The 57,671-nt window shown below is 55.2% G+C and carries 41 protein-coding genes (1 of these 41 running past the window's edge); 37 read left to right on the forward strand and 4 right to left on the reverse strand.

Translation table 11 applies throughout. The annotated features are described in order from the left end of the window. Positions 1 to 521: 521 nt before the first annotated feature. The 8 genes from KP806_RS21385 to KP806_RS21420 all read left to right on the forward strand — a co-directional run bounded on the left by KP806_RS21385 (position 522) and on the right by KP806_RS21420 (position 11,566). The gene (locus KP806_RS21385) at positions 522 to 2,132 is read left to right on the forward strand and encodes a response regulator (RefSeq protein ID WP_224725783.1); all 1,611 of its coding nucleotides are present in this window, start codon (positions 522 to 524) and stop codon (positions 2,130 to 2,132) included. Next, complete coding sequence (locus tag KP806_RS21390; protein WP_224725784.1) at positions 2,129 to 3,907, forward strand: cache domain-containing sensor histidine kinase; 1,779 nt, start codon at positions 2,129 to 2,131, stop codon at positions 3,905 to 3,907. The genes KP806_RS21385 and KP806_RS21390 overlap by 4 nt, the downstream gene beginning before the upstream one ends. Next, positions 3,904 to 4,911 (forward strand): substrate-binding domain-containing protein, encoded by a 1,008-nt coding sequence (locus KP806_RS21395; protein WP_224725785.1) that lies wholly within the window; start codon positions 3,904 to 3,906, stop codon positions 4,909 to 4,911. Before KP806_RS21390 ends, KP806_RS21395 begins: the two co-directional genes overlap by 4 nt. A gap of 413 nt (positions 4,912 to 5,324) precedes the next feature. Further along, entirely contained in the window at positions 5,325 to 6,842 is a 1,518-nt protein-coding gene (locus tag KP806_RS21400; RefSeq protein WP_224725786.1) for a sugar ABC transporter ATP-binding protein, read from the forward strand. Continuing rightward, positions 6,843 to 7,853, forward strand: coding sequence for an ABC transporter permease (locus KP806_RS21405; protein ID WP_224725787.1), 1,011 nt, complete (start codon positions 6,843 to 6,845; stop codon positions 7,851 to 7,853). It begins immediately after the preceding gene. 67 nt (positions 7,854 to 7,920) lie between these two features. Further along, positions 7,921 to 8,931 carry an ABC transporter substrate-binding protein gene (locus KP806_RS21410; protein WP_397376421.1) on the forward strand — a complete coding sequence of 337 codons (1,011 nt, stop codon included), beginning with the start codon at positions 7,921 to 7,923 and terminating at the stop codon, positions 8,929 to 8,931. Positions 8,932 to 8,996: 65 nt separating this feature from the next. Further along, positions 8,997 to 9,647 (forward strand): fructose-6-phosphate aldolase, encoded by a 651-nt coding sequence (gene fsa, locus KP806_RS21415; RefSeq protein ID WP_224725788.1) that lies wholly within the window; start codon positions 8,997 to 8,999, stop codon positions 9,645 to 9,647. Positions 9,648 to 10,027: 380 nt separating this feature from the next. Then, on the forward strand, positions 10,028 to 11,566 hold the full coding sequence (locus KP806_RS21420) for a xylulokinase (protein WP_224725789.1): 1,539 nt from the start codon (positions 10,028 to 10,030) through the stop codon (positions 11,564 to 11,566). Between the two features lie 33 nt (positions 11,567 to 11,599). Here KP806_RS21420 and KP806_RS21425 read toward each other — a convergent pair whose 3' ends face one another. Continuing rightward, positions 11,600 to 12,118, reverse strand: a complete 519-nt coding sequence (locus tag KP806_RS21425; protein ID WP_224725790.1) for a CBO0543 family protein — start codon at positions 12,116 to 12,118, stop codon at positions 11,600 to 11,602. A 183-nt stretch (positions 12,119 to 12,301) separates the two neighbouring features. On the opposite strand from KP806_RS21425, the gene KP806_RS21430 reads away from it, so the two are divergent. The 14 genes from KP806_RS21430 to KP806_RS21495 all read left to right on the forward strand — a co-directional run bounded on the left by KP806_RS21430 (position 12,302) and on the right by KP806_RS21495 (position 31,182). Beyond that, the gene (locus tag KP806_RS21430; RefSeq protein WP_224725791.1) at positions 12,302 to 13,999 is read left to right on the forward strand and encodes a sensor histidine kinase; all 1,698 of its coding nucleotides are present in this window, start codon (positions 12,302 to 12,304) and stop codon (positions 13,997 to 13,999) included. A 3-nt stretch (positions 14,000 to 14,002) separates the two neighbouring features. Continuing rightward, positions 14,003 to 15,682 carry a response regulator gene (locus tag KP806_RS21435; RefSeq protein WP_224725792.1) on the forward strand — a complete coding sequence of 560 codons (1,680 nt, stop codon included), beginning with the start codon at positions 14,003 to 14,005 and terminating at the stop codon, positions 15,680 to 15,682. Positions 15,683 to 16,175: 493 nt separating this feature from the next. Continuing rightward, entirely contained in the window at positions 16,176 to 17,525 is a 1,350-nt protein-coding gene (locus KP806_RS21440; protein WP_224725793.1) for an ABC transporter substrate-binding protein, read from the forward strand. After that, entirely contained in the window at positions 17,522 to 18,394 is an 873-nt protein-coding gene (locus tag KP806_RS21445; RefSeq protein WP_224725794.1) for a carbohydrate ABC transporter permease, read from the forward strand. The genes KP806_RS21440 and KP806_RS21445 overlap by 4 nt, the downstream gene beginning before the upstream one ends. Before the next feature lie 10 nt (positions 18,395 to 18,404). Beyond that, positions 18,405 to 19,235, forward strand: coding sequence for a carbohydrate ABC transporter permease (locus tag KP806_RS21450; RefSeq protein ID WP_224725795.1), 831 nt, complete (start codon positions 18,405 to 18,407; stop codon positions 19,233 to 19,235). Next, entirely contained in the window at positions 19,235 to 20,200 is a 966-nt protein-coding gene (locus tag KP806_RS21455) for a phosphoglycerate dehydrogenase (RefSeq protein ID WP_224725796.1), read from the forward strand. Before KP806_RS21450 ends, KP806_RS21455 begins: the two co-directional genes overlap by 1 nt. Positions 20,201 to 20,228: 28 nt before the next feature. After that, the gene (rbsK, locus tag KP806_RS21460; RefSeq protein WP_224725797.1) at positions 20,229 to 21,170 is read left to right on the forward strand and encodes a ribokinase; all 942 of its coding nucleotides are present in this window, start codon (positions 20,229 to 20,231) and stop codon (positions 21,168 to 21,170) included. A gap of 88 nt (positions 21,171 to 21,258) precedes the next feature. Then, positions 21,259 to 22,149 carry a dihydrodipicolinate synthase family protein gene (locus KP806_RS21465; RefSeq protein WP_224725798.1) on the forward strand — a complete coding sequence of 297 codons (891 nt, stop codon included), beginning with the start codon at positions 21,259 to 21,261 and terminating at the stop codon, positions 22,147 to 22,149. 136 nt (positions 22,150 to 22,285) lie between these two features. After that, complete coding sequence (locus tag KP806_RS21470; protein WP_224725799.1) at positions 22,286 to 23,167, forward strand: cell wall hydrolase; 882 nt, start codon at positions 22,286 to 22,288, stop codon at positions 23,165 to 23,167. 907 nt (positions 23,168 to 24,074) lie between these two features. Next, a complete protein-coding gene (gene hutH, locus KP806_RS21475; RefSeq protein WP_224725800.1) occupies positions 24,075 to 25,616 on the forward strand; it encodes a histidine ammonia-lyase in 1,542 nt (513 codons plus the stop codon). Positions 25,617 to 25,633: 17 nt separating this feature from the next. Then, positions 25,634 to 27,295 carry a urocanate hydratase gene (gene hutU, locus KP806_RS21480; protein WP_224725801.1) on the forward strand — a complete coding sequence of 554 codons (1,662 nt, stop codon included), beginning with the start codon at positions 25,634 to 25,636 and terminating at the stop codon, positions 27,293 to 27,295. A gap of 4 nt (positions 27,296 to 27,299) precedes the next feature. Further along, the gene (gene hutI, locus KP806_RS21485; RefSeq protein ID WP_224725802.1) at positions 27,300 to 28,577 is read left to right on the forward strand and encodes an imidazolonepropionase; all 1,278 of its coding nucleotides are present in this window, start codon (positions 27,300 to 27,302) and stop codon (positions 28,575 to 28,577) included. After that, positions 28,574 to 29,830, forward strand: coding sequence for a Zn-dependent hydrolase (locus KP806_RS21490; RefSeq protein ID WP_224725803.1), 1,257 nt, complete (start codon positions 28,574 to 28,576; stop codon positions 29,828 to 29,830). The genes hutI and KP806_RS21490 overlap by 4 nt, the downstream gene beginning before the upstream one ends. 17 nt (positions 29,831 to 29,847) lie before the next feature. After that, positions 29,848 to 31,182 carry an amidohydrolase family protein gene (locus KP806_RS21495; RefSeq protein ID WP_224725804.1) on the forward strand — a complete coding sequence of 445 codons (1,335 nt, stop codon included), beginning with the start codon at positions 29,848 to 29,850 and terminating at the stop codon, positions 31,180 to 31,182. A 383-nt stretch (positions 31,183 to 31,565) separates the two neighbouring features. Here KP806_RS21495 and KP806_RS21500 read toward each other — a convergent pair whose 3' ends face one another. Beyond that, complete coding sequence (locus KP806_RS21500) at positions 31,566 to 32,840, reverse strand: carboxylate--amine ligase (RefSeq protein WP_224725805.1); 1,275 nt, start codon at positions 32,838 to 32,840, stop codon at positions 31,566 to 31,568. Positions 32,841 to 33,143: 303 nt separating this feature from the next. Between KP806_RS21500 and KP806_RS21505 the strand changes: the two genes are divergently transcribed. Together KP806_RS21505 and KP806_RS27870 are read left to right on the forward strand one after the other, a co-directional pair. Continuing rightward, complete coding sequence (locus KP806_RS21505; RefSeq protein ID WP_224725806.1) at positions 33,144 to 37,811, forward strand: outer membrane protein assembly factor BamB family protein; 4,668 nt, start codon at positions 33,144 to 33,146, stop codon at positions 37,809 to 37,811. Between the two features lie 90 nt (positions 37,812 to 37,901). Beyond that, positions 37,902 to 38,999 (forward strand): HupE/UreJ family protein, encoded by a 1,098-nt coding sequence (locus KP806_RS27870; protein ID WP_224725807.1) that lies wholly within the window; start codon positions 37,902 to 37,904, stop codon positions 38,997 to 38,999. Between the two features lie 90 nt (positions 39,000 to 39,089). Here the strand turns inward: KP806_RS27870 and glgD are convergent, their stop codons facing one another. Then, positions 39,090 to 40,202, reverse strand: coding sequence for a glucose-1-phosphate adenylyltransferase subunit GlgD (gene glgD / locus KP806_RS21515; RefSeq protein WP_224725808.1), 1,113 nt, complete (start codon positions 40,200 to 40,202; stop codon positions 39,090 to 39,092). A gap of 5 nt (positions 40,203 to 40,207) precedes the next feature. Continuing rightward, positions 40,208 to 41,362, reverse strand: a complete 1,155-nt coding sequence (locus KP806_RS21520; RefSeq protein WP_318153751.1) for a glucose-1-phosphate adenylyltransferase — start codon at positions 41,360 to 41,362, stop codon at positions 40,208 to 40,210. 303 nt (positions 41,363 to 41,665) lie between these two features. On the opposite strand from KP806_RS21520, the gene KP806_RS21525 reads away from it, so the two are divergent. From KP806_RS21525 to KP806_RS21585, 13 genes are all read left to right on the forward strand, one after another. Further along, positions 41,666 to 41,944: an ArsR/SmtB family transcription factor gene (locus tag KP806_RS21525; RefSeq protein WP_224725877.1), complete on the forward strand. Its 279-nt coding sequence runs from the start codon at positions 41,666 to 41,668 to the stop codon at positions 41,942 to 41,944. A 33-nt stretch (positions 41,945 to 41,977) separates the two neighbouring features. Continuing rightward, positions 41,978 to 42,361 (forward strand): VOC family protein, encoded by a 384-nt coding sequence (locus KP806_RS21530; protein ID WP_224725810.1) that lies wholly within the window; start codon positions 41,978 to 41,980, stop codon positions 42,359 to 42,361. A 365-nt stretch (positions 42,362 to 42,726) separates the two neighbouring features. Then, entirely contained in the window at positions 42,727 to 44,178 is a 1,452-nt protein-coding gene (locus KP806_RS21535; RefSeq protein WP_224725811.1) for an SWIM zinc finger family protein, read from the forward strand. A 25-nt stretch (positions 44,179 to 44,203) separates the two neighbouring features. Next, positions 44,204 to 46,018 carry a hypothetical protein gene (locus KP806_RS21540; protein ID WP_224725812.1) on the forward strand — a complete coding sequence of 605 codons (1,815 nt, stop codon included), beginning with the start codon at positions 44,204 to 44,206 and terminating at the stop codon, positions 46,016 to 46,018. Beyond that, a complete protein-coding gene (locus KP806_RS21545) occupies positions 45,994 to 47,085 on the forward strand; it encodes an AAA family ATPase (protein ID WP_224725813.1) in 1,092 nt (363 codons plus the stop codon). Before KP806_RS21540 ends, KP806_RS21545 begins: the two co-directional genes overlap by 25 nt. Further along, entirely contained in the window at positions 47,082 to 49,421 is a 2,340-nt protein-coding gene (locus tag KP806_RS21550) for a DUF5682 family protein (protein ID WP_397376422.1), read from the forward strand. Before KP806_RS21545 ends, KP806_RS21550 begins: the two co-directional genes overlap by 4 nt. A gap of 2 nt (positions 49,422 to 49,423) precedes the next feature. After that, positions 49,424 to 50,635 carry a VWA domain-containing protein gene (locus tag KP806_RS21555; RefSeq protein ID WP_224725815.1) on the forward strand — a complete coding sequence of 404 codons (1,212 nt, stop codon included), beginning with the start codon at positions 49,424 to 49,426 and terminating at the stop codon, positions 50,633 to 50,635. Between the two features lie 397 nt (positions 50,636 to 51,032). After that, entirely contained in the window at positions 51,033 to 51,317 is a 285-nt protein-coding gene (locus KP806_RS21560) for a hypothetical protein (RefSeq protein ID WP_224725816.1), read from the forward strand. A 573-nt stretch (positions 51,318 to 51,890) separates the two neighbouring features. Beyond that, positions 51,891 to 52,919, forward strand: a complete 1,029-nt coding sequence (locus KP806_RS21565; protein ID WP_224725817.1) for an ROK family transcriptional regulator — start codon at positions 51,891 to 51,893, stop codon at positions 52,917 to 52,919. Positions 52,920 to 52,944: 25 nt separating this feature from the next. Next, a complete protein-coding gene (locus KP806_RS21570; RefSeq protein ID WP_224725818.1) occupies positions 52,945 to 54,156 on the forward strand; it encodes an MFS transporter in 1,212 nt (403 codons plus the stop codon). A gap of 208 nt (positions 54,157 to 54,364) precedes the next feature. Beyond that, positions 54,365 to 55,324 carry an ABC transporter permease gene (locus tag KP806_RS21575; RefSeq protein ID WP_224725819.1) on the forward strand — a complete coding sequence of 320 codons (960 nt, stop codon included), beginning with the start codon at positions 54,365 to 54,367 and terminating at the stop codon, positions 55,322 to 55,324. A gap of 15 nt (positions 55,325 to 55,339) precedes the next feature. Then, entirely contained in the window at positions 55,340 to 56,218 is an 879-nt protein-coding gene (locus KP806_RS21580; protein WP_224725820.1) for a carbohydrate ABC transporter permease, read from the forward strand. 72 nt (positions 56,219 to 56,290) lie between these two features. After that, a protein-coding gene (locus KP806_RS21585; RefSeq protein ID WP_224725821.1) for an extracellular solute-binding protein crosses the window boundary here: on the forward strand, positions 56,291 to 57,671 show its 5' portion. The gene runs 212 nt beyond the window's last position; 1,381 of the gene's 1,593 nt are visible here — the first part of the coding sequence; its start codon is at positions 56,291 to 56,293; its stop codon lies beyond the right edge, outside the window.

A 57,671-nucleotide genomic window follows, 5' to 3' on the forward strand; every position in this document is an offset into this window, starting at 1 on the left:
ATAAATTGCAGCAGAACCGTAAGCTGCTTCGAGCTCATATGAGGCCTCGCCGTTCTGCTGCAGAAACTGCATCAGAAACCTTACACGAACGGTGGGCGGCTGAGCTGTGCTGCACTTTTGCAGCAGAAGCCGCCTCCCATCTCCCAAACTAGCTAGTTTGTCTTGATTCTGCTGCATAAACTGCATCAGAATCGCAAGCTGTCTCGAGTTTTCGCCGTTCTGCTGTACATACTGCAGCTGAAACGTAAGCGGCCTCGAGCTTTGCTGAGGCTTTGCCGTTCTACTGCATAAATTGCAGCAGGAGCGTAAGCGGCCTCGAGTTCTCGTCGTTCCGCTGCATAAATTGCAGCAGAACGGTGAGCATCTTAACGTTTGGCGATTAAGGCGTAGGAACAAATTCCAATTTCGGGCAAAGACATGCCCCTCCCACCTGTGGTAAAATCGCCTTACTAAATGAGCCTATGCGTATGCGGTATGAGCCAGGAGAGCGCACCGCACAAAACCGGGACGGAGGGATGTCCATGTACAAAATATTGCTCGTAGACGACGAAGCGGGTGTCCGCGAAAGCATCCGGAGGAGGATCGCCTGGGAGGAGCACGGCTTCGATTGCGTGGGGGATTGCGAGAACGGCTTCGAAGCGCTTGAAGCGGCGGAGCGGCTGATGCCGGACGTCGTGCTGACGGACATTAATATGCCGTTCATGGACGGGCTGGAGCTGACCCGTCGGCTCGCCGAGCGGTGCCCGCATGCGAAGGTCATCATCCTGACCGGCTACGACGACTTCGATTACGCCCAGAAGGCCGTGAAGCTGAAGGTGATGGATTTTATTTTGAAACCGATTACATCAAGCGAGCTGACAGCGGTCCTGCAAAAGGTGCGCGGCGAGCTCGACGCGGAAAAGCTTCGGCGCGAGGATTTCGACCTGCTGAAGCGCCAGCTTCACGAGAGCCTGCCCTTGCTCAAGGAGCGGTTTCTCGAGCGGCTCGTCAGCGCGGATATCGGGCAGCGCGAGGCGGAGGAGCGGCTTGCCTATTTCGGGCTGCCGCTGGCCGGTCCGGATTTTCTTGTGTTTGCCGCCGACGTCGATCGTTTCGCCGAATCGCATGCAGAGACCGACCACGAGCTGCTGCGGTTTGCCATCTACAACATTATGCAGGAAATCGCGGGGCAGGAAACCGGAGCGGCTGTGTTCCGCACGCGCGAGGAGAAGATCGTCTGCATCCTTTCCGGCCAGGGCGGCGACCCCCTGCTTGAACGTGCGCAGCAGCTGGCCGAGGAAATCCGCCGGGCGGTGGAATCCTATTTGCGCTTCACCGTGACGCTCGGCATCGGCATGCCGGAAACGGGCTTGAAGGGGATCCGCTCATCCGGACGCTCTGCACTAGCCGCTCTTGATTACCGGTTCATGCTCGGCGGCAACCGGGTGATCAGCATTATGGACATAGAGGGCCGCCGCGAGAGCGGAGAGGCGCTGCCTTCGGCATGGGAGAAGGAGCTGCTCGTCGGCATCAAGACCGGAACGCGCGAGGAGGTGCGCAAGGCGATTACGAATATCGTCAGCCATTTGAAAACGTCGAATTTGTCGATCTCCCAGTGCTACCTCCGCATCCAGAAAATACTCATTTCTCTTATGCACGCCCTGGACGAGCTGGGAGGAGAGGCGGAGCCGTTCGGCGATGGCGCGAATCCGCTCACGGATATCTACACGTTCAAGACGCTCGAGGAGATCGAAGGCTGGCTGCACGATACCTGCCTGCGGGCGATAGGCCGGATCGCGGAGGCCCGCAACGATTTGGCCGAATCGCAGATCGGCCGGGCGGAGGCGTACATCAAGGAAAATTATCAGCAGCAGGAGTTGACGCTGAAGACGATTTGCCAGGAGGTCCATATGAGCAGCAGCTATTTCAGCGCCCTGTTCAAGCAGCAGACGGGACGGACGTTCGTCGAATATTTGACCGCCGTCCGTCTGGAGAAAGCGAAGGAGCTGCTCAAGTTCACCGACCTCAAAACGTACGAAATCGCGGCGAGGGCGGGATATGCGGATCCGCATTATTTTAGCGTTCTGTTCAAGAAGACGACCGGCGAGACTCCGTCCGAATACCGGCAGAAGACGGCGGTGGAGAAGCCGTGAACCTGTTCCGCTTCAAAAGCATTCAATTGAATATCGCAGCGGCGTTCGCCGTGCTCATCCTGCTGACCGCCGTGTTCATGGGCGTGATCTCCTACCAGCTGTCGGCCGTGGCGGTCCGGGATACGGCGAAGGATTTTACGGGAGAGATCGTGAAGCAGGTGAACGCCAACATCCAATCCTACGTGACCAATATGGAAAATATTTCGCTGCTCGTCCTGAACCATCGGCCCGTCCGCGAATATTTGTCGGGGGATGCCGGGGACGGCGGGAGCATCTCGGAATTTTTCCGCACGATTATGATTTCCCGCAAGGATATCGCTTCGATCGGCGCATTCAGCTATGAGGGCGAGCGGTTCGCGTCCGACCGGAGAGACGCCAGGCTGAATCCGTATGTGAAGGTTGCCGATCAGACCTGGTTTAAGGAAGCGAAGGCGGCCGGAGGCCGCACGGTCGTGTCGGCGCCTCATGTACAGCCGGTGTTCGACGACGAGTACCGGTGGGTCGTATCCCTTAGTCGGGAAATCCGGAGCGCCGACAATACGAGGGGGCTTGGCGTGCTGCTTGTCGATCTGAACTTCAGCGTTATTAACGACATTGTGAGCAAGATCGATCTCGGCAAGCGGGGCTACGTGTTCATCGTCAACGACGAAGGCAATATCGTGTACCACCCGCAGCAGCAGCTGATCTACAGCAGCCTGAAGACGGAAGCGATCGACAAGGTGCTGAGCGTGGGAAGCGGCACGTTTATGACAAGCGAAGCGGGCCAGCGCAAAATGTACACCGTCCAGGATTCGGAATACGGCTGGAAAATCGTCGGCGTTTCCTATGCGGACGAGCTGATCGGCAACCGCCGCCAGATGAAGCTGTCGTTCGTTGCGCTTGGCGTGTTCAGCCTCATTGCGGCGATTTTGATATCCGTGCTGCTGTCCCGCAATCTGTCGAAGCCGATCCAACAGCTGCACGAGCATATGAAGGAAGTGGAGAAGGGCAATTTCAACATCCAGGTGCCGGTGGACCGGACGAAGGAAATCGGCAGGCTGGCCCGCACCTTCAATCTGATGGTGTTCCAGATTCGGGAGCTGATGGGGCAGGTCGTGAAGGAGCAGGAATTCAAGCGGAAAAGCGAGCTGAACGCGCTGCAGGCGCAGATCAATCCTCATTTTCTGTACAACACGCTGGATTCGATCATCTGGATGGCCGAGGAGAAAAAGTCGGAGGAGGTCGTCCTCATGACGTCCTCGCTTGCCCGGCTGTTCCGCGCTTCGCTCAGCAAAGGGAAGGAGCTCGTCCCGATCCGGACGGAAATCGAGCATATTAAAAACTATTTGACGATTCAGCAGATGCGCTACCGGGACAAGCTCGATTTTCAAGTGGAGGTTGATCCTGCGATCCTTTCGTGCATGACGCTTAAGGTAACGCTGCAGCCGCTCGTGGAGAACGCGATTTATCACGGGATCAAAAACAAATACGGGACGGGCACGATCCGGATTACCGGAGAGAGGCATGGGGACCGGATTTTGCTGCGGGTCGCGGACAACGGCGTCGGCATGGATGCTGCAACGCGGGAGCGGCTGCTTGCGCCGGACAGCGGCGGGGAGTACCGCGAGGGGAAAGGGGTCGGCATGACTAATGTGCATGAGCGGATCCGGCTTTATTTTGGCCATGAGTACGGGCTGACGGTGGAAAGTGAGCCGGACGCGGGCACGACCGTAACGGTGGCGATTCCGGTGGTGCTTCCGGAGGAAGCGGCGCGAAAGGAGGCGGCTGAACGATGACGGGAAGGGGAATGACGATCAAATGGCTCTTCCTGCTGGGAGCGGCTGCTTTGCTGGCGGCGCTGATCTATAATTTGGCGGACGCGCTGCGTGGCGGCCCGGCGGAACGGCCTCATGTCATCGTCATGGTCAAATCGACGGCAACGGGCATGGAGTTCTGGGGCGTATTGAAGGACGGAGTCCTTGAAGCGGCGAAGGAGTTCGACGTAGAGGTTGAAATCGTCGGGCCTGAGCGGGAGACGGACGTGGATCAGCAGATCGGGCTGGTCGAAAAGGCGCTTGCGGACAAGCCGGACGCAATCGTGCTGGCGGCTACCGATTTTAACCGGCTGGCTCCTTACGCCGACCGGATCAAAGAAGCGGGCATTCCGCTCATTACCGTCGACTCGGCGGTCAACAGCACCGCTCCGCGAAGCTACATCGCCACGGACAACGTCGAGGCGGGGAGCAAGGTCGGCCGCAAGCTGGCGGAGCTGTCCGGCGGCGGCCGGTCGAAGATCGCCATTATCAGCTACGTCCGGGACACGGCGTCCCAGATAGAGCGCGAGCAGGGCGTGCGGGCTGTGCTGAAGGCGGATGAGAGGTTCGAAATTTTGGACACTTATTACAGCGGCGGAGATGAGACAAAAGCTTACGAAATCACGAAGTCGCTTATCCAACAGCATCCCGATCTCACCGGCATCGTTGGTCTGAACGAGCCTTCCACGGTCGGCGCGGGCCGGGCGATTCGAGATTTAGAGGCGGTTGGCCGGGTGACGCTCGTCGGCTTCGACAGCTCGGTCGACGAGGTGCGCCTGCTGGAGGAGGGCGTCATGAAGGCAACGGTTGTGCAGCGGCCGTTCAACATGGGCTATCTCGCCGTCAAGACCGCGGTAGAGGTGCTGCGGGGCGAGAAGGTTCCGGCGCGTGTCGATACCGGCTCGGTCGTTGTCACGAAGGACAACATTTACGAGGAGGAGCACCAGAAGCTGCTGTTTCCGTTCATCGGGATGAACGGGGATTGAAGCTTGGGAGTGTGTTAGAAAAGGAAAAAGCAGGATGGGAACCGGCTGAAAAAGCGGGACGGTTCTCTGTCCTGCTTTTTTTGTGTTCGCACAGACCGTAGACCCGCTTAGGTAGTCTGGAGAATCGTGCTCCTTTCAGCTAAATAACGGAACGGTAGTCCGCGCAAGCTCAAAATGACCGCTTTTACCTCGAATAGAGGAACTGAAGTCCGTCTGATCACCGTGCGGCACAAAGAGGAACGTTAGTCCGTCTGATCTCTATGCAGCTATTGGTCGAACTGCTGCCAGTTTAAGGTGCCTGAAACCGGAATCATAAAATAGTGACCTTTTTGAGGAAGATATTCAATTCCGCCTCTTCCGCCCATCTTTTACAATAGGGGCATAACAAAGAAACGCAAGCGGGGTGGAAGAGGATGAACGGAAAACAGCTGATTTTGATGGAGGGAATCACTAAATCATTCCCTGGTGTGAAAGCGCTTAATAGCTGCCGTTTTGAGCTGCTGGCCGGAGAGGTGCACGCGCTGGTCGGCGAGAACGGGGCAGGCAAATCGACGATGATGAAGGTGCTGACCGGCGTGTATCAAAAGGATGAAGGGCGGATCGCTTACCTCGGCAAGGACACCGAAATTCCCGACACGAGAACGGCACAGGACCTCGGCATCAGCATGATCCACCAGGAGCTGAACCTGGCTCCGGATTTGACGGTCGCTCAAAACATTTTTATCGGACGGGAGCCGCGCCGGGCGTTCAAGCTGTTCCTCGACGAGAAGAAGCTGCACGAGAAGGTGATGGAGCTGTTCAGGCGCATGAACCTGCAGCTGGACCCGCGCAAGCTGGTGTCGGAGCTGACGGTCGCCAAGCAGCAGATGGTAGAGATCGCCAAGGCGCTCTCCTTCAACGCCCGTGTGCTCATCATGGACGAACCGACGGCGGCGCTGAGCGACAGCGAGATCGAGGATTTGTTCGTCATCATTGAGGAGCTGAAAAGAAACGGAGTCGGCATCGTCTACATTTCGCACCGCATGGATGAGCTGAAACGGATTACCGACCGGATCACCGTCATGCGCGACGGCACCTATATCGACACGGTGCGGACGGGCGAGGTAACGACCGATCAGATCATCTCGATGATGGTCGGCAGAGCCGTTTACCACGAATCGGTGCCCGACGCCAAGGCGGCGAGCGAACAGGTCGTGCTGGAGGTCAAAGGCGTCAACCGGGGCAGCGCTTTAAAAAATATCGGGTTTTCGCTCCGCAAAGGCGAAATTCTCGGAGTTGCCGGACTTGTCGGAGCGGGCCGCACCGAAATGGCGCGGGCGGTGTTCGGAGCCGATCCGGTCGATTCGGGCGAAATCGCCGTTCATGGCCGCAAGGCCTTGATCCGCAGCCCATACGACGCGGTTAAGCACGGCATCGGCTATCTGTCGGAGGACCGCAAGCAGTTCGGCTGTATGGTCGATATGGACGTGAAGACGAATGTCGCGGTTGCGAGCTATGGCGCTTTTTCGGGGCCGTTCGGCTTCATGAAGGACGGAGCCATCCAGGTGGCATCGGAGAAGATCGTCGAAACGCTGAGGGTGAAAACGCCTGGCGTCGGCCAGACCGTGAAGTTTTTGTCCGGCGGCAACCAGCAGAAGGTCGTCATCGGCAAATGGCTGACGCGCGACTGCGACATTCTCATCTTCGACGAGCCGACCCGCGGCATCGACGTCGGTGCCAAAAGTGAGATCTATAAGCTCCTCGACGAGCTTGCGGAGCAGGGGAAATCGATCATTATGATCTCCTCCGAGCTGCCGGAAATTCTCCGGATGAGCCACCGCATCCTCGTCATGTGCGAAGGCCGCATTACCGGCGAGCTTTCGCGGTCGGAAGCGACGCAGGAGCGTATCATGGAGCTTGCCACCAAGCGAGTATTGAAGGAGGTCATGTAAATGAAGCTTACCTTAGCAGGCAGTAAAGCAGATAAAGCAGGCAATCCGGTTCAGCTCAAATCAGGCGCTCTGCAGCAACTTCTGGCGTTTACAAGTCTGGTCGTGCTGGTCGTCTTTTTCTCTCTCTCATCCAGCAATTTCTTCGGGTTCTCCAATATCGTAGGCATTCTGCTCTCGACGGCGGTTATCGGCGTACTGGCGCTCGGCTCGACGTTCGTCATCATTACCGGGGGCATCGATTTGTCCGTCGGCACGGTAATGACGCTCAGCGCGGTCATGACCGGCGTATTCATCACCTTCTGGGGCGTGCCGGTGCCGCTGGGCATCCTGGGCGGGATTTTGACCGGCGCGTTCTGCGGACTTTTATCGGGACTAAGCATCGCCAAGCTGAAAATACCGCCATTCATCGCCACGCTGGCCATGATGATGATCGCCAAAGGGCTTGCGCTCGTCATCTCCGGCACAAAGCCGATTTACTTCAACGACTCGCCGGTATTCCGGGAAATTGCACTCGGCTCCTTGCTGAATTCGATCATTCCTGGCTTCAAAATCCCGAACGCCGTGCTCGTGTTTTTCCTTGCCGCGATTGTAGGCGCCGTTTTGCTGGCGAAAACGATCGTCGGTCGCTACAATTTTGCGCTTGGCAGCAACGAAGAGGCGACGCGCCTGTCCGGCGTGAACGTCGACAAATGGAAAATCGTCATCTACACGATCACCGGCGTGTTCACCGGCCTTGCCGGCGTACTGATGGCATCGCGCCTCAATTCCGCACAGCCCGCGCTCGGTATGGGCTATGAGCTGGAAGCGATTGCGGCCGTCGTCATCGGCGGCACCTCGCTCAGCGGCGGCAAAGGCACGATCGTCGGCACCGTCATCGGCGCGCTCATCATGAGCGTCCTCACCAACGGGCTGCGCATCATGTCCGTCCCGCAGGAGTGGCAGACGGTCGTCGTCGGCTTCGTTATCCTGCTGGCGGTATACGCGGATATCCTGCGCCGCCGCAAAAAGTAATCGGCAGTGCCTCCCGCTGCGGCGGGAGTTTCCATCCTATAAACGATAAGAAGGGGAGATTTTCGGTATGAAAAAGATGTCCGTTCTACTCATGATGCTTCTTGTTGCAGTTACCGTCCTGAGCGCTTGCGGCGGCAATAGCAGCAGCGGAGGCAATGCCGGAGAAGGTACGCAGAACGCGAACGCAGAGCCGGACGCAGGCGGAGATAAGCTGTATATTCCCATCGTCTCGAAGGGCTTCCAGCATCAATTCTGGCAGGCGGTCAAGACGGGCGCCGAAAAAGCGGCGGGCGAGCTCGGCGTGGAAATCACGTTCGAAGGTCCGGAAACCGAATCGCAGGTGGATAAACAAATTGAAATGCTGCAGGCCGCGCTGGACAAAAAACCTAGCGCCATCGGCTTCGCGGCGCTCGACAGCCAGGCGTCGATTCCGCTGCTGCAGCAGGCGAAGGACGCGAACATCCCGGTCATCGCCTTTGACTCCGGCGTAGAAAGCGACATCCCGGTCGCAACGGCTTCGACCGACAACATCGCGGCAGCCGGCCTCGCAGCCGACAAAATGGCGGAGCTGATCGGCGGCAAAGGCAAAGTCGCGCTGATCGTGCATGACCAAACGAGCCGCACCGGCGTCGACCGCCGCGACGGTTTTGTGAATAAAATCAAAGAAAAATATCCGGACATCGAAATCGTCGACATCCAATACGGCGGCGGCGACCACCTGAAATCGACCGACCTGGCGAAGGCAATTTTGCAGGCTCACCCGGATCTGAAAGGCTTCTTCGGCGCTAACGAAGGCTCTGCGATCGGCGTCATCAACGCGGTATCCGAGCTTGGCATGGAAGGCAAAATTACGGTTATCGGCTACGACTCCGGCAAGCAGCAGATCGACGCGATCAAGAGCGGCGCGATGGCGGGCGCCATTACCCAAAATCCGATCGGCATCGGCTATGAGACGGTAAAAGCTGCCGTAGCCGCCGTGAAAGGCGAGTCCGTCGAAGCAAGCATCGATACCGGCTTCTTCTGGTACGACAAAACGAATATCGACAGCGAAGAGATCAAGGCGGTTCTGTACGAGTAAATCAAACGATGAAGAAAAGCGGGTGAATGCGGCTCGCTTTTCTTTTTATAAAGGAGAGAGAGCAGATGGAGCTTTATGTGGATACAGCCGATTTGACTCAAATTAGAGAAGCGGTCGCGCTCGGCATTCTTGACGGGGTTACGACGAACCCTTCGATTATCGCCAAGCAGAAGCGCCCTTTCCGGGAAACGATCGGCGGCATCGCCGAGCTCGTGCCGGCGCCGGGCAAGGTATGGTGCGAGGTAATCGGGACGGACGCGGATACGATGGTGGCGGAGGCGAAGGAGATGCAGGCCTGGGCGCCGCGCGTCGTCGTGAAGCTGCCGATGGGAGCAGAGGGCGTCAAGGCGGCAAGCCGGTTGTCCAAGGAAGGAATCGAGACGAATATGACGCTGGTATATTCGGTGCCGCAGGCGATTATCGCCGCCAAAGCGGGCGTCGCTTACGTAAGCCCGTACCTTGGCAGGGTGGACGACGCAGGCTGGTCGGGCGAGGCCCTGATCGGCGATATCGTGCAGGCGTACAAGGATTTGGGGCTGAGCACGAAGGTCATCGCCGCCAGCATCCGCGGTCCGCGCCAGGTGCTGGACATGTTCCGCGTCGGCGTCGATGCGGTGACGATGGCGTATCCGGTGCTCGAGGCGATGCTGAACCATCCGATGACTGAAATCGGACTGAACCGGTTCCTCCAGGATTGGCAGGATGCGGGGATCTAAGCGTATGGAGATGAACGTGTAGGGGGAGTGCTCCGGTTGTTTGACACCGTTGGTTAACCGGACAACGTTCGCAGACTAAAGTAACTGGATTTTATGCAGGTATTTCGATGGAACACACAAAATCCGAAGAAATAACTGGAACAGGTACAGATAAATCCGCCCAATGTGCGCGGAACCAGCTAAGATCCTTGTTTTAGATGTAGTAAATCCAGCTATATGGCGGAAAAGAGAAGTTATGGAGGATATAACTACAAGGAATCCATCTATTTTCTAACTAGTTAGTTATTGGTTCACGCACCAAGTCTTGCATCGCTAAACTAAACTGTTTTCACCAACACCGTGCTTTCCAGCTAACTATTGCCAACAAAGGAGGACGGAAGATGTCCGCTTATCTGATGGCCCACGATTTGGGCACGTCCAGCCACAAGTGCTCCGTATTCGATGCGGAAGGGAGGCTTGTGGCGGCAGCGGCAGCCGTGTACCCGACGCAGCTCCGCAGCGGCGGCGAGGCCGAGCAGCAGCCGGCGGACTGGTGGGACGCCGTCGTCCGCACGACCCGACAGGTGCTGGAGCAGGTTGACGCCGCGTCGGTTCAGGCCGTTGCATTCGGCGCCCATATGATGGGCGTCGTGGCGGTTGACGGCTGCGGCGAAGTGCTGCATCCCGCGTTAATACATGCGGATACACGGAGCGCGGCACTTGAGCCCGCTATGTTCGAGCGGATTGGAGAGCAGCAGCTGTATGCATTGACGGGCAACCGGATCGACAGCCATTACCCGCTGCCGAAGCTGCTGTGGCTGCGCGAGAACCGGCCGGACGTCTACCGGAGGGCGGCTTATTTCATCCAGGCGAAGGATTACCTTGTCTTCCGGATGACCGGCCGCCTCGGCACGACCGATTACTCCGACGCATCGCTGACCGGCTTGTTCGATATTCGCGCATGCCGATGGGCGGATGACCTGCTTGCCGAATTCGCGGTCCCGCGCGACCGGCTGCCGGACATCCTGCCGTCCTCGGAGCTTGCGGGCCGTGTGATACCGGAAGCGGCCGCAGCGACCGGACTGCTCGCCGGCACCCCGGTCGTCATCGGCGGCGGCGACGGGTCGTGCGCCGCGCTCGGAGCAGGCGCCGTCCGCCCCGGCGACGCTTACGTGTACCTGGGCACGACCGCCTGGGTTTCGCGTACGACGGCAGAGCCCGTCATTGACGAAGAGCGGCGCATCTTCAACATGTGCGGCCCGGAGGCGCACAGCTATAACGCGCTTGGCACGATGCAGACGGCGGGGGCCGCGTACGAATGGGCCGTGCGCAGCTTCGCCGCCAAGGAGCTGGCGGACGCCGAAGCCGGGCGCGAAGGCGGAATTTCGCCTTACGAAGCCGCGGAGCGGGAGCTACGGGGACTGCCATGGGGCGCGAACGGGTTACTGTTTCATCCGTACTTGATGGGTGAGAGGTCGCCGGTTTGGGACAAGGATGCTCGAGGCACGTTTTTTGGCCTTGGGATCGGCCATACCCGCTTCGACATGCTGCGCGCCGTCATGGAAGGAATCAGCTACGCGCTGCTCAGCATCGCCGAAGCGCTGGAGCCGTCCGCCCCGATTGACCGGTACACGGTCATCGGCGGCGGCATGCGCAGCGCCGTGTGGCGCAGCGTGCTGGCCTCGGCGCTCGGCAAGCCGATCGCGGTGCCTTCGCAGACGGGGGAAGCGACGTCGCTCGGCGCGGCCATGTCGGCGGGCATCGCCGCCGGCATGTACGAGGACTACAGCGACGCCGCCGCCAAGCTGCGCCGCGACCTGCAAACCACTTTGCCGGATTCCGAGGGCCGCAGGGTATATGAAGAAGGCTACCGTCAATACAAGCGGTTATATGAGGTATTGAGGGAACGGTACGGAGCGCTGGAGCGGCTGCGTGCTTAGCTTGGCGGCTTGCGGCTTGTCCGCGAGCCGCTTTTATTTTGTAAGCTTCGCGATGACCCATTTCCCTAACAAGCCGTTTGCAATGTAGATTGGAAAGGAGTACACGTGCTTCCAGGCCAGAGGCTTATAAATTTCTATCCAAATAAAGACCGGTTCTAAAATAAAAGACATAACAAAAGCCAGAACTACACTGGCCCAGAAAAACGACTTCCAGGAGCGGAAGCGCTGATAAATCAACATATAAAAAATAGGCAGAACAACATAATCCACCGGAAGCAGGGGAGTGCACATCGGCAGCAGTTTATGCGGATAAGCCCACAAATGCAGATTCCAGCCCAAAATATCAAGAAAAGTGGCCAGCAAGGCTATGAAAAAGCCATACAGCATGATTTCCGCTTTTCTGGACCGGTCCAGAGCTTTGTAAAAAACAATGATAGCGAGCAGGCCTGCTCCAAGAAGGAGCCACCATCTCCAAGTAAACAAATCGTCCTGAAGCCAATGGTCCATCACCATGTCTGATAATTTGGTTTCATGCTTTATCATTTCATCCATAGGAGTGCCCCCTTTACATCTTTTTCCATAATTTATGTATTCCCTTCATAGCTGACCCCTATTCCCTGTTAACAGGGTTAGGGGTTGTCTTTTTGTTTCCGGGCGGACCAGCAATTAACGCTTGTGCAGTCTGCGATAAAAAGCTATCTTAAGAGTTAATTTCACCTTGGGGGAGCAGCCAGTATGAAAATGACGACATACCGGAAAGTAATCGCCCTCATTATCGCTTTGCTTATTCCGATTATTTTGCTGTACGGTTATTCCAATCAAGTGAGCATTAACGTCGTGAAAGCGACGATTGAGGACCAGAACCGGAACCGGCTCGCCTTCTCCATGAGCCAAATGGATATGATGATCGATCAGCTCATGAAGCATTCGATAACGGCCAGCCGGGACTACAGCATTATGGAATATATGAACGGCCGCGGCAGCAGCGAGCCTCTTACCCAGCTGCAGCGCCATGTCCGGATCGTCGACATGCTGAACATGCAGACGACGACGAGCGCGTGGAGCAATCAGATCATTTTGTATTTGCGCGATTCCAAGGAAGTCATCTCGACGGATTATTCGGCCGTGTATGACGAAGAGAAAGTCAGCGCCCGCGAGCTGGGCAAATGGACGCATGAAAGCACGATGACGTTCGGCATCAAGGATACGCTTTTTTCGGCCATTCAGCCATCCACTATGCCTAACCTGCTCGTTGAGGTCAGGTTCAATGACGTCAATTTGAAAAATATGCTGAGCTCCCTGCAGCAGGGGGAGGCAAGAGAGCCGTTCCTCTATCAGCCCGGACAAGAGCCGATTATTAATTATAACGCCGACTACAAGCTCGTCACCCAAGCTGCGGCCGAGCTGGACCGCAGGCAGCTGCCCGGAAGCGGCAGCTTAAACATGACGCTTGCAGGTCAGCAATATATCGTTAATTACATCCGCTCGCAGACCATCGGGTGGTATCTGGTCGATGTCGTGCCGCTTGAAAGCGTTTTTGCTCCCATCCATACGAGCCGGAATCTGTTTTATACCTCCATCGGGCTGCTGATGTCGCTAAGCGTGCTGGCGACGCTGCTGCTCTACCGCAACGTCCAGCGGCCGATCCAGCTGCTGTTGCGGGGCGTCCAGCGCTTGAAGGACGGGCAGTTCTCGGCACGGCTGAAGCAACGGCCTCATAACGAGTTCGAGTATTTGTTCGACAGCTTTAACGAAATGGCCGAGCAGATCGAGGAGCTGATCGATAAGGTGTACAAGGAAACGCTCCGCTCGAAGGAAGCGACGCTCAAGCAGCTGCAGTCGCAGATCAACCCGCATTTCCTTTACAATTGCCTGTTCTACATTAAAAATATGGCCAATCTGGGCGACAAGGAAGCGGTGGCGGCCATGGCGCTCAATTTGGGACAGTATTACCGGTACACGACCCGCCTGGAAAATCCGATGACGACCTTGAAGGAGGAGCTTGCGCTCATCGAAAACTACCTGAACATCCAGGCGCTGCGCATCCAGCGCTTCCGCTTCGAAATCGACGTGCCGGAGCCGATGCTGGCGCTCGAAATTCCGCGGCTGCTGCTTCAGCCTCTGGCCGAAAATGCCGTCATTCACGGAGTGGAGAACTCGCTGCAGTTCGGTGTCATCCTGATTAAAGGTGAATCCAGGGACGGCGTTCACCGCATTACCGTTGACGATAACGGGCCCGGACTATCCCAGCAGGAGCGGTATGAGCTGCAGAAGAGGGTGGCGATTCCGATGGATGCGCAATCGGGCTGCGGCCTGTGGAATATTCACCAGCGGCTGATTCATCTGTATGAAGGGAATTCCGGACTCTCTTTCCCGGATTCTCCATTAAACGGCTTCCGTGCGGAATTGGTTTGGGAACAGAAGGAGGGTTAATCCATGAGTGATCAACAAGGAGAGCTCCAATTGCTGCTGGTCGACGACGAAGCAAGCGTGGTCGACAGCCTTGCCGATACGCTGCCTTGGCGGGACATTGGGATTACGAAAGTATTCAAAGCTTATTCGGGCTTTGAGGCGCTGGAAATATTGCGGACGAATCCGGTCGATATTCTAATCTCCGACATCCGGATGCCGGGAATGACAGGGCTGGAGCTTCTGTCCCGCGTAAGGCGGAGCTGGAAAAAAATCAAATGCATTCTGCTGTCCGGCCATGCCGACTTCGCCTACGCGCAGCAGGCGATCGCCCATGAAACGTACGATTACCTGCTGAAGCCGGCTAGCGACGAAGAGCTGCTGTCGAAGGTCGGCGGCGCGGCAACAGCGTTAAGAGAGGAACGCGACGAGACGCGGTTCCGGCAGCGGATCGCACAGGCGTTTCAGGAAAGCTTGCCGAAGCTGCGGGGCGAGCTGCTGAACGAGCTGCTGCAGGGGCTGAAATATGCGCCGGAGCGGCTGACGGACAAGCTCGAGTCGCTGAAAATAAACATGGCGCACGGCGAAAGCTTCGCCATGATGCTGGTGCGCCTGGAAGGCCATTTGCCGAAGCTTGATTTCTACAGCCTGTCCCTGATGGAATACGCCGTCGCGAATATGGCGGAGGAGCTGTTCGAGGATTGGTTCCGGCTCTGGTCGTGCAAGAGCGTTCACGGGTATCTGGTGTTCGTTGTCACGGTGCCGGAGGAGAAGCGCGTCTCATTCGCCTCTCAGGAGCAGTTCTCGCAGGCGATCGCCGACGAGCTGCAGCAGAAGGCCGCCCAGCTCCAGCTGAGCGTCAGCCATTACCTGAAAGGCTCGGTTTCCGTGCTGATCAACAAATGGGGATCTTTCCCGCATGACATTACGAGGCTTTACGAGGATGTTCTGCTGGCGCTGCGCAGGCAAGTAGGCAGCCAGAGCGAGCTGTTCGTGCAGGTATCCGGCGAGGCCGAGCAGCCGCAGGTCCATTCGCTGCAAAGGCTGTACGAGCCGCCGCAGCTCGTCCATTTGCTGGAGTCGGGCAATTTCGAGCCGGTGGAGGAGAAGCTGACGGCCATCTGGGAGGAATTGAACCGGAGATGGGCGGATTCGCCGGAGCATCTGCTGGAGGTTTTTTTCTCCGTGTATGCGTCCTTCAGCTCCTTCGCGCATAAGAACGGCCGCGAGCTTGCCGATGTGATCGGCTCCGCCTTGTCCGACGTCTCCGGCTTGACGCCCACCCGCTCGGCCGCCGCTCTGCATCAATGGATGTTTCAGTCCTTCCAAATGCTGAGGCAGTGCATGGAGAACGAAACGAGGAACGACCGCGAGCTCACCGTCCGAAAAATCAAGCAATACGTACGGAAGCATCTCGTGGACGATGTTTCCCTGCAGTCCATCGCGGATTACATGTACATGCATCCCGTTCACGTGTCCCGCATTTTTAAGCTGGAAACCGGAGATAACCTGAGCGATTACGTGCTGCGCCTCAAGATGGAGCTGGCCGTCTCGCTGCTGGCCGACCCCTCTTTGAAAAGCTATGAAATCGCGCTGCGGCTCGGCTATCAGAACCCGAATTATTTTAATAAAGTGTTCAAAAAATATTATTCGCTGACCCCGCAGGAGTACCGCCAAAAGCTGGACGGCGGAGACATAGGCGGGTAAGACGCCCAGGGCTGTCTCAAAAGTAAATCTGTTCACTTGATAAACAGCTCGATTGATGAAAAATCGTTGAAAAATGGTGGTGCCCGGGGACTATCTATCCCTGCACCGCCATTTGTTGTTTTGTAAAGGACATAAACTACGCTTAGAACGACTACGCAGCAAGTGTCGGCGGTTATCGGACAGGAGAGTCGTTTAGAGCGGATTGAAGGTTTGTTTTCTTGAGAGGCATGTCTTTAAAGCTCTGAGATGACCGTTACCATGTAGAGATCGCACAATTGGCTATCTAAGTGTTTTTTTGTCCATTAGAAAGACGCCCCCTGGTCACTCGATAACCTTTTGGGACCGCCCCGTTTTAACGCGCCGGCAATCTTGTTAAATTAGTATCATCCGGATTAAATTGTTGCCATGTTATCAGGGCGAAATTCGCTTTAAGATAAACGTAAGGCAAGTCATTCACGCATCAACGATAACTCAAAACGGAGGTCACCTGCTTATGAAAACATGGTTGAAAAAATCGGTAGCGGTTTCACTTCTGACGGTGCTGGCTGCGGGCTGCAGCGGCGGAAACGGCGGAGAGACGGGCGGGAATACGAATGCGGGAGCCGATGCCGGAGCCGGCGGAGGCGGGAAGCCGACCTTGACATTATGGATGAAGAAGCAGCTCTTTGAGGATCAGAACACGATGATTACGGAGCGTGCCAAGCAGTTCGGCGAAGAGAACAATGTGAACGTGAATGTGGAAATTATCGCCTACGAGGACTTTTATCCGAAGTGGACAGCCGCGATCGAGTCGAAGTCGGTGCCTGACGTATCATTTTTCGGCTATCAGGAGGTAGGGCAATTTTACGGGAAGAACGTGCTGGAGAACGTGAGCGATTCCGTCGGCAAGCTGGAGACGGCAAACGGCGAAGTCGTCGCCAATACGAAAAAGGCGGTTACGTTTGAAGGCAAGCAATACGGCGTGCCGTTCTGGACGGAAACGCAGGTGCTCTATTACCGCAAGGATCTGCTGGAAGCGGCCGGCTTCTCCGCGCCTCCCGCGACGTGGGAGGAATTCAGGGAAATGGCCAAGGCGCTGACCGATACGAGCAAAGGGCTGTACGGCGCGGGCATGGGCTACGGTAAAGGCAACTCGGACGCGGAGTTTTTGACGAGGGGCATCATTTGGTCGTACGGCGGCTCGGTTGACACTAAGGACGGCAAAACCGTCATCGCCGACTCCCCGGAAACGGTGCAAGCGGCATCGTTTATCCGCGATATTTTCATGACGGACAAAAGCACGCCTCCAAGCGCGCTCGGCTGGGACGACAGCGGCAACAACAAGGCTTACCTGAGCGGTCAAGCCGCGATGATTTTTAATACGGGCAGCGTACTGGCTTCGATCAAGAAGGACAACCCCGACCTGTACGAAAAAACGGGCATCGCGCCTTATCCGGCGGGACCTAAGGGACAGTTCATTCCGGGCATCAGCAATTACCTGGGCATCTTCAAGGATTCCAAAAACAAGGAGCTCGCCAAAGAGCTGATCGAGTATATGCTTGATGCCGACTGGTACAAGTCCTGGATCGAGAAAGGCGCACCGCTGACCGCGCCGGTATACACCGAGCTTGCGAAGGAGCCGGTCTGGCAGGACGAGAAAAACAAAGCGTTCGTCGAATCGGTATCTGGCTTCTACTTCCTCGGCCGCCCGGGCGAATACAATCCGAAGGCGGGCGAAGTGTTCAACCTGCGGATCGTCAACGACATGTTCCAGAAGCTCATGCTGGAGTCCGGCTATACGCCTGAGACGGCGGTTAAGGAACTCAGCGCAAAGATTCAAGAGGTATACGGGAAAACGTCATGAGAACGGCATCCGATAACAAGCTTGCTTACCTGCTGATGAGCCCCGTCCTCGTCTATCTGCTCGCCGTGATGGTGCTGCCGTTCGGCTGGGCGCTGTACCTGAGCTTTACGAACAAGGTCGTCGGCATGCCTGCGGTATTTACAGGCTTGAAGAACTATGCGGAATTGGTGCAGGACTCCCTGTTCTGGAAGGCCGCGTGGAACACGCTTATCTTTACGGCGGCGGCCGTCTTCTTCAAAACCGTGTTCGGCATGATTATGGGATTGGTGCTGAACGAAAACATTATTTTCCGCAACCTGTTCCGCGTCCTTCTCTTTCTTCCGTGGACGATTCCGACCATCGTGTCGGTGTTCACCTGGCAGTGGATCTACTCGGACGTGGGCGGTGTGCTGAACTTCCTGCTTCTCAAGCTGCATTTGACAGACAGGCCGCTCGGCTGGCTGGCCACCCCTGATCTTGCGATGTTCTCGGTTATTCTCGTTAACGTGTGGCGAGGCATCCCTTTCATGGGCATTGCGATATTGGCCGGCCTGCAGACGATATCGAAGGACATCTACGAAGCTGCGATGCTGGACGGCGCCGGAGCGGTCAAACGGTTTATCCATATGACGCTTCCTTCCGTAAGGGAAGTAACGATTATGGCCGCCGTCATGACGACGATCTGGACGCTGAACGATTTCGAGATTATCTGGCTGCTGACGCGCGGCGGGCCTTCCAACGGAACGCAGGTGCTGTCGACGCTCAGCTATACGATCGGATTTTTGAATATGAGCCTTGGAAAAGCGATCGCCATCGCCATTATGACGATGCCGCCGTTGATCCTTCTGATCAACTACGTGACAAAACGTTCGCTTACATCCGGAGATTAGGTGATGCACGATGGAACATAAATCAACAGGCAGACAAATTCTCGTCTACGGAACGCTTGCGGTCATGCTCGTATTCGCCCTGTTCCCGCTGTACTGGATGCTGAACACCTCGTTCAAATCGCAGGGCGAGATTTACAATTTGACGCCGACCTTTTGGCCCAAGGATTTCGGGTGGGAGGCGTATGACAAGCTGATCACGGAAAAAGGGTTTCTCGGCAACGTCAGGAACAGCCTGCTCGTATCGCTTGCCGTCTCCGTATTCTCGATTTCCGTCAGCATGTTTGCGGCGTACGCGATATCCAAGCTGAACTTCAAGGGCAGAAGCTTCATTTCGCGGGGCATTTTGTACGCCTATCTGATGCCGAGAGCGGTGCTGTTCATTCCTTTGTACATGCTGGTTTCCGCGATCGGCGTGAACAATTCCGTCTACGGGCTCATGCTGATCTACCCGACCATTACGATTCCTTACGCGACCTGGATGCTGATCTCGTACTTCAAATCGATTCCGGTCGAGATTGAAGAAGCTGCGATGATCGACGGCTGCAGCAGGGGGCGCACGCTGCGCAGCATTATTTTCCCGCTTGCGGCTCCCGGGCTTGCGGCGACCTTCATCTTCTCCTTCACGCTTTGCTGGAGCGAGTACCTGTACGCGCTTGTCGTCGTCACCAAAAGCGCCGACAAGACAATTACGCTGGGCCTATCTGAAATGATCGTCGGCGACGTGTTTGCGTGGGGCCCGCTGATGGGCGGCTCAATTATCGCTTCCATTCCAGTAATCATCATGTATTTGTTCACGTCAAAATATATGGTCAGCGGCATGACCGTCGGAGGCGTTAAATAATGAAAACAACGAATAAAGTGCTGGTGACGGCGACGAACTACTCGGCGCTTTGCGCGGAGGCCAAGCAGCTGCTGGAGGAAGCGGGCTGCGAGATCGTCGAGAACAGGCTCGGCCGCCCGCATACGTACGAGGAGCTGATCCCGCTCGTAGCCGATATTGACGGCGTCGTCGCCGGGGTGGATAAATGGGACGAAGAGGTGTTTAAGCTCGCTCCGAATTTGAAAGCGATTGCGCGCTTCGGCGTAGGCGTCGACAACATCGATTTGGCAAAGGCGGCGGAGCTGGGCATCAAGGTGTCCAACGTGCCGGGCGGGAATGCGAACGCGGTGGCCGAGCTTGCCGTCGGCCTGATCCTGTCGATGCTTCGCAACATCCCGGCGCTGCAGCAGTCCGCGAAGCGGGGATATTGGGACCGGCGCGTCGGCGAGGAGCTGGCGGGCAAGACGGTCGGGCTGCTCGGCTTCGGGCATATCGCGCAGATGGTCGCCAGAAAGCTGCAGGGCTTCGAGGTCAGGCTGATCGCGTTCGATAAATATCCGAATGAGGCGAAGGCCTCCGAGCTCGGCGTCGAGCTGGTCTCCTCGGATGAGGCGCTTCGCCAAAGCGACGTCGTCAGCATGCATCTGCCCAGCCTGAAGGAAACGCGCCATATGATGAGTCACGAACAGTTTGCGATGATGAAGCCTTCGGCTTATTTCGTCAATACGGCGAGAGGGGCTCTCGTAAATGAAGAAGCTCTATATCAAGCATTGAATGATCGTGTTATCGCTGGTGCGGCGATCGACGTGTTCGAGGTCGAGCCCGTGTCCGCGGACAACCCTTTGTTGGGTCTCGACACCTTGCTGGCTACGCCGCATACGGCTGCCGAAACGGCTGAAACGTACCGCCGGGTCGGACTGGTGACGGCGCAGGCTCTGCTCGATGTATTTGCCGGGAAAGACCCTGCGAATCTGCTGCGGGAATAGCCGGATGGAGAGGGGCGTTGGCGTTTCGGTGAGTGGAAAGGTTGCCGTTGTAGGCAGTTTGAATATGGATATTGTCGTAAATGTGGAGCGTCTGCCGGAGGAAGGGGAGACGGTGCATGGCTCCGGTGTCTATGAGGCGCCCGGCGGGAAAGGCGCCAATCAAGCGGCTGCTCTTGGGAAGCTGGGTACGCAGGTAGCGATGATCGGGCTGGTCGGAGCGGATGCGAACGGCGGGGGGCTGCTGGCATCCCTCCGTCAGGCCGGCGTAGATACGAGGGCCGTCCGGATGTCGAAGCGCGCTACCGGGCTTGCTTATATCACGGTTGACGGAGCGGGGCGCAATCATATTATTGTCGTGTCCGGCGCGAACGGCGAGCTCTCCGCAGCCGATATCGAGCTGCACAGGCAGACGCTTGAGCAATGCGATATCGTCGTCCTGCAGCTGGAAATTCCGCTGGAAACGGTAGTTTATACGCTCCGGCTGGCAAAGGAGCTTGGCAAGACGACCGTGCTGAACCCGGCGCCGGCCCGGAGGCTGGACGAGGAGCTTTTGCAGTATGTCGATTTTCTGATCCCGAACGAGCATGAGCTGCGGGTCCTGACAGGGAGGGCGGAGCTGGATGAGGCTGGTGTTCCGGAAGCTTCCGCCATATTGCTTGGGAAAGGGGCGCGGGCCGTCATCGTTACGCTCGGGGAAAAAGGCTGCTTCTATACGGACGGACGGGAAAGCGAATTTTTCGCAGCGCACAAGGTGGTGCCGCTGGATACGACGGCTGCGGGTGACAGCTTTATCGGCGGCTTTGCGGCCGGTTATGCGGAAGAACGGGACGTCCGCAAAGCGATCGGGCTGGCGATAACGGCCGCGGCGATTACCGTGACGAGGCGCGGAGCGCAAAGCTCGCTTCCGGCGCGGGATGAGGTTGATAGGTTTTTAAAATATAAGAGTTTATATGATTGTGTCTATAAATGACTTCTATTTCATCGCGAAACGAGCTTTTGCCGTCAGAGGACGGCGACAGCCGTTTACGCTTGTATGCAGAGAGGCAAGGTGAACCGGGATGAAGCGTTTATATGGAGTTACGACGGCGATGGTTACTCCGTTCGATAAGGATGGACAAGTGAATTTGGACAAGGTGCAGCAATTAACGGAGTTTCTGATCGGCAAAGGCGTACACGGTCTGTTCCCGCTGGGAACGACGGGCGAAATGGTCAGATTGTCGGTGGCAGAGCGCAAATCTGTTGCGGAAACGGTCGTACGGACGGCGTCGGGCCGGGTGACGGTGTTCATTCATGCCGGCGCGGCGACGCTGGAGGATACGGTCGAGCTTGCGCAGCATGCTCATGCCGTAGGCGCAGACGGGGTTGGCGTCGTCACCCCGTTTTTCCTCGGGGCGAACGATTTGGAGCTGGAGCGGTATTACGTGACCGTCGCTTCCGCGCTGCCGGACGACTTTCCGGTCTATTTGTACAATATTCCGCAGTGCGCCTCCAACGATCTCAAGACGGAGGTGGCGGAGCGGGTGCAGGCGGCATGCAAAAACGTCGTCGGCATCAAATACAGCTACCCCGACTTCCTGAGAACGAATGAGTATTTGAGCATTAACGGCGGTGAGTTTTCCGTCATGCAGGGGGCGGACCGGTTGTTTCTTCCGGCGCTGGCCATGGGCTGCGACGGCGTCATTTCCGGCGTATCCTGCGTTTATCCCGAGCCTTTCGTCGCCGTGTACAACGCATATCTGGAGAAGGACCTGGACAAAGCAAGGGAGCTGCAGCGGATCGCGATCCAGTACTGTGAGGTGCTGAGAAGCGGCGCCAACATGTCCTATTTCAAGGAGGCGCTGAAGCTCAGAGGCATCGACGCCGGGTTCATGAAGGCTCCGCAGCTGGATTTGACCGAGGCGGAGGTACGCGAGCTGGAGCGGAAATTAAGCTTGCTTCCAACTTTTTAATAGGTAGTCGGAACGGATGATTTTACCCTAATCTATAAGGCACTTAACGTGAGTTTGACCGCGATTTCCGCTTATTACCATGGAATCTACTATTTGGTCTGTAGTAGAGTAGGACAGGTAGGAGGCGATAGAATAGATGGTGAAATTATCCGGAAAATTACTGGCGGCCTGCCTGGCGGGCATGCTTATGCTGCCAACCGGGCTGCAAGCCGCAGGCGCGTCCAAAACTACGATTTACGTGGACGGTAAGCCGGTGACGACATCGATGATGGTGCAAAACGACCGTCAAATGGTGCCTGCCGCATTTTTCAGAAGCGTGAAGGCCAGCGTAGGCTGGAGCCCGACATACCGCTCGGCCGTAGTCAGCAAAAGCAAGATCACGATCGGTTTCCCTTCCGGCGCAAGAGTTGCGGATTATACGCTGTCGCAGGCTGGACAATGGAAGCGTGATCATTTAATGACGAAATCAACGAACGTCGGAGGCAGGGTATTTGTCCCGCTGGCCTATACGGCTAAAAAGCTGGGGCTCAGCGTTCATTTCGACGCCCGCACTAAAAGAACGACGATCAGCACGAGCGGCTCGAACCAGCTGCTTGCCCAAAGCGTCGCGGCATCCGCCGCCGGCATAGGGTCGGTTACACAGGAGGATCTGATGTGGCTGAACCAGGTGACCGAAGCGGAAGCGGGCGGCGAGAGCTACAAAGGGAAAGTCGCGGTGGCCGCAACGATCCTGAATCGGGTGAAGCATCCGGAATGGCCGAAGACCATTCAAGATACAATCTTCCAAGTCACCAAGTATAACGGCGTATCTTATTATCAATACTCGCCGGTGCTCGACAAACGGATTTACGCGGTAACCCCAAGCGCCGAAACGAAAAAAGCGGTGCAGGCTGCCTTGAACGGGGAAGACCCGAGCAAGGGCGCGATTGTGTTTTATAACCCGGACAAAACCGACAACAAGTGGGTACGCAGCAAAAAAACAACTGTCATCATCGGCAATCATGTTTTTGCCAAGTAATAGAGTCAGGCGGGAGAGGCGGCTTGGTCGCCTTTCGCGTGTTGCGTTTGCGTTTTGCATGAATTGGTCATAACCTCACGTTTCATTAGAACTTAACTTGTGTCCCCGCATTTTCTCCTTAATTGCTCCACAACCTATCGGTTACTCACTCTCCCAACCCGTCGCCACCCGCAGCTAAGGTACACCCCCAACCCGTTTCGCCACCCGCAGCTAAAGGTACACCTCCAACCCGTCGCCTCCCGCAGCTAAAGGTACACCCCCAACCCGTTTCGCCACCCGCAGCTATAGTTACTCTCCCAACCCCGTTCCTCCCACCTGCCTGCTATTTTCAGATAAAGTCTGCACTTTTTCCACTCGCCATATGGAAAGTTAGTTTCATAACTGGATTCCGTGTATCTAATTTCAACGATTCTTCCGATTTAGGAGAAATAACTGGATTACATGTATCTAAATTGCGTCAAATCGCTCCATTCCAGCTATCCCGGCCGATTTAGATACACAAAATACAGGAATTTTTCAACAGGGGCCCACCCCGAAAAAATTACCTGTATAAAATCCAGCTACTCCTTCCACCGTTGGGCGCAATCCCCTAAGGTTCAATCAGCCCCCGCCGCAGTTCACGCCGCGAGACGAAATTCCCTGGCGCTCCCCCTCGCACCCAGCCGCCGCAGCCCCCGCATCACAGCTCATAAGGCGCACCGTCGCTTCCGCATAGGCGAATGAAGAAGCGGCCGGAAGCATAGGATGAAACAGGAGCGCAGCATTCAACAAGACCATAAAACAAACCAAAGCAGCGAACAAGCCCGGGTCTGCAGCCGACGGCCGTTTCGTTTCCGGTTATGAGAAGCCGATACCTTACCCCGGGTATTGGCTTTTAGTCGATCGTATGAAAGGCGGGTGGGGGGGCATGCAGCCTATGGACGAAACGTTTGTGCCGGTGGGCGGAGGAGCGATGACGCTTGAGCAGGTGATGCGCGTAGCCCGCAACCGGGAGAAGGTGCAAATCAGCAGCGACAGCATCGTCAAAATGAGAAAAAGCCGTGCCTACGTAAAGCGGCTGCTCCGCGAGAAACGGGTGGTGTACGGGCTTACGACCGGCTTCGGAAAATTCAGCGACACGTATATTCCGGCGGAGGATGCGAAGCGCATGCAGCTGAATCTGATCCGCAGCCACGCCTGCGGGATTGGCAAGCCGCTGCCGGAAGAAGCCGTCAGGGCGACGATGCTGCTGCGCGCGGGCGCCTTGTCGCTCGGCTACTCCGGCATCCGGCCGAGAGTCGTCCGGCTGCTCGCCGACATGCTGAACGCGGGAGTAACGCCGGTCATCCCGGAGCAGGGGTCGCTAGGCGCAAGCGGGGATCTGGCGCCTCTCTCTCATCTCGCGCTCGTGCTTATCGGCGAAGGAGTGGCCGATTACAAAGGCGAGCGTCTGCCCGGCGGCAAGGCGCTGGCCAAGGCCGGCCTGCGGCCGATTGCGCTTGAGGCGAAGGAGGGGCTTGCGCTCATTAACGGAACGCAGGTCATGACGGGCATCGGAGCGCTTGCCTGCCAGGACGCCTTCAATTTAACCGGCTGGGCGGACTGCGCGGCCGCGCTGACGGCCGAGGCGCTTCGCGGCATCCGCGACGCCTTCGAGCCGCACACCCATGCGATCCGGCCCCATCCGGGGCAGGGTTTATCGGCGGCGAATATCCGGCGGTTGACGCAGGGGAGCCGGCTGATGACCGTTCAAGGAGAGCTGCGCGTACAGGACGCTTACTCCGTTCGCTGCGCGCCGCAGGTGCATGGGGCAAGCCGGGACGCGCTGCGCTATATCCGGGAAAAGCTGGAGATCGAGATGAATGCGGCGACGGACAATCCGCTTATTTTTGCCGAGGAGGACCGCGTCATTTCGGGCGGCAACTTTCACGGCCAGCCGGTGGCGCTTGCGATGGACCATCTCTCCGTCAGCGCCGCCGAGCTTGCGAGCATATCGGAGCGGCGCATCGAGCGGCTGGTGAATCCTTTTCTGAACGAGAAGCTTCCTCCGTTTCTGGCGCAGGACGGGGGCGTGCAGTCGGGCTTCATGATCGCCCAGTACACGGCCGCTTCGGTCGTTTCGGAAAATAAATCGCTCGCTCATCCGGCAAGCGTAGACTCCATCCCGTCTTCGGGCAACCAGGAGGATCATGTCAGCATGGGGACGATTGCGGCCCGCAAAGCTTCACAAATCGTGAGCAACGCCTATTCGGTGCTTGCCATCGAGCTGCTGTGCGCCGCGCAGGCGGCCGACTTCCGGGGACCTGACCGGCTAGGAAAGGGCACAAAATGGATTTATGACCGGTGCCGCGAGCATGCGGCCTTTGCCGGCGAGGACCGGGTATTGTCCGGCGATATACGGACTGTCGCCGATTGGATGAGACGGACGGATGTGCGGCAGGCGATCGCCGCTATCGTCCCGCTCGACTAACAGGAGGTGGATGATTGATGAAGGAACGGGTCGTTCGCGCGCCGCGGGGAAGTGCGCTGCAGGCGAAAGGCTGGGTTCAGGAGGCGGCGCTGCGGATGCTGATGAACAATCTGGACCCGGACGTGGCCGAATATCCCGACAAGCTGGTGGTGTACGGAGGAATCGGCAAAGCGGCGCGAAATTGGGAAAGCTTCGACGCGATCGCGGATACCCTTAAGCAGCTGGAGGAGGACGAAACGCTGCTCGTGCAGTCGGGGAAGCCGGTTGCGGTGTTCCGGACCACTAAGGACGCGCCGCGCGTGCTGTTGGCCAACTCGAACCTGGTGCCTGCGTGGGCGGACTGGAATACGTTTCACGAGCTGGACCGGAAGGGGCTGATGATGTACGGCCAGATGACCGCCGGCAGCTGGATTTATATCGGCAGCCAAGGCATCGTGCAGGGCACCTACGAAACGTTCGCGGAATGCGCGAAGCAGCACTTTGGCGGCAGCTTGAAGGGAACGGTTACCGTAACGGCGGGCCTCGGCGGGATGGGAGGCGCACAGCCGCTGGCGGTCACGATGAACGGAGGCGTGCTGATCGGAGTCGAAGCCGACAAGGCGAGGATCGACAAGCGCATCCGCTCGCGTTATTGCGATACGGTGTCGGAAAGCCTGGATGAAGCTCTGGCTCTTGCCCTGCAGGCGAAGACGGAGGGGAGGGCGCTGTCGATCGGACTTGTCGGCAACGCGGCCGAGGTGCTGCCGGAAATGGTCCGCCGCGGCTTCATCCCGGATATCGTCACCGACCAGACCTCGGCTCATGACCCGCTGAACGGTTATTTGCCGCTGGGTCTTACGCTGGAGGAAGGCGGGAAGCTGCGTACGGACGATCCCGAAGCCTATGTCAGGCTGGCCAAGGCGGGCATGGCCGTGCATATGAGCGCCATGCTGGAGATGAAACGGCGGGGAGCCATCGCCTTCGACTACGGCAATAATATCCGCCAAGTGGCGTATGACGAGGGAGTGAAGGACGCTTTTGATATACCGGGCTTCGTTCCGGCCTACATCCGCCCGCAATTTTGCGAAGGAAGGGGGCCGTTCCGCTGGGCGGCGTTATCCGGCGATCCCGAGGATATCCGCAAAACCGATGAAGCCATTTTGAAGGAGTTCGCGGATAACGAGCGCTTGTGCCAGTGGATCCGCATGGCGCAGGCGAGCATCGCCTTTCAGGGGCTTCCGGCGCGGATTTGCTGGCTCGGCTACGGCGAGCGGGCCCGGTTCGGCCGCATTCTTAACGACATGGTCGCATCCGGCGAATTGTCGGCGCCGATCGTAATCGGGCGCGACCATTTGGACGCCGGCTCCGTCGCCTCTCCGAACCGCGAGACGGAAGCGATGCTCGACGGCAGCGACGCGGTCGCCGACTGGCCGATCCTGAACGCGCTGCTGAATACGGCGGCCGGGGCGAGCTGGGTGTCGCTGCACCATGGCGGAGGCGTAGGCATGGGATATTCCATCCATGCCGGCATGGTCGTCGTCGCCGACGGGACCAAGGAGGCGGAGGCCCGTCTGGAACGCGTCCTGACGACGGATCCGGGCATGGGCGTCGTGCGCCACGCGGATGCGGGCTACAAGCAGGCCGTCGAAGCGGCGAAGCGGCACGGAATCCGGATGCCGATGCTCGGCGGGGAGGAGTGAGCGCATGCTTTATATTAAAGGGGCCGCGCAGGTTGTAACCGTCAGCGGAGGAAGCCAGGCGCCCAAGACGGGAGCCGGAATGGAGCGGCTGAACGTTATCGAAAGCGGCGGCGTCGTTGCGGAAGGCGGCGTGATTGCTTTTGTCGGTACCGACCGCGAGGCTGAGGAATATGTCGCGGTGCATGGAAGCGGCAAGGACATTACCGTTCTTCCGGCGGAAGGGAAGCTCGTCACCCCGGGGCTGATCGATCCGCATACGCATGCCGTGTTCGCCGGATCGCGGGAGCATGAGCTTCCGCTTCGCCTCAGGGGCGCCACGTATATGGAGATTTTGCAGGCGGGCGGCGGTATTCTGAATTCTGCGGCAAAAACCAGAGCGGCTTCGGAAGTGCAATTAATAGAAGAAACGCGGAAGCGGCTGGACCGCTTTCTTGCCCACGGCGTGACGACGATCGAGGCCAAAAGCGGCTACGGGCTGCGGCTAGAGGATGAGCTCAAGCAGCTGCGCGCGGCGCGGACCCTTCATCTGGAGCATCCCGTCGATCTCGTGTCGACGTTTATGGGCGCCCATGCGGTGCCGCAGGAGCACAAGGCCGATCCCGAAGCGTACGTCAAGATCGTCACGGAGGAGATGATTCCGGCTGTCGCAAAGGCGGGTCTGGCCGAATATTGCGACGTGTTTTGCGAGGAGGGCGTGTTCACGCCGGAGCAATCGAGACGGATATTGGAAGCGGGCATCAAATGGGGGCTGAAGCCGAAAATCCACGCCGACGAAATCGTCCCATACGGCGGCGCGGAGCTGGCGGCGGAGGTCGGGGCGGTGTCGGCCGAGCATTTGCTGCACACGTCGGATGAGGGCATCCGCGCGATGGCGGCGAAAGGCGTCATCGCAGTTCTTCTGCCCGGTACGGCATTTTTTCTGATGACGAAGCCCGCCGACGCCCGGAAAATGATCGATGCCGGCGTTCCGGTCGCCCTGTCGACCGACCGCAACCCGGGTTCGAGCCCGACGGAATCGCTGCCTTTCATCATGAACCTGGCCTGCCTGACGATGCGGATGTCGCCGGCCGAGGCGCTGACCGCCTGCACGATCAACGCGGCGCATGCCATCGGGCGCGCGGACCGGATCGGCAGCATCGAGGCGGGCAAGCAGGCCGACCTGGTTATTTTTGACGCTCCGAATGTCGATTACCTGCAGTATCATTACGCCGTTAACTTGACGGAAACCGTCATCAAGAACGGAGTGCCGGTTATTTTGCAGGGGAAGAGGGTTTACGCATGAAGGGGCTGCGGATCGATGCGGCCAGACTGGAGAAGGATATCCGCGAGCTGGGGCGAATCGGCCTGAACGGGCAGGGCGGCCTCAACCGGACGACGTTCACTCCGGCGGAGCTGGCTGCGAGAGAGTGGCTGAAGGCGAGGCTGGCGGAGCTTGGGCTGGACGTCCGAGTGGATGAGGCGGCCAATATTTGGGCGGTCCGGCCGGGCGGGAACGGCAAGCTCCCGCTTATCGCGTTTGGCTCGCATGTGGACACGGTGCCGAACGGAGGCAAGTATGACGGGGCGCTCGGAGTCCTGTCGGCCCTGGAGGTCATGCGTGTGCTGGAGGAGCAGGGCATAGCGACCCGGCATCCGCTGGCGCTCGTGTCGTTCAGCGCGGAGGAGCCGAATCCGTTCGGACTGTCGACGTTCGGCAGCCGAAGTGCGGCCGGGAAGCTGACCAGGCGCGACTGGGAAGATGTCAGAGACGACAGCGGAACGCTCCTGACCGATGCGCTGCGCCTGGCTGGAGGGGATCCGGACCGGTTCGGGCAGGCGCGCCGGAAGCCGGAGGAGCTGGCCGCTTTTCTCGAGGTGCATATCGAGCAGGGCAGGCGGCTGCTGGACCGCGGCGTTCCGGTCGGCATTGTGACGGCGATCACGGGCATTTACCGCGAGGAGGTGACGGTCACCGGCGTGCCGAATCACGCGGGGACGACGCTGATGCGGGATCGTACCGACGCGCTGACGGCGGCGGCCGAAGCGATTCTAGCGCTGGAGCGGGCGTGCCGGGAGCACCCGGCGGACGAGACGGTGGGAACGGTCGGCAAGCTGGTGAACGAGCCGAACGCCGCGAATATCATTCCCGGCAAGGTGAGGTTTCATCTGGAGATACGCGGGAAAACGAGGGACGACATTCAGGAAACCATCGACGCATGGGAGCGGCAGCTTGCCCGCATCGACTTGGAGAGAGGCGTGCATATCGAGCGTCGGCTGCTATTGGATCAGCATCCGGCGGCGATGGATCCTCTTGTCATCGAAACCTGTGTCATGCAGGCGGAGAAGCTTGGTTATGCTTGCTGCCGGCTTGGGAGCATGGCCGGCCATGACGCGGCGCATATGGCTTCGCTTACGCGGTCGGGCATGCTGTTCGTGCCCAGCCTGGGCGGCAAAAGCCATTGCCCGGAAGAGGAGAGCCGGACCCAGGATATCGAGAAGGCCGGCAACGTTTTGCTGCATGCTATTTTGGCGCTGGATGAGCAGTTAAGTCGTTAAGGAGGGGGAGCGGCAGCATGCAGAAAATTTATTCGGCGGATTTCGTGTTTGCCGGCGGTGCGTTCCGGAAGGACTATGCTCTTGTGGAGGAAAACGGCGTTATTTTGGAGGCGGGGCCTGCCGCGGCCGTTGCCGCTTCGTTTCCCGGCGCCGATCTGATCCGCTGGGACGGCAAAGCGATCGTGCCGGGGACGGTGAATGCGCATAACCATTCCTTTCAAAGCTTGCTGCGCGGCATCGCCATCGATAAGCCGTTTCTGGAATGGCGGGATCAGGCGCTGTACCGGTACACCCCTTTGCTTGACGAGGAAGCGGTGTATACGGGAGCGCTGCTGGCGTTTGGGGAAATGATGCGGTACGGCGTGACGTCCGTCGGCGATTTTTTTTACGTCCACAACGGCGGTACGGCGTACGATGAGGCGGTGATTCAGGCGGCGAAGGAGCTGGGCATCCGGCTTGTCTTTGCCAGAACGATGTACGATTGGTGCGGCGCTCCCTTGGCTTACAGGGAAAAGGTTCAGGAGGCGGTGAATCGGACCCGGCAGCTGGCCGTCAAATACCAGGGAGATCCGATGGTCGCGGTGCATCCGGCGCCGCACAGTCCGCACGCCGCTTCCCCGGAAATGATTAAGGCCGGCCACCGTCTTGCCCAGGAGCTGGACACTCCGTTTCATATCCATGTTGCAGAAGAAATGTTCGAGGTCGAGGAGACGCTCAGGGATTACGGCCTCCGGCCGATTCATTACCTGGATTCGCTGGGCGTTCTCGATGAGCGGATGATTGCTATACACCTGGTATGGCTGGACGACTCGGAAGTGCGTCTGATCGGCAGCCGCGGCGGCTCGCTGGCTTATTGCCCTTCGAGCAATATGTTTTTGGCGGACGGGGTGACCCGGATTCCGGATCTGATGAAGGCCGGCGTGCGGATCGCCTTGGGCACGGACGGAGCCTGCAGCAACAACCGGATCAGCGTGTTCGAGGAAATGCGGATGTGCGCTCTGCTGCAAAAGGTAACCCGCCTCGACGGCACATGCGTGTCGGCGGACGAGGTGTTCCGCATGGGGACCTCGAACGGCGCCGCAGCGTTGAGGCTGCAGACCGGCTCGCTCGAGGCCGGGAAAGCGGCGGATTTCATTGCGCTGGAACTGGGGGATCTGTCTCTGGCTCCGAAGCGCGAGCTGTTCGCAAACATGGTCTATTCCATGCAGCCGGGTGCGGTCACTCACTCCGTCATTGGCGGCCGTCCCGTCTTAAGAGACGGCAAGCTCCTCACCGTTTCCGGTCAGGAAATCGGCTCGCGGGTGGAGCGGCTGTTTGAGAGGTGGGAGGGGCTTGCCGGCAAAAAGGTCTGAATCCGGGGTGCATTTTTCAGCATTCACCCATACAGCTGCTCACGGCGGGTTTGTTGAATGAACTGTAACGGTCAAATAATTAGCTTAAACGAAGAAGAGAGCTATTTTTCTAATTTAACAGTCATCACAGCACCTTAAAGGCAGGTAAAGGGAATTTGTTAGTGGGCTTAGCTGGCTAAGCCTCTCTCATGTCCGTCACATTCTCAAACCTGCCATTTACCTGGTCTAAGCTGCATCAGTGACCGCTACTTGTAAGCCTTTAGCGCTCCTTCGGTACAGAGTCGTCTCGGCACCCCTAAAACTTAGAAACGGGAGACAAAACGGTTATCCAGATCGTTTTGTCTCCCGTTTTTATTTGAGGTTAATCGCCTCATTATGCAGCATCAATTTTGGCCGGCACCTGCTCTCAATTCGGTGGATACCGCTTGTTCCTTGTTAAAATAATGTTGTCGGTAATTGTTTACATGGCTGTAGTAATACCGTGTGATTCTCAAAATGCGTTTTAAGTTCAAGTCCTCTTTATACCAAAGGGTTTTGATCGCCTTTTTCTGTTGGAACAGCTCTTTAATTTCAGCGGATAATGCCGGATCCGTTACATATTTTTGCAGCACGGCTTTTGGCACATGTGTCCAAAGGGCTGTTTTGTCGCTGTATACGCAGTCATTGTCCTTGTTATAAACGACACGGTCGATCAGCGCAGCGATCATGTTAAGCCCTGCAGCCCTGACAAAAAAACTGCTTCTGCCAAGTCTCGGATTAATTTCGAACAACATATATTTTCCTGTTCGGATGTCATATTTCATATCGATATTGGAAAAACCGACATAACCGATCTCTTCAAGAAAGGCTTGTACTTTCTTATAAATGCCCATATCGGACCGGCTAATAATCGCAGCGTAGTTGCCAAGTGTTTTTGGCGCATATTCCTCAAGCACCGGCTGGCCGAGACACATCATTTTCACTTTCCCGTTGTCGTCGGAGAAGCTGTTGATGACACGCATCGAGCTGTCTCCGCCAGGAATAAATTCCTGTATAATTAACTTTCCTTTATAATCGGAAGTATTTATGTTTCTGACCATAGTTAAATATTCATCCTTGGACTTAAAGAAAAACACCTTCTTTTTGCCCTCAAAATGACAGTGCAAATACTCGTAGGCGTTGCTGTTTTCGGGCTTTACGACGATTGGAAACTGAAAATCCATTTGCTCCAGCGCCCTATCGCGCTCATGCGGCTCACAAACGATTGTTTTCGGATAATCCAGTCCATGTTTTTCGCATAGTTTATAAAATTTATCTTTTGTATCAAGCGTATTAAGCAAAGCCTCTGATATAAAATGGTTCGCAATAAGTCCTTTGAATTTGTCATAATGCCGCGACAACAAGGATGCATAATAATCCGAGCAAGGAATGACGACTATTTTTCTGTTCGGCTCGGCGTATTTTTCCAATATAGCAAGCAGAGCGCCCGGAAATACTTGATCATGGTCAAATTGATCGATTTGAATGAGATCAAATAGTTTGCTGTTCATCGTTGGGATTAACAGCCGGGTGCAGAGCAGCAGCGGCTTGATCTGGTAAGCCTCATGGATGAGCCTTACGTTTCCATATGCATTTTCATCGCTTCCAAGTATAATCGGAAAAAAATCGTGAGTTTTCATGTGTTCTCCTTGTTCAATGTGTTCTAAAGTAAAATTAATTCTTCTATTATACACGATTCTGCAGCACTTTGTTTTTATCCCGTCCTTAAGAGACGGCAAGCTCTTCGCCATTTCCGGCCACCATGCGGTTCATCCGTATGGTGGCTTTTGTTTTATGGCAGTTCACAATACTTTTAATTCCCTCTGCTGTTCCATTAACAAAGCTTTGGTAAGGTAGCAAGGACAAAAAAAGGACAGGAGGCGAACAGGCGATTTTTTTCAGCACGAATCCGCTAGAAATCAAATAATCCGAGGAGTGAAGGAATGAGCGCTTTGTTAAATGGTGCCGAACGGTTTCGCGTAAAATCGCGTTATTTCGTTCTCGCGCTGATGGCTGGATTAGCCTTGCTGGTTGTGATCAAGCCCGTTCTCGCGCATGACAACGATGCGGTTATAACGGGAGTCGTGTTTGCGGACCGGGACGCCGACGGCATACAGGATGCGAACGAGCCGGGAATTGCCGGAGTGGGCGTCTCTGACGGCCAAGTGTTGGACAAGACGGATGATTCGGGCAGCTATAGCCTGAAGATCGACACGCAGAGAAGGACGGGAGATATCGTGTTCGTCACCGTGCCGAGCGGTTATGGTGTGCCGGCAAACAAGGACCGGACTCCCCAGTTTTATAAGCAGCTGGGCGATGTGAAGCCCGGCGAGCAGCGTAACCAGGATTTCGCCCTTCTGAAAACGCCGGAGAGCTCTAATCCGAACTTTACATTCGCTAACCTGGCGGACGTTCATGTCGAGAAAGGGACGACGAACAACCTGGAGCGGTTCTCCGGACAGCTCTCTCAGGTGAATGCTTTAACCGAACAACCGGCATTTATAGCGGTAAGCGGCGATTTGACGAACCGCGCGACGGATGCGGAATTCCAGGATTATACGGCGGCTGCGTCAACCTCCGGCATTCCGGTATATCCGGCCGTAGGCAATCATGATGTCGCGGCGGGAACAAGCTACGGCGTCCGATTAGAGCGGTACCGCAGCTATTTGGGGCCGGAATGGTATTCATTCGATTACGGCAACCGGCATTTTGTCACGTTAGAGAACAATCTGGGCTTCGGCGAGAAAGATCAGCTGGAATGGCTGCGCCAGGACCTGGAGTTGAACGCGGGAGACAAAGAAGTGGTCGTGATCGTACACAAGCCACTGAACACGCCGCAGACGCCAAACGGGGCTAAAGCCTATATCGACCTGCTGGGGCATTATAACACGGTTCTTGTATTAATGGGACACACGCATGTGAATGATGTGGCGATTGACACGATTCCCGGCGCCGCGCATATTACAACCAACTCCAGCTCCTATACCATCGACCAGACGCCGAACGGTTTCCGTCATGTGTCGTTTAAGGGCGGAGAGGCGCAAACGCCGTTCAAAATGTACAACGTGGATCAGAGCCTAACCATCGTTCATCCTGCGAACGGCAGCAAAATCGGCCAGGACAAAGCCGAGGTGCTCGTTAACGCTTACGATACCTCTAGAGAGGTACGAGAGGTCGAATACCGGATTGACGGCGGCGCTTGGAAAAAGCTGAAGCCATCCAGCGATTTTTCGTGGACGGACGAAGCTGATTTTAAGAATGAAGCGGCGGGCAATCATCGGATTGAGGTCAAAGTGACCGATACGGCCGGAAAAAGCTGGAGTCGAACCAATGCATTTGAGGTTGTAGGCAAATCCAGCCTGCCTGTCATCCATGGAGGCAGCGATTGGCCGATGTTCCACGGCAATGCGCAGCATACCGGACAAGCAGCGGATCTTATAGAGCCCGGTCTGCGGCTGGCATGGAGCTACAGAACTCCCGGCAGCATATTGACTTCCTCGCCGGCGATCGTGGACGGCCGGGTATTTATTGGAACCAGGGACGAGAACGGAGCGGAGCATCAAGGCGTTCATGCGGTCGATCTGGAGACAGGAAATAAGCTTTGGTATTTCAAGTCCGATGCCCAGATCCAGTCCTCTCCCGCCGTCGCAAAAGGCATCGTCTACGCATCGTCGATTCGAGGCACGCTTTATGCTCTGGATGAACGAAGCGGAGAGAAGCTTTGGGAAAAAACGGTCGGAACAGCGGACGTAAGCAGAGCGTGGATGTACTACTCTCCTACAGTGGCGGAAGACGTGCTCTACCAGGCATACAGCACCGGCGGCGGCAGCGCGATCATGGCGCTTGACGCAAAGACAGGCGCCGAATTATGGAGCAAGCCGCTTGCGGGCGGCTGGATTGCGGAAAATTCACCGGTTTACGAAGACGGAAAGGTATACGTCGGCGCAGACGGAGGATGGCTGATCGTGCTGGATGCGAAGACCGGCTCCGAATTGTGGCGTAAGCAGCCGGCCGGCGGCTGGATGCATTCGATGCCGGCCGTTAAGGACGGCCGCGTATATATGGGCTATCAGGGAGGCATCCTCGTTGCGCTCGACGCGGCGACCGGCGAAGAGCTGTGGCGCTACCGCAGCCCCGACACTTCTTATATACCGGGCAATGCTACCGGTTCTTCACCTGCAATAGCTGACAATACCGTCTATATGGGTATGCCGGACGGGAATGTCGTCGCACTCGACGCGGTTAAAGGTACGCTGCTATGGAGCTACCGTACGCAGGGCGGAATTATTTCATCGGCTGCAGTCAGCGGAGATACGGTGTTCATCGGCTCCAACGACGGCAACCTGTATTCAATCGACAGAACGACCGGACAGCCTTTATCGCAATATGAGATTGGGGCTTGGGTCGCTTCTTCGCCGGCTGTTTCCGGGAATGCGCTTGTCGTCGGCGCTTTTGACGGTAATCTGTACGCCTTCACGTCCGGCGGCGAATCCGCAAAGAGATGGCCAAGAGTTACCGGTCACATCACCGAGTCGTCGACAGGGGAGCCGGTTGGCGGTGCCAAGATCGTAGCCGTCGGCCAGAACGGGGAAAGCAAGACGGTTGCTGCGAATTCCGACGGAGCATATACGATCGGATTGCTTCCGGGAACGTATACTCTGAAAGCCGAGGGCAGGGGGTATATGGACAGTCCCGCAAGCACGCTGGAGCTTGCCGATGACGGTAAGCCTCGGCAGCTCGATTTGAAAATAACCCGGATTGATCATCCGATTGCCGGCGTATCGGCTGAGCTTCCGGACTTTAATTCCGCCAGTCCAAGGCTGGACGTAGAAGACGGGGATACGTTCCACTATGCGATGAACAACCGGATACAGTCGAACGTGTCCGGTAAAATCGGGGCCAATAACACAGCCGGCACGTTCCAGCCCGGATGGCTTGCCGATGTCGCTCTCCTGGATGACGCGGCGCTTGAGACGATCGATTGGAGCGAGCTTATTCTTTCCGCGAGGATGAACGATCCGAAGGTTCCTTGGAACCGGAAAGGGGAATGGCTCACGCTTAACGATATACAGGCAGACGGCGATACGGTGCGCGCCTCCGGGACGGCGCAGATCGATGCTTCCCTGAAAGCTGCCGTCTCCTACAAAACGCTGCCCGATGCCCCGGTCGTCAAGATGACCCTCGAGCTTGAGAATACGGGTACATCTGATTTTAAAGGATACTTTCAGTATTTGCTCGATCCGGACAGCTCGGACGATACCGCTTATGTACCGGGATTAGTCAAGGAAAATCCGGGATTTGTGACTGCGGGCTGGAAGGGGAACTACGTTTATGACGGTCCGAAATCGGCCGTGAAAAGCCCCGCTCACGCGATCGCTTGGACGGAAGAACAACCGGCAGGACTGTCTGCATTCGGTTATATATTCGGAGTTTGGTTTGACGCAAGCGTCCCGGCCGGCGGAAAGCGCTCGGTCAGCTGGTACCATATCACCGATTATCCCGCCGCCGGCAGCGATGTAACGGCCAATATTGCCAAGTGGGCGTCCCGTCTGGACGTGCTTGATGATGAAGTCGAAGATCAATCACGCGCTGAAGGCATCGTGACCGATGCCGAGACAGGCTTGCCGGTTCAAGGAGCAAACGTGGAGGCAATCGGCGGGAACGGATCATCCATCGGAAGCGGATCGACTGATGCCGAGGGCCGTTATTCTATCGTATTGCCGCCGGGAGCGTATACGCTTAAAGCAACAAAACTGTCCTACAGCGCAGCAGCCGGCTCTATCGGAATCCTGGAAGGAAAGACGGCCCGACTGGACATGTCCATGAAGCCGGTCCTGGTAGATGCCGGCACCGGCAAGAAGATAGAGGGTCCCACATCCGAAGGAACGCTGCAAGACATTATTATGGAAAACCGGAAGCTGACGATGGCGATCGCCGCTGTCAGTGAGGATCCGCAGCTGTCCGGTGCGACGAAGGGCAAGCCCATCGACATCGCGGTCAAAGGCCAGCAGGATCAAACCGACTGGTTCAATCTTCCGTATCTATCACTGACGCTGCCTGCAGGAACCGAGGCGTGGCAGCAGCTATCGGTAAAGAACAGCCAGGTACAGGTGCTTGAAGTGACGGATGCCTATGCAAAAGTAAGAACTGCAGGCGTTTTTGCAGAAGATCCCGGGATCTCGGTGGAAACGACGTATACCTTAAAGGCAGATGAAGAGTGGGTTACGGCAGAGACCGTCATCAACAATTCGGCTGCAGAGCCTAAATCGGTGTGGATCGGCGACGCGATCGATTATGACGGCGCGGGGCAAAAAAGCGGAGTCTCCGGTCACGAGGTGATCACTACGCCGTATTCCGAGCCTCAGCCTTATACGCCTTCCCAGCCGTGGATCGGGATGAGCGGCAACGACGGGCAAGTCTACGGACTGATATATGACGGCGATATGAGCGGAATGACCGCATACGGGAACGGCAACTGGATGATGAGCCGCATACAGGCCGAGCTTCCGGCAGGCGGAAGCTATACGCTCGTGAGGCGCATCGCAGCGGTGCCGGGCAGCGCCTCGGAGGACCCGTTTGCCGTGCTTTCCGAGCTGTACAATCAGCAGTAATAGAAATGGCCCTTTATCCGGTTTGGGGTAGAGGGCCGTTCTGTATTCAAGACGAAAGATGAATTCAATGAGCAGAGGTGTGGCGCAGCAGTGAAAAAATGGGCTTTCCGTTGTACGGTTTTCCTTCTATGCTTCTGGATAAACGCGGTTTATTTGTCGTCTGCCGTTTTCGCGCATACGGAGAACAGCGAAGGCTACTCGAACGTGATTTTAGAAGAGGACGGCCTGCGTTATGAGCTATATATCGATTATTTTGAATTGGCGCGCGTCATTGACCTGGGGGTGAATCCCGGCGCTTCGGACGAGCAGCTGAACGCGGCTTTGAGGAAGAACGCGGGGCCCGTTTCCGGCTATTTGAACGAACATTTGAAGATCATTGCCGACGGCGTGGAAATTTCCGGCGAGCTGGCGGATACAAGTGTCGCGAAATGGAATAATGACCGCGATTATGCCCAAATCCTTTTGAATTATCCTGCATCGAGCATGGAATCGGCGGCTGTTGTGATCCGTTACAGTGTATTTTTTGACGATAACGACGAGATGCATCGAAATATATTAACCTACGGCTCAGGAGATAGTCAGGAGCAATTCGTCCTGCAGGCGAACGAAAGGGAATTTAAGGCCGGCAACGGGACGCTGCTTGGGCAGGTATTCCGGTTCCTGCAGCTGGGCTTTCACCATATTCTCATCGGTTATGATCATATTTTGTTTGTAGTTGCGCTTATGCTGGGAGCAAGGAAAATATCCGATATGCTAAAAGTAGTGACGGTGTTTACACTGGCTCACAGCGTGACCTTAGGACTTACAGCGCTTGATTTGATCCGGATTCCGGCAGAGATTGTCGAGCCGCTCATCGCACTTAGCATCGCCTACGTGGCTATCGAAAATATATTGTTTCCTGCCCCCAGGTTCCGGCTGGCCGTCGTTTTTGTGTTCGGCTTGTTTCATGGTGTCGGGTTTGCCGGCGCGCTTAATTTGACCGGTGATCTGTCATGGAAAGCGTTTGTGTCCATTCTTTCCTTTAATCTTGGAGTCGAGGCGGGACAGATCCTTGTCATTGTGCTGCTGTTTCCATTGCTGCTGGCGATCCGAAAATACAAGTGGAGTAAGATTGTACATGGAACGGCAACGGCAGGTATTTTTATATTCGGTATGATGTGGTATTTGGAGCGTTTTTTTGGAATATAAGAAAGGGGAGTTAAGGCTTCACCGCGCGCGGCGAATTGCAGCATCCTTCCACAATTCGCCGCCGAATGATGTTTAGGCTTTAATCGAGGTTTAAATGATACTCTTCTTAGTAAAAACCGTTGGCGACGTTTCTTCTCCAGCCAGCTTATTTCCTCGCGTAACATATACTTCTTTATCGAGTATGACATGGTCCAAAGTAGAGTCCTCTTCGATCACGCATTTCTGCATCAGTATGCTGTTTCTGACGACCGCTCCTTTCCCGATGCGGACTCCCCGGAACAAAATGCTGTTCTCTACCGTTCCTTCTATAATACATCCGTTAGCCACCTGTGAATTCGTAACGATAGCGCTATTTGCATATCTGGCGGGAGGTTCGTCCTTAATTTTGGTATAGATCAATCCGGGCTGGTAGAAAAGCGATTTCCAAACATCGGGGTTTAATAGCTCTCTGCTGTATTTATAATAGTTTTGGACGGAATTGATGATAGCCAAATATCCTTTGTATTCATAGCTGTACACCTTCAATGTATTCAGATTGCGGATAATGACATGCCGCACCAGATCGTAGTAGTTTTGGTTCACGCTTTTTTTGACCAGATCCATGAGCAGTTCCTTCTCAATAATGATCATACGCATGTATACCTTGTTGCTTCTTTTAGTCTGCTGGTTTTCTGTCATTCGTACGACCCGTCCATCGTCTGCTAAATCAAGCGTAATCAGATTAGCAAAATCCTCGCTGTCCTCATCCACTTCCTTGTAAATGACGGTAATATCCGCTTTTGTTCTCCGGTGGTTTTCTATCGCATCGGTATAGTCGATATTGCAGATCATATGGCTGCTTGAAACGACAACGTACTGCTCATTGCTGCGGTCAAAATATTCAAGGGAGCCGTAAAAATTTTGCAAATCGCCGTTAAAGCCCGGGGCATGGCTGTTGTTGGGAGGCAGAATGAACAGTCCCCGGTGTTTTCGATCCAGGTCCCATTCTTTTCCTGACCCCAAATGATCGATAATGGAACGGTAACTGTTGTGGGCGAGTACCGCCACATTGTTAATCCCTGAATTCACCATATTGGATAATACAAAGTCAATTAAGCGGTACCTGCCGCCGAAGGGAACCGTTGCCGTTGCCCGCGAGTACGTCAGCTCATGTAAGAGCGGCTGGTTGATGCTGAGATTGATGACGCCTAACACATTATTCATCGCAATCACTCCAATATTAATTGAGAAGAAATGACCATGTTCTCGCCGATTAAAGTGATTTCCGCCGATTCATCCGGGCTTCCGACAGATGCGCCGTCCTGGATGACGGTACCCGAGCCGATTATGGCTTTATGGATCGTAACGTTGTCCCCGATTTGGGCGTAGGGCATAATAACCGAATCTTTTATGATGCTGCCTTTACCGACATGAACACCATAAAACAATACGGAATGGTCAACTTTCCCGAATACCATACATCCTTCATTCACTAGCGAGCCGGTAACTTTGCCGGTAGAGGCGATATGATGGGGCGGCTTGTTGGGGTTTTTGGCATAAATCCGCCATTTGGGGTCATGCAGCGTAAACGGCGGATCTTCCAGAAGCAGGTCCATATGCGCCTCCCACAAGCTTTCAACGGTTCCGACATCCTTCCAGTACCCTTCAAAGCGGTAGGCATAAATCGGATTATCGCTATCCAGCATCGACGGAATAATGTCTTTGCCGAAGTCATTGCTGGACATGGGATCTTGTGCATCGTCGATTAGCTTCTTTTTCAATACGTCCCAGGTAAAAATGTAAATGCCCATGGAAGCAAGATTGTTTTTCGGCTGCTTCGGTTTTTCCTCGAACTGGGTAATCCGGTCGTCTTTGTCCACATCCATGATTCCGAATCTGCTGGCTTCCTGGATCGGCACTTCGATAACCGCGATGGTTGCGTCGGCTTTTGTTTCTTTATGCTGCTCAAGCATGAGGGCGTAATTCATTTTGTATACATGGTCACCGGAAATGACAAGTACATATTCGGGATCGTATTGTTCAAGATAATGAATATTTTGATAGATGGCATGCGCCGTTCCTTTATACCAACTGCCTCCTGTTTGTTCCATGAAAGGAGGCAGAACCGTGACTCCGCCGTGTTTACGATCCAAATCCCATGAGCTGCCGATTCCTATGTAGGAGTTCAGTACCATCGGCTGGTATTGGGTCAGCACCCCAACCGTGTGAATGCCTGAATTGCTGCAATTGCTCAAAGTAAAATCAATGATCCGGTATTTGCCGCCGAAGGGCACAGCGGGTTTTGCCAGCTTTGTGGTGAGATGGCTTAATCGTTTGCCTTCACCGCCTGCAAGCAGCATCGCTACACACTCTTGTTTCTGCACTCGGCTCTCTCCCTTCTGTGAGAAATCTCCACCGTTCATTTTAAATAGATAGAATTTTCAGATAATTTAAGCCGTTCGAACTCCTTTCTTCGATACTTGTAGGTGTAAGCGCATACATAGTTGTAGGAATTATATTACTCCGTTGGTAGTCGGAAGTCAATAAACGATGGTTTTTTGGGGGTGGTTTCTACACCGCCACTGCTTTTTTGAACGAGTCAGTAATGCATGATACGTCTCTTTATCACGCAATCCTGAAGCTGCCTATGCTTGACAAGCAACCGAATGGTTGCTTATACTCGATATATGAATTGGGATAAAGACGCTATATTCAAAGCACTTGGAGACTCGACTCGGCGGCTTATTTTAGACGAATTATCCGAACGCAACGAGATGACGTTGTATGAACTTACGGTGCGTCTCATTATGAAGCACGACCTCTCCATTTCACGTCAGGCAATAGCTAAACATCTTGCTGCATTGGAAGATGCAGGGCTTGTTATATCCCAAAAAAAGGGGAAATATCGAGTAATTATATTCAACAACGAACCGCTTAAAAATTTGCTAGAAGGATGGATAGAGTAATTCTCGCTAATATAAAAAGGAGGCAATCACATTATGAAAATCATTGTTACAAGCATATTCGTTCAAGATCAAGACAAGGCATTGAAGTTTTATACAGAAACGCTGGGTTTTGTAAAAAAGCAAGACGTTCCCGTCGGTGAATTCAGGTGGATTACGCTTGTTTCTCCCGATGAGCAAGGCGGTACCGAGCTTTTACTCGAACCGGATAACCATCCTGCCGCCAAAGAGTACCAAAAGAGGATATTTGCCGATGGCATCCCCGCAACCATGTTTGGCGTTGCAGATATTTATAAAGAGCACAAACGATTATTGGAAAACGGCGTGAAGTTTACTATAGAGCCGACAAAAATGGGCGAAGTCACAATTGCTGTGTTCGACGATACATGCGGCAACCTTATTCAGATAGCGCAGCAGTAACTTTAAAACGAGTACTTTGGTTCAACCATGAGGAGCAGTTTGCCGCCGCGGCAACTGCTCCGTATTGTTTTTATTAAGCTATTTGAATGGTACAACAAGCAAAAACATTATTGTGCTAGAGGGTACTAACGGAGTGGCATTAACCCGTACAATCTTCTCGTTGGAAGGGGTTCTATAGTCTAGGTCGAATAAGATATAACACATATGAATGATCTCTGCTCGATATGAGCATGATCGGCGATGCGAATCAGCAGGTTTGCTGGACGGGACGAATAAACTATTCGATTTACGGGGACTCCGACGCTTTCTTGCATGTTTAGGTATGGTCTACAATTCCAGATAATAGGAGTGAACGATAACGGATTATGGCACAGATCACGGAAGCCTACATCGATGCATTGGCGCCCAATGCAGCAGCCATCAAGAACGGGCGGGATTTGGTAAGGAAGAACAGCTTTCAGCGGCTTTGCCGAACGGAAGACGGAACGTTGATCTTTGGAGAATGCAAGGGGAGCGGCAAAGAGCCGTATAGTTGCTCGGCCGATTTCGTTAAGTCGGATAGTCCGACCTTCCGCTGCAGCTGCCCGAGCCGGCAGTTCCCATGTAAACATAATCTGGGTCTACTCTATGCCTACGTATCCGGGGTTCCTTTCCAGATGGAAGAGATCCCTCAGGATATCGCAGACAAGCGGGACAAGGCGGAGAAACGCGAGGAACGCAAAAAGGAAGCCGCTGCTGCCGGTGACGAGCCGGGAGTCGCAAGTAGACGGAAGACGAACCGCAGTGCGCTGATCAAAAAGATGAACGCCCAGCTAGAGGGGATCGACCTCATGGATAAGCTCGTGAAGCAGGTGATACAAGGGGGGCTAGCCGCGCTGGATGCCAAAACCGCCATTATGCTCGAGGATCAAGCCAAGCAGTTGGGTGGCTATTACATTCCAGGCATGCAGGCAGCGTTTCGCGAGCTTCTGCTTCTCGTACGCGCCAAAGGTGACCAAGAGCAGCTGTACACCGCCATGATGGATCAATTGACCATCTTACATACCTTAATTAAGCGCAGCCGTGAGTATTTGACGGCAAGAAAAGATAATGAGGGAACTATGGACACGGGTTCCCGCCTTGAGGAATGGATCGGACACGCCTGGCAACTGGCGGAGATGCGCGAACTGGGCCTCATGCGGACCAACGCAGAGTTGATGCAGCTGTCGTTCCGATCTTATACGGATGAAGCGCGAGGGGAGTACGTGGACGAAGGCTTCTGGCTTCCGCTCGGCTCCGAAGCCGCTGTCGAGATCGTCGTCACGAGGCATTATCGCCCGTTCCGCGCTGCCAAACATATCCGCGAGGACGATTCCTGCTTCGCGATCGTGCAGACAAGAGAGCTCGCCATATATCCAGGCGACCTGAATCCGCGTGTTCGCTGGGAAGACATGACGAGTCGCGAGATCGAAGCGAAGGATTACGCATTAGCCTACTCCGCAGCCAAGCGGTCCTTTTCCGACGTTATCAAGCTGGTGAAGAATCAGCTGAAGAGTCCTCTCGCGGACAAAAATCCGGTCGTACTGCTCCACTACGCGAAGCTGGGCAAGATTGAGGATACATATGTGCTGGAGGATGAGCAAGGCAAGCGGCTTGTACTGGGCAATATTGACGCCATCTCGCATCCGACGCTGCAGCTGCTGCCGATGCTGGATGCAAAGCTGTTCGCCGATCAGGAAGTACTTGTCATGTTCGAGCATCAAATGGGGAGCAGACGCCTAACGGCACAGCCGCTTGCCTTTGTCACGGACGATGCGGTCATTCGGCTACTTTACTAATTGGAGAAGAGAGGGGGTATCGTTCATGAGTATAGAAGTGTTGTATGATTTGCACCAGGATGTCAGACGTTTATTCATCGCAGGGAGTGCCGTATCAAGCGGAGATATCAGGATCAAACGGAAGCTGCCCCAGCTGGAGCAGCTGGGACAGAGCGCGCCGGTATTCAAGCGGGTGGCGGAAGCGGCATCGCGCGTGGGAGAAGGCAATGCCGAGATGGCGGCGGATGCGCTGCTGGAACTCGCCTTATTGCTCCATGCGATTCTATACACACAAGGACAGACTGACGCAGCGGGGACATTGGAACCGATCGAAACTCATACCGTGACCAATGGCAATAAAGATGTTCCAACCATTCCTTATCGACGGCTGAAGCCTTTGATCGACGCGCTGACGGATCGGGGGCCTGGTCGGCATGAGGTGATTAAGCAGGCTTACGAGGATAATATTTTCGCTGATATTCGCACTTATGTGCCTGCTGTCATTGCATTGGGGGATCCCTACTCCGAGATCGCGGACTATATGACGGATGTCGTGATCCCGTCGATGGGGACGTGCGTGCTGCCAATCCTCCACGCTAAGCTTAACCTGCAAGGCGGGCAGGCTGACGCAAGGAAGTTGATAATCATCCATAAGCTCTCCGCACAAGCATCGCATGACTTGATCGCGAAAGCGATGATGGAAGGCGCTATCCCAGTTAAGCTCGCTGCCATAGGGGCCGGTACGGGTAATCCTGACCTGGAAGACCTGCTGCATGAAATCTCTTACGATCGTAAAAAAGAAGTCCGCGCCGCGGCACTGCTTGCCGTGGCCAAAAATGGATCTGACCGCGCGGTGGAACGTCTATTCGAGGCTCTAAAGAGCAAGGATGCCGAGATCGCAGTGGAGCCTCTGAGACGCTGCAATCATTCGTACGTGGGCCAAAGGCTGGTCGAGGAAGCTTCGGTACTGTGCGATATTCTCATCGGCGGCCAGCTGGATGCTGCGAGCGTGGAGCGAATGATGGCCGTGCTTAACGCGATGGAAGGGAAGTGTGATCCCGCCATAGAAGAGTTCCTGGTCAAGCTGCTGCAGAACCAGGCATTTATCATGAAAGAGACGGAATCGATGCAAGCCTGCGCGGCTCACCTGCTGCTGGAGTTCGGTACGCCGACCGCCTTTGAGATGCTTCATGGTCTTCGGGGACGAACCAACATACTCGAATATGCATTCCGGGCAGCGCTGCGTTCCTTGCCGCGAGAAGCTGTATACGATCACTATCATGGATATTTGGCCAAGAAGCAGTCTGCAGCAGGCAAAGCGCTGCTGCGAGCCTGCCATGACATCGCTATTCCGGTAACGATAGCACTGCACGAGTTTGTGAACGATCAAGAGTTTGAGCAGCGTCCGGAGTACGATTGGGACCCTCGCTGGGTACAGCTTTTCATAGAATTAGAAGAAACCGACCTCGTGTGCAGCTTGGCCGAGCATCCGGATAAGCTCGTTATTGACTATTTACTCGGTCGGCTTCATAAGCCGAAGGCAAGAATAGGCGATCAGATGATGATCGTGATGACGTTGTTCAAGCTGGACTACAGGGATGCGCCAGAGCTCCTAATGAACTTACTGGAGCAGGCTTCGCCGCAGCAGTTCTACTATGTGACTGAGGAGCTTCGCGTTCTGATTTTGCAGCTGCCGAGCAGTTACGCGGATAGACTGCGCAAACTGGCTGAACGATTCACCTATACATCCTTCAAGGATGAGATACAAAGTCTGGCGGACAAAGTCGCCATGAAACCGATTGAAGAGAATGAAAACAAAGGAGCGGGATGGATTGCATGGATTCAAAGCTTAATGTCTTAAGGCTGCCGGCCGAGCAGCTATACTCGAACGAAATCGAAGCACTAAAGGCTGTTGACAAGGATGCCCGCCCAGCCGGGTGGCAACTGTCACCGAAGGCCGTACTTACCTACATAACAGGCGGAAGAGCTGGCGATATGGCCATTACGCCGAAGTATATCGGTCATACGCGCCTCGTCGAGATCGCGATTGCGACGCTGCTTACCGACCGAGCATTGCTGCTAATCGGCGAGCCGGGAACTGCGAAGTCGTGGCTGTCGGAAAATCTGACGGCGGCAATCCACGGTGATTCCTCGAAAGTCATTCAAGGGACAGCCGGCACGAGCGAAGAACAGATCCGGTATTCCTGGAATTATGCGATGCTGCTCGCGCATGGCCCTTCTGATGCAGCGCTGATTCGCAGCCCGATCTATCGCGCTATGGAGACAGGGGGCATTGCGCGCTTCGAAGAAATTTCTCGGTGTGCCTCCGAGGTACAGGATGCGCTTATCTCGATTCTTTCGGAAAAAACCATCTCAATTCCGGAGCTGGGGAAGGAGGTCTCAGCCGCACGCGGCTTCTCCGTGATCGCCACCGCGAATACGCGTGACCGGGGTGTCAATGAGATGTCTGCCGCCTTGAAGCGCCGCTTCAATATTCTCGTACTTCCTTCACCGGCCGATCTGGAGTCCGAGGTCGAAATCGTGCGCAAACGCATTAGCGAGCTGGCTGCCAGCTACGAGCTCGGTGCCGAGATACCGGAAGAAGATACCATGCGCAAGGTCGTCACGATCTTTCGTGAGCTTCGCAGCGGCATGACGCTGGATAGCAAAGAAAAGGTAAAGCCACCGGGAAGCGTAATCTCGACGGCGGAAGCCATCTCGCTGCTTACGAACAGCATGGCGCTGGCCGCCAGCTTTGGCAGCGGTTCCGTGCAGGATGTAGACGTTGCCGCCGGACTGCAAGGGGCGATCGTCAAGGATGATGAGAAGGACGCAATCGTCTGGAAAGAGTATTTGGAGAATGTCATGAAGAAGCGCGGCTCGGAATGGCGCGGTCTCTATCATGCCTGCCGGGAGATGAACCCGTGAGTGCGCCCGCTGCGGCGGCGGCCGGCCTCCATCGGTTCGGCGTAAGGCATCTGTCGCCGGCAGGTGCATATCACCTGTGTCGTGTTCTTGACCAGGTTCATCCGCAGCTTATTCTGGTTGAAGGCCCTTCCGATGCATCAGAGCTGATCAGCCAGATCATGCTGCCAAAGGTTGTTCCTCCGATTGCGATCATGGCCTACACCGACAGCCTGCCGGTACGGACGATCGTTTTTCCGCTGGCCTCTTATTCTCCTGAGTACCAGGCCTTTCAATGGGCAACGGAGCATGGCGTCGAAGCGAGGTTCTTCGACCTGCCTTCCGGTGCTTCTATCCTGTTGAACGAGGCGAGACGGTCGCTGTCATGCGAACAGGAAGAGGAAGGGAGCGAGCGTCGGATTCAATTCGCTGCATTTCGCCGCAGGCAGAACGCTATCTTTGATGAGATCGCACTTCTCTCAGGCGAGACCGATTACGAGAGCTATTGGGAACGAAACTACGAGCATACGGCTCGGCCTGAGGCCTACAGCAGTGCAATTCACACTTTGTCAGCGGAGATGAGGGCGCTTACGGAGGCGGAGGAGCTTGAACACGACCCGGCAGAGGCAGCTTACAACGAACTGCGCGAGGCCTATATGCGCAGGAAGATCCGAGATGCACTGGAGCGAGGCATCCCGGCACACAAGATCGTCGTCGTAACGGGCGCCCATCATACGTCAGCGATGGACTTATCACTCCCATGCCTGGAAGATGAAGAGCTTACTGCTCTTCCCGCAGTAAGTACGAAGCTGACGCTTATGCCGTATACCTACTACAAGCTCTCTAACATGTCGGGCTATGGGGCAGGCAACCTGGCTCCAGCGTATTTTGAATTATTCTGGCAGTGTCTGCAAAAGGGCGAGCTTGAAGCGCTCCCGGCCAGATATTTATCGAGTGTGGTCTCCTATATGCGGGAGGGCGGCACTTTTCGTTCGACTGCCTCGGTAATTGAAGGGGTACGCCTTGCGGAATCACTCGCTTCGCTAAGGGGTTCAAGGAAGCCTGTCTGGAGGGACATGCGCGACGCGGCCATTGTAACGCTCGGCTTTGGTGAGCTGTCCGCCGTAGCGGAACCGCTGGCCAGAGCGGATGTCGGGACAGCGATCGGTTTTTTGCCGGAGGGCGTTAGCCAGACGCCCATTCAGGACGACATGAACCGAAATTTGAAGCAGCTGAAGCTGGAGAAATATAAGACGACCGTTGCGGCCGATCTGCAGCTGGACCTGCGGGAGAATCGGCGCGTGAAGTCGGAGGACGCTGCGTTCCTGGATCTTCGGCGTTCCGTCTTCCTCAGCCGGTTGCGTTTGATGGGCATCAGCTTCGCCCGCAAGCAAAAGGATCTGAACGAGGCGGTCTGGTCTGAGCACTGGGTGTTGCGGTGGACGCCTGAGGCAGAGATTGAGATCGTCGAGTCGACTCTGCTTGGTGAGACGGTGGAAGTGGCTGCTGCATACCGGATTCGTGAGCAGCTGGAGGATAGTGCCGATATCCGAGAGGCGGCAAAAGTAATCCGGAACGCGTGGGAGTGCGGGCTGCCGGACGCGATGGAGGATGCGCGCCGAACGCTGCAGCAGATGGCAGTGGATACCGGCAATGTTCCGCAGATTGCCGGTGCTGCCCGGGAGCTTTCGGTGCTACTCAACTTCGGGGATATCAGGAAGCTGGACACCGGAATGCTTGAGCCGATCGTACAGCAGTTGTTCCTGCGCGGCACCTTATTGCTCATAGAAGCGGCCGCTTGCAGCGATGAAGCTGCCACGGAGATGATCGCAGCGATTCAGGATCTGCATGCGATCTCACAGGACCACTACGAACGTATTGACGACGAACGCTGGACGCGGCAGCTTCGTGAGCTTGCCTTCCGGGACGACCGCAATGCGCGGCTGTCCGGTTATGCATTCGCGCTGTTGATGGAGCGCAATCTGATTGAGCCGACTCGGCTGTCGCAGGAAGTCTCCCGCAGGCTGTCACCGGGCATCCCTGCGGACTTGGGAGCAGGCTGGTTCGAAGGATTATCGATGCGCAACCGGTACGCGCTGCTCTCCCGTGCGGAGCTGTGGCGTCTGCTTGATGAATACATTCAATCCTTGGATGACGAGCAGTTCAAACGATCGGTTGTTTTCCTGAGGCGGGCGTTCGGCTCGTTTCAGGCCAGCGAGAAGAACCTGATTGCCGAGACGCTTGGAGAGATCTGGGGGATCGGCGGCCTGGAGACGGGCGATCTGCTGCAGCGGGAGCTCAGCGAAGATGAAAAGGAGAAGCTGGATGCGCTTAACGAATTCGATTTTGGAGACCTTTAGCGATGACGATATCTAATAATCGTAAGCAGGAACTGACGCGCTGGCGTCTGATACTTGGCCAATCGGCGGAGCAGCAACTCGAAGGGATGAGCGGAACGGCCGCCGGCAGCTTACTGGACGACGAGCTTCGCCTAATGGACGAGGCGCTGGCAGCCATATATGATGATACAGCTGGCGGTATTGAGGTCGAAAGCGGAAGGCGTGGTGCTGGCCTCGGGCCATCTGCACCAAGGCTAGCCAAGTGGCTGGGAGATATTCGAAGGTTCTTCCCGACTGACGTCGTGTCCGTCATCCAGGCCGATGCAATCGAACGCAAAGGACTGACGCAGCTGCTGTACGAGCCGGAGACGCTAGCGCAGGTGAAGCCGGATATCCGTATGGTCGCAACGCTGATGTCGCTGAAAGGCAGAATCCCGGAGAAGACGAAGGATACGGCAAGGCAGCTGGTTAGCGCTGTTGTTGAGGAGATTAAGAAGCGGCTGGAAAACGACATCCGGCGTGCCGTCACCGGCGCCCTTAACAGGAGGAAGCATTCGCCGCTGCCTTCGTTGGCCGGCACGGACTGGAAGACGACCATTAGACGCAATTTAAAGCATTATAATCAGGAGCGTGGGATACTTATTCCCGAGCGTTTCTACTTCTTCGATCGCGCAAGGCGAAGCAAGGAATGGACAGTTATTCTCGATATCGACCAGAGCGGATCGATGGCTGATTCCGTCATTTATGCTTCGGTAACCGGATCTATATTTGCCAGCCTGCCTTCTCTGGATACCCGGGTTGTCTTGTTCGATACGGAGGTTGTGGATCTGAGCGAGCAATGCGCGAACGATCCGGTCGATATGCTGTTCGGCGTGCAGCTGGGCGGAGGAACGGATATTAACAAGTCTGTGGCCTATTGCGAGCAGTACATTGTGGAGCCTAGGAAAACCTTGTTTATCCTCATATCCGATTTGTACGAAGGCGGCAACCAGGCCCAATTGCTTCGCCGGATGGAAGCCCTGGTCGAATCAGGTGTGAAGGTGATCAGCTTGCTCGCTTTATCGGACACCGGCGTGCCTTCCTACGACGAAGGGGTTGCAAAGCGGCTGGCGAAGATGGGCATTCCCTGCTTCGGCTGTACACCGGATCTCCTGCCTGAGCTGGTAGAGGGCGCGCTAAAGGGTAATGACTTGAATGAGCTGGCGGCCAAGATTGGCGGCAGCAAAAAAGCCTGATAATTAAGGTGTTCAACCTCTCGGCTCTTGGATGGGACGCGAACCAGCCGATGGACTAGAGCATCATTTCGGCAAATCGAATCGACTAACACCTACAGGAATGTAACGGGCTAAAGAGTTGAAGAAGGTAAAACCTATCTACTAAGGATTGGATATAGCTGTTTAAGTCCAAGAATTTTGAGGTTAACCACATACGCTATAAATGAGAGGATGGTGGACAAGATGCCAAGATCATCTCACATCATTCTCTGCCGCATATTAAAGGCGATGTTGCTGCATCGCCCTTTTTAATTTGAGTAAAATAAATGATAACTCGCTAAGAAAAGTTCAAGAAGTGGTTTTGACAGGGTACGGTTATTTAGACGCCCATTGATAGCCACATGGAGGTCGATTTGTCGTGGACGACTGGTGTGAGGAGATCGCCCAAAAGAAAGAAGAAATAGATCATATTCTACTCAGGACGATTGATGAACTAAATTTAGACGCAGCATACGGAATAGTAAGGGAAACTAGCTTCAACCCTGCGGAGCTGCCGTCATGGACGATTCGTATCGGGGACTTCGAAACTGTGCTCACCCCTGCCATCATGCTGCAATATCTAAGTGAGCACAGAGACTTGAACAACGCATTAGTTCATTTTTTGTATGATCACTTTCCGTACTTCGCTAAACCGCAGCTTTAACTTGCCGGTAAATAGCAGTTTGCTGCAACATTTCTTTTGTTTGGATGTCTATTATAGCAGTCAAAATACCGGCGGATTGGTGGAGTGCTATGCGTAGCAACTTGAGATTAAAATTAATACTGCCATGTATCCAAGCATTTTTAAGTATTGTGGCACTAATAGTAGACAAGAGCTTCAATCATGGTCTCGGTGAGGGAGAAAATCAAATATGGGCCAATCTTGTCAGTAATATCGAATTTTTTATTAAGCTTTTTCTTGGATATGATGATATCGTGAACTACAATTTCAGGATAATCACGGTTCTATTGGCTATTGGTTTTTGGTATTTCATCGGTTTATCGGTTGATAAAATGATAGAGAAAGTTAAAAATAGGTCGATAGTTTAACCGAGACACGGTCGATTAGCGGCTCGAGTCGGTCATATACGGATATAGCGGACAGCAGTCGTCGAGCGCGGCTGCCTTTTTTATTCCCGGGCGACTTCCTATTCCAACAAAATCCTGCTATGATAAACACTTATTAAAGATGTTTAATAAGTCCGTTGATAGGTGTCCGAAATCGAGGTGATGTTTTTTGAGCGAAAAGCTTTCAACGCCGAAAGAAATGAAGAAAGTGATGCTGATGGGCATTCGTACAGTCCTGTTAGCTTCCGGAAGCGCTACGAAGGTCGAGCTAAGTGAAAAGCTGGGGATCAGTTTTCCGACAATCAGCAAGTTTATTACCCAGATGGAGAAGACAGGCGAACTTATGTCGGTGGGTCTCGACGACTCGAGCGGAGGAAGAAGAGCTCAGCGGTATTCGTATAATCCGGATTATCAGCTGGGCGCCACGCTGTTTTTGGAGAACACGGAAACGCAATACACGATCTATAACGTTTTGGGCGAAGTGAAGGAGAAAGGGAGCTCCTCCGGTTTTCTTCAGGACGGAATCGAGACGCTGGTTAAGCAAATCGAGTCTTTGATCGAGCGTTACCCCAGGATACGTTCGCTTGCTTTCGGTGTCCCTGGATCGGTCAATGACGGGCGGATCATCTATATTCCGGGATACGAGAAGTTTCAAAATTTTGACCTTAAAGGTTATATCGAAGCACGATTTGCGCTGCCTGTTGTCGTGGAGAACGATATGAACGCGGCTGTTTTGGGCTATTACGATAAGATGGACTACCGTGAGAACCAATCTCTGGTCTACCTGTATTTTGGCCAAAACGGACCGGGCGCCGGTATATTGGCGGGCGGCAGCGTTGTTCGGGGAAGTACGTCATTTTCGGGTGAAGTATCGTTCGTTCCGCTGTATGACGGTCAAAACTTTCAACAAGCGATCACGGACGCAGAGGGAAAGGTCACTGTTACGCACGGGGCCGTCGGGGCCGATGCCGTAAGCCGGCTGGTCACCGCGTTTGCGGCGATTTTGAACCCGAGTGAAGTGATCTTTTGCAGCGACGAAGTAACAGAGGACCTTCTGGAGGCCATCGCAGTAAGAAGTGCGTCCTATATTGCGAAGGAGCATTTGCCTAAGCTTACGGCGAGCGACTGGAAAGAAGATTACTTGCACGGATTGAAGAAGATGGGGCTGAATCTGATGATATCCGCGAGCGGCGATTGAATCTGAAAATGGGGAGCACACATTTATGGGTACGATTTTACTATTGATCATTTATTTGGCCTTTATCAGCCTCGGGCTGCCCGATTCCTTGCTCGGTGCGTCATGGCCCGTAATGCGGCCGGATTTGGGAGTACCAATCGGGATGGCAGGGGCGCTATCGATGACGGTTACCGTCGGCACGATTGTATCCAGCTTGGTAAGCGGAGCCGTTGTGCGCCGGTTCGGCACGGGACGCGTCACGCTGGCAAGCTGTATGATGACGGCCGGCGCTCTGCTGGGATTTTCGTATGCGCCATCGCTCGTTTGGCTGATCGTCTGTGCCATCCCGCTCGGGCTCGGCGGAGGGGCCGTCGATGCGGCACTCAACCATTACGTAGCTGCCCGTTACAAAGCCCATCACATGAGCTGGCTGCATTGCTTCTGGGGCGTCGGTGCGACGGCCGGTCCCATGATTATGGCCGCGTTTTTGTCGGGGAATGCGTCTTGGAGAGACGGGTATTTGGCCGTAGCCGGCATTCAGTTCGGCTTAGTGATCTTGCTTTTTGTAACGCTCCCGTTGTGGAAGAAGCCGGCTGGGATACAAAGCGCTGGCATTGGCACAGAGCAAGCGGAGGCGGAATCGCCGCTTGATAACGCCGGAACGCATAAACCGCAGCATATGAAGGGTGTCAAATATGCCTTGGCTTCGTTTTTATTCTACTGCGGGGTCGAAACAACGGTGGGCTTGTGGGGGAGCAGTTATTTGGTGAAAATGAGGGAACTTCACGCCGACGAAGCCGCTTTTTGGGTTTCGATTTATTTTGCGGGAATCACGATCGGAAGGCTGGTCACCGGATTCGTCACGTTCAAGCTGAGCAATCGGCTGCTCATTCGAGGGGGCCAGATTACGGCGCTTGCCGGTACGCTGCTTTTGCTGCTGCCGCTTCCGACCGGCTTCGCGCTGACCGGCTTGCTGATCTCGGGACTGGGACTCGCCCCGATTTTCCCATGCATGCTGCATGAGACGCCTGTCCGGTTCGGCGAAGCGCATGCCGGGCGGATTATGGGTTACCAGATGGCGGTTGCCTATACGGGAAGCACGTTGATGCCGCCGCTTCTCGGGCTGCTTGCCGGGTTCTCGACGATCGGCATATTCCCGCTCTACATCGTCATATCGGCTGCCGCCATGCTGTTATTCTCGGAACGATTGAATGTGTTTCTGCGCAGGAGGAGCGAACCTGACGACGCAATCCATTGATCCTCTGCTGAGAGCAAAATCTTTTAACTATTAAGCAATATTCGCTAGAGTATCTCAATAGTGAAGTTCGTATAATGTGAGAAGAATAGAACGAACGCTTACAAGAACCGATTCAAATTTTCGTCTGTCTAGACCGAACCTATGAATCGGTTTCTTAGTAAGCTTTGGGAAAGCGCTTACAACGGACTTTTAGAGGGGGGATAAAGGATTGAAACAGACAGCAGCGGAACGAATAGCGGTCGCGGACAGGCCCAAAGCCCGGAAGGAGCATCCCGTATTGCGGTCGATTGTCCGGCACAGACAGTTCTATTTGCTCGGTCTGCCCGGCATCCTGAGTTTCATCATCTTCAAATATTTCCCGATGTATGGCATTTTGATCGCTTTCCAGGATTATAATCCGTTTGCTGGCGTCATGAAGAGCGATTGGGTCGGCTTCGACCACTTTATCCGTCTGTTTACGGATCCGGATTTTTTCATGATCCTTCGCAATGCGCTGTTCCTCAGCTTGCTCGGGATTTGCCTGTTCCCGGCCCCGATCCTGCTGGCACTTCTGCTTAATGAGCTGCGCAGCGAATTGTACAAACGGATGGTGCAGACCGTTATTTATTTGCCCCATTTCGTATCATGGGTAATCGTCGTGAGCTTGACTTATATTTTCCTCTCCTCCGAGATCGGCTTGATCAACAAGCTGTTGCTGGCTCTGGGAGGGGAGAAGATCAACTTCCTTTTTGAAAACAAATATTTTTATCCGCTAATTATGTCACAGGATCTCTGGCGCAGCATCGGATGGGGGTCCATCATTTACATGGCGGCGATCGCCGGTGTCGACACTTCCCTGTACGACGCAGCCAAGATGGACGGAGCGGGCAGACTGAGGCAGATTTGGAACGTCACGATTCCGTCGATTATGCCGACCATCGTCATCCTGTTCATCCTGCAGCTTGGCAGCACGCTCGACGTCAACTTCGAGCAAATCTGGCTGATGCAAAATCCGCTGAACACGCATATTTCGGAAGTGTTCGAAACCTATGTGTTCAAGGTGGGAGTTGGCGGCGGCGAGTATAGCTATTCCACAGCGATCGGCATTTTCAAATCGGTTGTCGGGCTCGCGCTCATCGTTGCTGCGAATAAATTAGCCAGCCGAAGAGGGCATGAAGGTATTTGGTAAAGGGGGCAAGACGCAATGGGCATGAGATTACGGGAACGTATGTATCAGCTGACAATCGGGACGCTCCTGCTGTTCGTCTCTTTCACGATGTTATTTCCATTCCTCTATATCGCGGTGATCTCCTTCACGGACGCTGCCGCCTACGAGCCGAATGCGCTCAGCTTTTGGCCGTCCGCTTGGTCCATGGACGCCTACCGCCTTATTTTTGCCGGCGACGGCTTTCTGAACGCGTTGAATTCGTCCTTGTTCCTGACCGTGGTCGGGACGCCGATTTCCGTCATGGTCAGCTGTTCGACGGCTTACATGCTGGCCAAGCGGACGCTGCCCGGCCGCAAGGTGATGCTGAATCTCATCGTGTTCACAATGCTGTTCAGCCCGGGGCTGATCCCGAACTATTTGCTGATCAAGGAGCTGGATTTGCTGAACAGCTGGTGGGCGCTCATCTTGCCCGCAACAGCCAACGCCTGGACGCTGCTCGTTATGAAGAGCTTCTTTCAGAATATCCCTCACGAGGTCATCGAATCGGCCAAAATCGACGGCTGCGGCGAATACGCGGTGTTCTTCCGGATCGTCCTGCCTCTGTCGAAGGCGATGCTGGCCGCGTTCTCGCTGTTCGCTGCGGTAGGTTTCTGGAACACGTACTTTAACGCCATTCTGTATATATCGAATTCGGCAAAGTGGCCGTTGCAGGTGTTTCTGCAGCAGGTCGTCATGTCGTCTAGCATGGGCGAATTCATAGAAGCGTCGGTGATGCAATCGTTCAAGCAGGAGGTGCCGGCGGAGATTATCAAGATGGCCGCCGTCGTGGTAGCGACCGTACCTATCATTGTCGTATATCCGTTTCTTCAGAAGCATTTTGCCAAAGGCGTCATGATCGGTTCCGTGAAAGGCTGATTGCCGGATCAGGTTTTGGGAGTGCCATTCTCTTAACATATAGGGATCTCATAAATCTAGGGGGAAATCGCAATGAACATGAAGCATTTGTATAAAAAAGGATGGTACGTTCTGATGGCTGCGGCGCTGACAACAGTCTCCGCTTGCTCCGGATCGGACCGGCCGGACAACGCCGGGAACGCTCCGCAGCAGACGGGCGAAGGGAGCGCGGAAACGCAAGGGCCGCTCAAGCTGACCGTGCAGCTGGAGGGCTGGGGCTCGAATGTGCCCGGCGACGGCCCCGTGCTGCAGGAAATCGAGAAACGGACGAATACGGATTTGACCGTCGACTGGATCAATTATGCCGATTATGAGGATCGTTTTAACGTACAGCTTGCTTCCGGCGAAATTCCGGATATTATGGCGACCGTTATGCCGACCGGACAATTGTTTTCCCAGCAGGTGCTCAAAGGTATCAAAGCCGGCATTTTCCACGACTTGACATCTTATATTGAAGACCCCGAATTTGACAAGAAATATCCGAACCTGGCGGCTTACGACAAAAGCGTATGGGACATGCTCAGGTTTGAAGGAAAAATCTATGCGATGCCGCGTTATTTGCAGCCGATTGCGGCGAACAGTGCAATTATCATGCGCGAGGATCTGATGAAGAAGGCCGGATTGACGGAGGAGCCGAAGACGATCGAGGAGCTGGGCGACTTCCTGATCAAGATTTCGCAGGAAACCGGCGTCTACGGCATGCAGACCGCGACCAAAAATTTGGATCACGACAATTACAAGCCGCTTGCGGTCGCTTTCACGGGCGTTCAGGATTGGGGCGTCGATTCGGAAGGCAACTTCATGTACCAATCGTTTATGCCGGAGTACAACGATTTCTTGCTCTGGATGAAAAAATTGTACGATGCGAAAGCGATCGATCCCGAATTCTCGCTGGAGCAAGGAGGCTCCAAGTTCAGTGACGGCAATTCGGCGGCGATGGTCCACGTCTGGTGGAACTGGAAGCAAGGTCCGGACGAGTCTCCTTTCAGCGATGAAATGCGTGCGAAAAACCCGGACGCGAGAGCGTGGGGGCTGCTGCCTGTTCAAGGTCCGAAGGCTTATACGACGACGATCAAACCGTTCAATCGTCCGGCGCTCATCAGCTCCAAAGTGAAGAAGGAGGATATCCCTCACATTCTTCAGCTGTTTGATTATGCCGCCTCGCAGGAGCACAGCGAGCTGTCCAATAACGGGATTGAAGGCATCCACCATGAAGTGAAGGACGGCAAGATTGTGCCGAATCATGAGAAGCTGGACGCCGATGCCGTCGGTCATTGGTATGTCATGTTCCAGAACCAGCTGGAAACTGCGCAATTGCTGCTGGTGGAAGCGAAGGGGCTTGGAGTGAGCGAGAAGGATCTGGCACGCATGAAGGAAATGGGCGAGATTTCCGAGTCGAAGACGAAGGAAGCGG

This window comes from Paenibacillus vietnamensis (assembly GCF_020169515.1).
Lineage (GTDB): Bacteria > Bacillota > Bacilli > Paenibacillales > Paenibacillaceae > Pristimantibacillus > Pristimantibacillus vietnamensis.

What these genes read in the sequence shown, in the direction of transcription:
- KP806_RS21385 (WP_224725783.1), top strand. Translation starts at nt 522, where the DNA reads ATGTACAAAATATTGCTCGTAGACGACGAAGCGGGTGTCCGCGAAAGC.
- KP806_RS21395 (WP_224725785.1), top strand. Translation starts at nt 3,904, where the DNA reads ATGACGGGAAGGGGAATGACGATCAAATGGCTCTTCCTGCTGGGAGCG.
- KP806_RS21400 (WP_224725786.1), top strand. Translation starts at nt 5,325, where the DNA reads ATGAACGGAAAACAGCTGATTTTGATGGAGGGAATCACTAAATCATTC.
- KP806_RS21405 (WP_224725787.1), top strand. Translation starts at nt 6,843, where the DNA reads ATGAAGCTTACCTTAGCAGGCAGTAAAGCAGATAAAGCAGGCAATCCG.
- KP806_RS21410 (WP_397376421.1), top strand. Translation starts at nt 7,921, where the DNA reads ATGAAAAAGATGTCCGTTCTACTCATGATGCTTCTTGTTGCAGTTACC.
- fsa (WP_224725788.1), top strand. Translation starts at nt 8,997, where the DNA reads ATGGAGCTTTATGTGGATACAGCCGATTTGACTCAAATTAGAGAAGCG.
- KP806_RS21420 (WP_224725789.1), top strand. Translation starts at nt 10,028, where the DNA reads ATGTCCGCTTATCTGATGGCCCACGATTTGGGCACGTCCAGCCACAAG.
- KP806_RS21425 (WP_224725790.1), bottom strand. Translation starts at nt 12,118, where the DNA reads ATGGATGAAATGATAAAGCATGAAACCAAATTATCAGACATGGTGATG.
- KP806_RS21430 (WP_224725791.1), top strand. Translation starts at nt 12,302, where the DNA reads ATGAAAATGACGACATACCGGAAAGTAATCGCCCTCATTATCGCTTTG.
- KP806_RS21435 (WP_224725792.1), top strand. Translation starts at nt 14,003, where the DNA reads ATGAGTGATCAACAAGGAGAGCTCCAATTGCTGCTGGTCGACGACGAA.
- KP806_RS21440 (WP_224725793.1), top strand. Translation starts at nt 16,176, where the DNA reads ATGAAAACATGGTTGAAAAAATCGGTAGCGGTTTCACTTCTGACGGTG.
- KP806_RS21445 (WP_224725794.1), top strand. Translation starts at nt 17,522, where the DNA reads ATGAGAACGGCATCCGATAACAAGCTTGCTTACCTGCTGATGAGCCCC.
- KP806_RS21450 (WP_224725795.1), top strand. Translation starts at nt 18,405, where the DNA reads ATGGAACATAAATCAACAGGCAGACAAATTCTCGTCTACGGAACGCTT.
- KP806_RS21455 (WP_224725796.1), top strand. Translation starts at nt 19,235, where the DNA reads ATGAAAACAACGAATAAAGTGCTGGTGACGGCGACGAACTACTCGGCG.
- KP806_RS21465 (WP_224725798.1), top strand. Translation starts at nt 21,259, where the DNA reads ATGAAGCGTTTATATGGAGTTACGACGGCGATGGTTACTCCGTTCGAT.
- KP806_RS21470 (WP_224725799.1), top strand. Translation starts at nt 22,286, where the DNA reads ATGGTGAAATTATCCGGAAAATTACTGGCGGCCTGCCTGGCGGGCATG.
- hutH (WP_224725800.1), top strand. Translation starts at nt 24,075, where the DNA reads ATGCAGCCTATGGACGAAACGTTTGTGCCGGTGGGCGGAGGAGCGATG.
- hutU (WP_224725801.1), top strand. Translation starts at nt 25,634, where the DNA reads ATGAAGGAACGGGTCGTTCGCGCGCCGCGGGGAAGTGCGCTGCAGGCG.
- hutI (WP_224725802.1), top strand. Translation starts at nt 27,300, where the DNA reads ATGCTTTATATTAAAGGGGCCGCGCAGGTTGTAACCGTCAGCGGAGGA.
- KP806_RS21490 (WP_224725803.1), top strand. Translation starts at nt 28,574, where the DNA reads ATGAAGGGGCTGCGGATCGATGCGGCCAGACTGGAGAAGGATATCCGC.
- KP806_RS21495 (WP_224725804.1), top strand. Translation starts at nt 29,848, where the DNA reads ATGCAGAAAATTTATTCGGCGGATTTCGTGTTTGCCGGCGGTGCGTTC.
- KP806_RS21500 (WP_224725805.1), bottom strand. Translation starts at nt 32,840, where the DNA reads ATGAAAACTCACGATTTTTTTCCGATTATACTTGGAAGCGATGAAAAT.
- KP806_RS21505 (WP_224725806.1), top strand. Translation starts at nt 33,144, where the DNA reads ATGAGCGCTTTGTTAAATGGTGCCGAACGGTTTCGCGTAAAATCGCGT.
- glgD (WP_224725808.1), bottom strand. Translation starts at nt 40,202, where the DNA reads ATGAATAATGTGTTAGGCGTCATCAATCTCAGCATCAACCAGCCGCTC.
- KP806_RS21525 (WP_224725877.1), top strand. Translation starts at nt 41,666, where the DNA reads ATGAATTGGGATAAAGACGCTATATTCAAAGCACTTGGAGACTCGACT.
- KP806_RS21530 (WP_224725810.1), top strand. Translation starts at nt 41,978, where the DNA reads ATGAAAATCATTGTTACAAGCATATTCGTTCAAGATCAAGACAAGGCA.
- KP806_RS21535 (WP_224725811.1), top strand. Translation starts at nt 42,727, where the DNA reads ATGGCACAGATCACGGAAGCCTACATCGATGCATTGGCGCCCAATGCA.
- KP806_RS21540 (WP_224725812.1), top strand. Translation starts at nt 44,204, where the DNA reads ATGAGTATAGAAGTGTTGTATGATTTGCACCAGGATGTCAGACGTTTA.
- KP806_RS21545 (WP_224725813.1), top strand. Translation starts at nt 45,994, where the DNA reads ATGGATTCAAAGCTTAATGTCTTAAGGCTGCCGGCCGAGCAGCTATAC.
- KP806_RS21555 (WP_224725815.1), top strand. Translation starts at nt 49,424, where the DNA reads ATGACGATATCTAATAATCGTAAGCAGGAACTGACGCGCTGGCGTCTG.
- KP806_RS21570 (WP_224725818.1), top strand. Translation starts at nt 52,945, where the DNA reads ATGGGTACGATTTTACTATTGATCATTTATTTGGCCTTTATCAGCCTC.
- KP806_RS21580 (WP_224725820.1), top strand. Translation starts at nt 55,340, where the DNA reads ATGGGCATGAGATTACGGGAACGTATGTATCAGCTGACAATCGGGACG.